Source organism: Streptococcus sp. oral taxon 061, assembly GCF_964211575.1.
In the GTDB taxonomy this organism is placed as follows: Bacteria; Bacillota; Bacilli; order Lactobacillales; family Streptococcaceae; genus Streptococcus.
In genome coordinates this window covers 1-54026 of record NZ_CAXOQQ010000012.1, presented here as the reverse complement: position 1 = coordinate 54026, position 54026 = coordinate 1, and the positions used below count along the sequence as shown (strand labels likewise).

Annotated in this window: 64 protein-coding genes and 2 pseudogenes; 13 read left to right on the top strand and 53 right to left on the bottom strand. The window is 38.6% G+C overall.

Going from position 1 to position 54026, the window contains the following annotated elements; translation table 11 throughout:
- The coding region (locus AB8E63_RS08485) for an LPXTG cell wall anchor domain-containing protein (protein WP_368910820.1) at positions 1-138 on the top strand (138 nt) is incomplete at its 5' end.
- Positions 139-328: 190 nt separating this feature from the next.
- Here AB8E63_RS08485 and AB8E63_RS08480 read toward each other — a convergent pair.
- From AB8E63_RS08480 to AB8E63_RS08435, 10 genes and pseudogenes are all read right to left on the bottom strand, one after another.
- On the bottom strand, positions 329-769 hold the full coding sequence (locus AB8E63_RS08480; protein WP_368910819.1) for an ASCH domain-containing protein: 441 nt from the start codon (positions 767-769) through the stop codon (positions 329-331).
- Positions 766-1614, bottom strand: a complete 849-nt coding sequence (locus tag AB8E63_RS08475) for a putative PEP-binding protein (protein WP_368910818.1) — start codon at positions 1612-1614, stop codon at positions 766-768. The genes AB8E63_RS08480 and AB8E63_RS08475 overlap by 4 nt, the downstream gene beginning before the upstream one ends.
- Positions 1592-2092: pseudogene (locus tag AB8E63_RS08470) on the bottom strand (NUDIX hydrolase). The gene AB8E63_RS08475 and the pseudogene AB8E63_RS08470 overlap by 23 nt, the downstream one beginning before the upstream one ends.
- A 9-nt stretch (positions 2093-2101) precedes the next feature.
- Entirely contained in the window at positions 2102-2800 is a 699-nt protein-coding gene (locus AB8E63_RS08465) for a 3-oxoacyl-ACP reductase (RefSeq protein WP_368910816.1), read from the bottom strand.
- The gene (locus AB8E63_RS08460; protein ID WP_143989482.1) at positions 2793-3029 is read right to left on the bottom strand and encodes a DUF2829 domain-containing protein; all 237 of its coding nucleotides are present in this window, start codon (positions 3027-3029) and stop codon (positions 2793-2795) included. The genes AB8E63_RS08465 and AB8E63_RS08460 overlap by 8 nt, the downstream gene beginning before the upstream one ends.
- 98 nt (positions 3030-3127) lie before the next feature.
- The gene (locus tag AB8E63_RS08455; protein WP_368910815.1) at positions 3128-4054 is read right to left on the bottom strand and encodes an aldo/keto reductase family oxidoreductase; all 927 of its coding nucleotides are present in this window, start codon (positions 4052-4054) and stop codon (positions 3128-3130) included.
- Between the two features lie 101 nt (positions 4055-4155).
- The gene (gene metG, locus AB8E63_RS08450; RefSeq protein ID WP_368910813.1) at positions 4156-6153 is read right to left on the bottom strand and encodes a methionine--tRNA ligase; all 1998 of its coding nucleotides are present in this window, start codon (positions 6151-6153) and stop codon (positions 4156-4158) included.
- 134 nt (positions 6154-6287) lie between these two features.
- Positions 6288-7547, bottom strand: a complete 1260-nt coding sequence (locus AB8E63_RS08445) for an ABC transporter permease (RefSeq protein ID WP_368910811.1) — start codon at positions 7545-7547, stop codon at positions 6288-6290.
- Entirely contained in the window at positions 7548-8249 is a 702-nt protein-coding gene (locus AB8E63_RS08440; RefSeq protein ID WP_000733797.1) for an ABC transporter ATP-binding protein, read from the bottom strand.
- The gene (locus AB8E63_RS08435; RefSeq protein ID WP_368910810.1) at positions 8233-9417 is read right to left on the bottom strand and encodes an efflux RND transporter periplasmic adaptor subunit; all 1185 of its coding nucleotides are present in this window, start codon (positions 9415-9417) and stop codon (positions 8233-8235) included. The genes AB8E63_RS08440 and AB8E63_RS08435 overlap by 17 nt, the downstream gene beginning before the upstream one ends.
- Positions 9418-9656: 239 nt before the next feature.
- On the opposite strand from AB8E63_RS08435, the gene gor reads away from it, so the two are divergent.
- Together gor and AB8E63_RS08425 are read left to right on the top strand one after the other, a co-directional pair.
- Positions 9657-11003 (top strand): glutathione-disulfide reductase, encoded by a 1347-nt coding sequence (gor, locus tag AB8E63_RS08430; protein WP_368910808.1) that lies wholly within the window; start codon positions 9657-9659, stop codon positions 11001-11003.
- Between the two features lie 143 nt (positions 11004-11146).
- On the top strand, positions 11147-11686 hold the full coding sequence (locus tag AB8E63_RS08425; RefSeq protein ID WP_368910806.1) for a biotin transporter BioY: 540 nt from the start codon (positions 11147-11149) through the stop codon (positions 11684-11686).
- 51 nt (positions 11687-11737) lie between these two features.
- On the opposite strand, the gene AB8E63_RS08420 is transcribed toward AB8E63_RS08425, so the two are convergent.
- The gene (locus AB8E63_RS08420; protein WP_006145796.1) at positions 11738-11953 is read right to left on the bottom strand and encodes a YdbC family protein; all 216 of its coding nucleotides are present in this window, start codon (positions 11951-11953) and stop codon (positions 11738-11740) included.
- Positions 11954-12045: 92 nt separating this feature from the next.
- On the opposite strand from AB8E63_RS08420, the gene AB8E63_RS08415 reads away from it, so the two are divergent.
- A complete protein-coding gene (locus AB8E63_RS08415) occupies positions 12046-12366 on the top strand; it encodes a hypothetical protein (RefSeq protein ID WP_247913442.1) in 321 nt (106 codons plus the stop codon).
- A 29-nt stretch (positions 12367-12395) separates the two neighbouring features.
- Here the strand turns inward: AB8E63_RS08415 and AB8E63_RS08410 are convergent, their stop codons facing one another.
- The 5 genes from AB8E63_RS08410 to rpsP form a co-directional block, all read right to left on the bottom strand.
- Positions 12396-12734, bottom strand: coding sequence for an ATP cone domain-containing protein (locus AB8E63_RS08410; protein WP_004253071.1), 339 nt, complete (start codon positions 12732-12734; stop codon positions 12396-12398).
- Positions 12735-12751: 17 nt separating this feature from the next.
- Complete coding sequence (trmD, locus tag AB8E63_RS08405; protein WP_368910803.1) at positions 12752-13471, bottom strand: tRNA (guanosine(37)-N1)-methyltransferase TrmD; 720 nt, start codon at positions 13469-13471, stop codon at positions 12752-12754.
- The gene (gene rimM, locus AB8E63_RS08400; RefSeq protein WP_368910802.1) at positions 13461-13979 is read right to left on the bottom strand and encodes a ribosome maturation factor RimM; all 519 of its coding nucleotides are present in this window, start codon (positions 13977-13979) and stop codon (positions 13461-13463) included. The genes trmD and rimM overlap by 11 nt, the downstream gene beginning before the upstream one ends.
- Positions 13980-14122: 143 nt before the next feature.
- Positions 14123-14362 (bottom strand): RNA-binding protein KphA, encoded by a 240-nt coding sequence (gene kphA, locus AB8E63_RS08395; RefSeq protein WP_000379617.1) that lies wholly within the window; start codon positions 14360-14362, stop codon positions 14123-14125.
- A gap of 19 nt (positions 14363-14381) precedes the next feature.
- Positions 14382-14654, bottom strand: a complete 273-nt coding sequence (gene rpsP, locus AB8E63_RS08390) for a 30S ribosomal protein S16 (RefSeq protein ID WP_004253064.1) — start codon at positions 14652-14654, stop codon at positions 14382-14384.
- 167 nt (positions 14655-14821) lie between these two features.
- On the opposite strand from rpsP, the gene AB8E63_RS08385 reads away from it, so the two are divergent.
- Complete coding sequence (locus AB8E63_RS08385; protein ID WP_049532388.1) at positions 14822-15010, top strand: hypothetical protein; 189 nt, start codon at positions 14822-14824, stop codon at positions 15008-15010.
- Between the two features lie 497 nt (positions 15011-15507).
- On the opposite strand, the gene AB8E63_RS08380 is transcribed toward AB8E63_RS08385, so the two are convergent.
- The 6 genes from AB8E63_RS08380 to AB8E63_RS08355 form a co-directional block, all read right to left on the bottom strand.
- Positions 15508-16293 (bottom strand): ABC transporter permease, encoded by a 786-nt coding sequence (locus AB8E63_RS08380; RefSeq protein WP_003013947.1) that lies wholly within the window; start codon positions 16291-16293, stop codon positions 15508-15510.
- A 1-nt stretch (position 16294) separates the two neighbouring features.
- Positions 16295-17089, bottom strand: coding sequence for an ABC-2 family transporter protein (locus tag AB8E63_RS08375; protein WP_003013825.1), 795 nt, complete (start codon positions 17087-17089; stop codon positions 16295-16297).
- Positions 17086-18072 carry an ATP-binding cassette domain-containing protein gene (locus AB8E63_RS08370; RefSeq protein WP_003010129.1) on the bottom strand — a complete coding sequence of 329 codons (987 nt, stop codon included), beginning with the start codon at positions 18070-18072 and terminating at the stop codon, positions 17086-17088. The genes AB8E63_RS08375 and AB8E63_RS08370 overlap by 4 nt, the downstream gene beginning before the upstream one ends.
- A complete protein-coding gene (locus AB8E63_RS08365; RefSeq protein ID WP_368910801.1) occupies positions 18065-18268 on the bottom strand; it encodes a gamma-polyglutamic acid synthetase in 204 nt (67 codons plus the stop codon). The genes AB8E63_RS08370 and AB8E63_RS08365 overlap by 8 nt, the downstream gene beginning before the upstream one ends.
- 487 nt (positions 18269-18755) lie before the next feature.
- On the bottom strand, positions 18756-19973 hold the full coding sequence (locus AB8E63_RS08360; RefSeq protein ID WP_001291561.1) for a tyrosine-type recombinase/integrase: 1218 nt from the start codon (positions 19971-19973) through the stop codon (positions 18756-18758).
- 81 nt (positions 19974-20054) lie between these two features.
- Entirely contained in the window at positions 20055-20258 is a 204-nt protein-coding gene (locus tag AB8E63_RS08355; RefSeq protein ID WP_000814511.1) for an excisionase, read from the bottom strand.
- Between AB8E63_RS08355 and AB8E63_RS08350 the strand changes: the two genes are divergently transcribed.
- The gene (locus AB8E63_RS08350) at positions 20242-20493 is read left to right on the top strand and encodes a hypothetical protein (RefSeq protein WP_001845478.1); all 252 of its coding nucleotides are present in this window, start codon (positions 20242-20244) and stop codon (positions 20491-20493) included. The genes AB8E63_RS08355 and AB8E63_RS08350 overlap by 17 nt on opposite strands.
- A gap of 225 nt (positions 20494-20718) precedes the next feature.
- Here AB8E63_RS08350 and AB8E63_RS08345 read toward each other — a convergent pair whose 3' ends face one another.
- Both AB8E63_RS08345 and AB8E63_RS08340 read right to left on the bottom strand, forming a co-directional pair.
- Positions 20719-20949 carry a helix-turn-helix domain-containing protein gene (locus tag AB8E63_RS08345; RefSeq protein ID WP_000857133.1) on the bottom strand — a complete coding sequence of 77 codons (231 nt, stop codon included), beginning with the start codon at positions 20947-20949 and terminating at the stop codon, positions 20719-20721.
- The gene (locus AB8E63_RS08340) at positions 20946-21368 is read right to left on the bottom strand and encodes a sigma-70 family RNA polymerase sigma factor (RefSeq protein ID WP_000804885.1); all 423 of its coding nucleotides are present in this window, start codon (positions 21366-21368) and stop codon (positions 20946-20948) included. The genes AB8E63_RS08345 and AB8E63_RS08340 overlap by 4 nt, the downstream gene beginning before the upstream one ends.
- 504 nt (positions 21369-21872) lie before the next feature.
- Here AB8E63_RS08340 and AB8E63_RS08335 point away from each other — a divergent pair.
- Entirely contained in the window at positions 21873-22226 is a 354-nt protein-coding gene (locus tag AB8E63_RS08335; RefSeq protein WP_001227347.1) for a helix-turn-helix transcriptional regulator, read from the top strand.
- Between the two features lie 59 nt (positions 22227-22285).
- On the opposite strand, the gene AB8E63_RS08330 is transcribed toward AB8E63_RS08335, so the two are convergent.
- The 18 genes and pseudogenes from AB8E63_RS08330 to AB8E63_RS08245 form a co-directional block, all read right to left on the bottom strand.
- Complete coding sequence (locus AB8E63_RS08330; RefSeq protein WP_000336323.1) at positions 22286-22453, bottom strand: cysteine-rich KTR domain-containing protein; 168 nt, start codon at positions 22451-22453, stop codon at positions 22286-22288.
- Between the two features lie 118 nt (positions 22454-22571).
- Complete coding sequence (gene tet(M), locus AB8E63_RS08325) at positions 22572-24491, bottom strand: tetracycline resistance ribosomal protection protein Tet(M) (RefSeq protein WP_000691741.1); 1920 nt, start codon at positions 24489-24491, stop codon at positions 22572-22574.
- 15 nt (positions 24492-24506) lie between these two features.
- Positions 24507-24554, bottom strand: a pseudogene (locus AB8E63_RS08320) (hypothetical protein); the annotation flags it as partial.
- A gap of 313 nt (positions 24555-24867) precedes the next feature.
- Positions 24868-25803 (bottom strand): conjugal transfer protein, encoded by a 936-nt coding sequence (locus AB8E63_RS08315; protein ID WP_001863540.1) that lies wholly within the window; start codon positions 25801-25803, stop codon positions 24868-24870.
- Positions 25800-26801 carry a lysozyme family protein gene (locus AB8E63_RS08310; protein ID WP_000769868.1) on the bottom strand — a complete coding sequence of 334 codons (1002 nt, stop codon included), beginning with the start codon at positions 26799-26801 and terminating at the stop codon, positions 25800-25802. Before AB8E63_RS08310 ends, AB8E63_RS08315 begins: the two co-directional genes overlap by 4 nt.
- Complete coding sequence (locus tag AB8E63_RS08305) at positions 26798-28975, bottom strand: CD3337/EF1877 family mobilome membrane protein (protein ID WP_000804748.1); 2178 nt, start codon at positions 28973-28975, stop codon at positions 26798-26800. Before AB8E63_RS08305 ends, AB8E63_RS08310 begins: the two co-directional genes overlap by 4 nt.
- A gap of 2 nt (positions 28976-28977) precedes the next feature.
- Positions 28978-31425 carry an ATP-binding protein gene (locus AB8E63_RS08300; RefSeq protein WP_154854735.1) on the bottom strand — a complete coding sequence of 816 codons (2448 nt, stop codon included), beginning with the start codon at positions 31423-31425 and terminating at the stop codon, positions 28978-28980.
- Positions 31409-31801, bottom strand: a complete 393-nt coding sequence (locus AB8E63_RS08295) for a conjugal transfer protein (RefSeq protein WP_000723888.1) — start codon at positions 31799-31801, stop codon at positions 31409-31411. The genes AB8E63_RS08300 and AB8E63_RS08295 overlap by 17 nt, the downstream gene beginning before the upstream one ends.
- A gap of 88 nt (positions 31802-31889) precedes the next feature.
- On the bottom strand, positions 31890-32387 hold the full coding sequence (locus AB8E63_RS08290; protein ID WP_000342539.1) for an antirestriction protein ArdA: 498 nt from the start codon (positions 32385-32387) through the stop codon (positions 31890-31892).
- 116 nt (positions 32388-32503) lie between these two features.
- Positions 32504-32725, bottom strand: a complete 222-nt coding sequence (locus AB8E63_RS08285; protein ID WP_001009056.1) for a hypothetical protein — start codon at positions 32723-32725, stop codon at positions 32504-32506.
- Positions 32726-32767: 42 nt separating this feature from the next.
- Positions 32768-33973, bottom strand: a complete 1206-nt coding sequence (gene mobT, locus AB8E63_RS08280; RefSeq protein WP_000398284.1) for a MobT family relaxase — start codon at positions 33971-33973, stop codon at positions 32768-32770.
- Positions 33974-33995: 22 nt separating this feature from the next.
- The gene (locus AB8E63_RS08275) at positions 33996-34148 is read right to left on the bottom strand and encodes a hypothetical protein (protein WP_000879507.1); all 153 of its coding nucleotides are present in this window, start codon (positions 34146-34148) and stop codon (positions 33996-33998) included.
- A gap of 2 nt (positions 34149-34150) precedes the next feature.
- Complete coding sequence (locus tag AB8E63_RS08270) at positions 34151-35536, bottom strand: FtsK/SpoIIIE domain-containing protein (protein ID WP_000813488.1); 1386 nt, start codon at positions 35534-35536, stop codon at positions 34151-34153.
- 28 nt (positions 35537-35564) lie between these two features.
- Positions 35565-35951, bottom strand: a complete 387-nt coding sequence (locus tag AB8E63_RS08265) for a YdcP family protein (protein ID WP_000985015.1) — start codon at positions 35949-35951, stop codon at positions 35565-35567.
- A gap of 15 nt (positions 35952-35966) precedes the next feature.
- On the bottom strand, positions 35967-36281 hold the full coding sequence (locus tag AB8E63_RS08260) for a YdcP family protein (RefSeq protein WP_000420682.1): 315 nt from the start codon (positions 36279-36281) through the stop codon (positions 35967-35969).
- 731 nt (positions 36282-37012) lie between these two features.
- Complete coding sequence (locus AB8E63_RS08255; RefSeq protein WP_368910795.1) at positions 37013-37264, bottom strand: hypothetical protein; 252 nt, start codon at positions 37262-37264, stop codon at positions 37013-37015.
- A gap of 249 nt (positions 37265-37513) precedes the next feature.
- Positions 37514-37852, bottom strand: coding sequence for a Cd(II)/Zn(II)-sensing metalloregulatory transcriptional regulator CadX (gene cadX, locus AB8E63_RS08250; RefSeq protein ID WP_368910793.1), 339 nt, complete (start codon positions 37850-37852; stop codon positions 37514-37516).
- An 11-nt stretch (positions 37853-37863) separates the two neighbouring features.
- A complete protein-coding gene (locus AB8E63_RS08245) occupies positions 37864-38478 on the bottom strand; it encodes a CadD family cadmium resistance transporter (RefSeq protein ID WP_006155128.1) in 615 nt (204 codons plus the stop codon).
- 526 nt (positions 38479-39004) lie between these two features.
- Here AB8E63_RS08245 and AB8E63_RS08240 point away from each other — a divergent pair.
- From AB8E63_RS08240 to AB8E63_RS08220, 5 genes are all read left to right on the top strand, one after another.
- A complete protein-coding gene (locus AB8E63_RS08240) occupies positions 39005-39601 on the top strand; it encodes a DUF3796 domain-containing protein (RefSeq protein WP_368910792.1) in 597 nt (198 codons plus the stop codon).
- Positions 39602-39603: 2 nt separating this feature from the next.
- Entirely contained in the window at positions 39604-39828 is a 225-nt protein-coding gene (locus tag AB8E63_RS08235) for a helix-turn-helix transcriptional regulator (protein ID WP_006151257.1), read from the top strand.
- 206 nt (positions 39829-40034) lie between these two features.
- A complete protein-coding gene (locus AB8E63_RS08230; RefSeq protein ID WP_368910791.1) occupies positions 40035-40841 on the top strand; it encodes a peptidylprolyl isomerase in 807 nt (268 codons plus the stop codon).
- 33 nt (positions 40842-40874) lie between these two features.
- Positions 40875-41114, top strand: coding sequence for a zinc-ribbon domain-containing protein (locus AB8E63_RS08225; protein WP_368910789.1), 240 nt, complete (start codon positions 40875-40877; stop codon positions 41112-41114).
- A 112-nt stretch (positions 41115-41226) separates the two neighbouring features.
- Positions 41227-42498 (top strand): hypothetical protein, encoded by a 1272-nt coding sequence (locus AB8E63_RS08220; protein WP_368910788.1) that lies wholly within the window; start codon positions 41227-41229, stop codon positions 42496-42498.
- A gap of 66 nt (positions 42499-42564) precedes the next feature.
- On the opposite strand, the gene AB8E63_RS08215 is transcribed toward AB8E63_RS08220, so the two are convergent.
- From AB8E63_RS08215 to AB8E63_RS08170, 10 genes are all read right to left on the bottom strand, one after another.
- Entirely contained in the window at positions 42565-44106 is a 1542-nt protein-coding gene (locus AB8E63_RS08215) for an ABC-F family ATP-binding cassette domain-containing protein (RefSeq protein WP_368910786.1), read from the bottom strand.
- Between the two features lies 1 nt (position 44107).
- Positions 44108-44581, bottom strand: coding sequence for a VanZ family protein (locus AB8E63_RS08210; protein WP_314945362.1), 474 nt, complete (start codon positions 44579-44581; stop codon positions 44108-44110).
- A 1-nt stretch (position 44582) separates the two neighbouring features.
- Positions 44583-45668 carry a 23S rRNA (adenine(2503)-C(2))-methyltransferase RlmN gene (rlmN, locus tag AB8E63_RS08205; protein WP_368910785.1) on the bottom strand — a complete coding sequence of 362 codons (1086 nt, stop codon included), beginning with the start codon at positions 45666-45668 and terminating at the stop codon, positions 44583-44585.
- A gap of 16 nt (positions 45669-45684) precedes the next feature.
- Positions 45685-46218: a YutD family protein gene (locus tag AB8E63_RS08200; protein ID WP_368910784.1), complete on the bottom strand. Its 534-nt coding sequence runs from the start codon at positions 46216-46218 to the stop codon at positions 45685-45687.
- Positions 46219-46387: 169 nt separating this feature from the next.
- Complete coding sequence (gene gla, locus AB8E63_RS08195; protein WP_368910782.1) at positions 46388-47293, bottom strand: aquaglyceroporin Gla; 906 nt, start codon at positions 47291-47293, stop codon at positions 46388-46390.
- Between the two features lie 158 nt (positions 47294-47451).
- Complete coding sequence (locus tag AB8E63_RS08190; RefSeq protein ID WP_368910781.1) at positions 47452-48618, bottom strand: acetyl-CoA carboxylase biotin carboxylase subunit family protein; 1167 nt, start codon at positions 48616-48618, stop codon at positions 47452-47454.
- A gap of 12 nt (positions 48619-48630) precedes the next feature.
- Positions 48631-49371 (bottom strand): esterase family protein, encoded by a 741-nt coding sequence (locus tag AB8E63_RS08185; RefSeq protein WP_006153429.1) that lies wholly within the window; start codon positions 49369-49371, stop codon positions 48631-48633.
- A gap of 21 nt (positions 49372-49392) precedes the next feature.
- Positions 49393-50217 (bottom strand): alpha/beta hydrolase, encoded by an 825-nt coding sequence (locus AB8E63_RS08180; RefSeq protein WP_368910780.1) that lies wholly within the window; start codon positions 50215-50217, stop codon positions 49393-49395.
- A gap of 135 nt (positions 50218-50352) precedes the next feature.
- Positions 50353-51567 carry a tRNA uracil 4-sulfurtransferase ThiI gene (thiI, locus tag AB8E63_RS08175; protein WP_368910779.1) on the bottom strand — a complete coding sequence of 405 codons (1215 nt, stop codon included), beginning with the start codon at positions 51565-51567 and terminating at the stop codon, positions 50353-50355.
- Between the two features lie 8 nt (positions 51568-51575).
- Complete coding sequence (locus AB8E63_RS08170) at positions 51576-52718, bottom strand: cysteine desulfurase family protein (RefSeq protein ID WP_368910777.1); 1143 nt, start codon at positions 52716-52718, stop codon at positions 51576-51578.
- A 136-nt stretch (positions 52719-52854) separates the two neighbouring features.
- On the opposite strand from AB8E63_RS08170, the gene AB8E63_RS08165 reads away from it, so the two are divergent.
- Positions 52855-53256 carry a DUF6556 family protein gene (locus AB8E63_RS08165; protein WP_223332785.1) on the top strand — a complete coding sequence of 134 codons (402 nt, stop codon included), beginning with the start codon at positions 52855-52857 and terminating at the stop codon, positions 53254-53256.
- Between the two features lie 140 nt (positions 53257-53396).
- Here the strand turns inward: AB8E63_RS08165 and AB8E63_RS08160 are convergent.
- The coding region (locus tag AB8E63_RS08160; RefSeq protein ID WP_368910774.1) for an SIALI-17 repeat-containing surface protein at positions 53397-54026 on the bottom strand (630 nt) is incomplete at its 5' end.

The window sequence follows — 54026 nt, the reverse complement described above, 5'->3', positions numbered from 1 at the left end:
TCAGGAGTTACAACAACAACTGAAAACAAACCAGGACTTCCAAATACTGGTGAACGTAACAGCCTAATTGTTTCTGTTGCTGGTGTTGCAATGCTTATCGTAGCTGTAGGAACAGTTTTACATTATCGTAAAAAATAATCAACCAATGTAGAAGGGATATGAATAGGGATTTTAAAGATAACTATCTTTGAAAACTTTATCCAATAACTTTACTTGTTAGATTCAAAAAGCGGACATGACTGTCCGCTTTTTGTTTACTCGTTTAATCATTTAAAGTCAGAAAAAAGCTTTGGATAATGATTTCCAAAACTTCCTTCCTTATAGCAATCTATAGAGGGTATACCTTACGAAATTCTTCTAAAACAACCTTGCTGTCAGGTGTAAAAGTCAGACCAGCTTCCTCCAGCCACTCTGTAAAAAACTCCTCATGAACCTGACGCCAGTAAGCCAGAGATTTGTCTCCTTCACCTTCCTTATAGGCATGGTCGGCTGACACTTGATGGAAAGGCTGAACAGAAACCTTTGTAACTTCGACAATGCAGACAGCCTGGTTTTGACTATCTAAAATGACATCGAAGGTCCCTTCTCGTGGAAGGGGTTCGTCCTCTAGTGCGTAGAGATCGTAGGCTGAGGCTGTTGCTGTTTTTTCGCCTTTAAAGACCAGATCCGCTAAAAGGTCTGGTTCCACTCCAAAAGCCCAAGCGTCGATTTCATCTCCGATCAAGGGATTGATTCTCTTGTATGCATTCCACATTTCTTGCGGTGTCATGGGTTGCTCCTTTGTAATTTTTTACTTTCTTCTTTTATATGTTTAAGATGGTCTGGATGGTCAATCTCTAAATCAAAAATCTCTGGAATAGAACTGTAGTGGATAATACACTTGATATCCATTTGATTCATTTTTTGTATGAAAGAAGCATTCAGATAGCCTGCTACAGCAAAATCAATTTTTTTCTTCCTTGCTTTATCCTGCATCTGTCTCAGCATTTCTAACATAATGGGGCTTTCCATATCATGCCATTGACTGTTTCTTACAGTCGCAAAAATAAATGAAGTCAAATCATTCATTCCAACTACAATCTTTGAAATACCCGTTTCCAGTATCCTGTCCAAGTCAAAATAAGCTGACGGCAATTCAATCATTGTGCCGACTTTCCCGGTAAAACCATACTGACGCAATACTGTAATAGCTTGTTTTAATTGTTCGGCATCATTGACAAAAGGAAAAATAACAGACAGATTGGGTTTGGTTTGAAAAACTTCTGTAACAACATTTGTCTCAGCCTGAAATTCATCTGGACACGCCAACAAACGCCTGATACCTCTGTATCCAAATAAGGGGTGGCGTTCGTCAAAATACTCTTTAGTCCCGTCTAGAATATTTGCTTCTGCATTTGTTAACTCTGAAAAGCGATACCAGACTTCTTCATCTGGGTACAAATGACAAATAGTGTCTAGATAATCTCTTACAAATTGCTGACAACTTGGTAACAGGATGTTTTGACTGATTTCCCTCACCAAATATTCGCCACGAATCAAGCCGACGTGGTGCAATAAATGGGGATAAACTTTTTCAACAATTTTTTCGCCACTAAGAGCTAGTTGATTTTGCATGTTTTACCTTCCAATTCATGTAAGAGGTCTTGTCCAATTCTGGAAATCCTCGTAACTCTGCCTTCACTTTTAATACTAAAGGCGAGGCATTTTTTTCGGTAATTTCTTCCAAATTCAGCCAAATGACATTTGCTGAATCATTACTTCCATCAAGAACTTCATGAGGAAGGGATTTTTGAGAGCTCTCGAAATCGAGCACGATATCATAAAAGGCCATGATATGATGTACGGCGAAGTATTGCCCTTCTTCATGAACCAGCACATCATAAATCCTAGGATTTGAATACTGGCTAAGCATATAACCCGTCTCTTCCAGAACTTCTCTCTTGAGGGTTTCAGTCAGCCCCTCACCTAGTTCTTGACTACCACCAGGTGGATCAAAACGATGTTGATAGGGGCCTCTTGTTTTTTAAATACAGAGCAATTTCCCATTCTCAAAGCAAATGCCATAGACACCAAAGTATTTTTTGATTTCCATCAGATTCTCCTATTTCAAGCTCCAACCACCATCAATAATGAGAATTTGCCCCTGCATGGCGCTTGCTTTTCCACTTGCTAAAAAGAGGCTGACTTCTGCCACTTCCTCTGGCTCAATCCAGCGTTTGATGGGTGTTTCACTGGCTACCCAGTTTGCCAGACCACCTGGCTCAAAGTCAGCTGCTGTCATACCAGTCTTAACCGCACCAGGAGCAATGCCAAAGACCTGGATACCTGCTTCTGCATAGTCCAGAGCTAATTGCTTGGTAAAACCAGCTAAGGCGTGTTTTGACGAGGTATAGGCGTGACCACCACCGCCAGCTAGGTTTGAAGCGATGGAGCACATATTGATGATGATTCCTTTTTTATTTTCCAGCATTTGAGTCAGATAATGTCGCGTCAACTCTACTGGAGTCACATAGTTGATTTCAAAAATCTCTTGGATTTCTTGGGCAGACTGTTCCAGTAAGGGTTTGTAGTCATCCAAAACTCCAGCTGTGTTACACAAAATATTCACCTGAGGGCACCAGTCAAAAATTGGTTCCAAATCAAGCGTTAAATCGCGTTGTAGAAAGTGAAAGTCACCTTGTAAGGCAGGCTTTTCATCCTGATCCACACCAAAAACTTGATAACCTTTTTCTAAAAAGAGTCGAGCCTGTGCTAGGCCAATCCCTGAGCTAACACCCGTAATGAGTACACGTTTAGTCATGGACTTCCACCCAATCTGTCGCTAAGACATCACAAGGAGTTGGACTCCACATAGAAAAGCCTTCCCCTTCACCATATACGTTGATGAGGAAATAGGGTGTCACTTCAAGGGCGACGCCATTTTGTTCAATGGTATCAAAGAGTTGGACATAGTTTTCAGCCCCTCCCCAACCAGTACGTACATATTTTTTCTTAGCCTTTAGTCCAGGCAAAATTTCTTCAAATGTCATGTTTTTCTCCTTTGTTATCTATGAATCTTAATTTAATTATAACAAAAAACCGTTTTCCAACGGTTTTTTGACTGTGATTTCTTAAAATGCATTTTTTCCTAAGGCAAATCATTCCCTGCTGCAAGGTAAATCTCATACCACTCTTTTCGAGTTAGGTTGACATTACTTGCTTGGCTAGCTTCTATCAAATGTTTAGGGTTAGTTGTTCCTACTACTGCCTGCATCTTAGCCGGATAGCGTAACACCCAAGCGATAGCAATAGCCGATGGGCTCACACTGTATTTTAAGGCTAGTCGATTTAGAACTTGGTTTAGTTGTTTGAACTTCTCATTGCCAACAAAATTCCCTTTGAAATATCCGAATTGCAAGACTGACCAAGCCTGAATGACCATATCGTTTAATTTGCAGTATTCAAAGACGCTACCATCACGTACAGCTGCCTTGTCACCTTCCATATTGACATGGAAACCTGATTCAAATCCTGGCGTGAAAGCTGCGCTTAGTTGTAATTGATTAATAGATAAAGGTTGTTTGACCTCTTTCTTCAGTAATTCCATCATCATAGGATTTTGATTGGACACACCGAAGTCTCGAACTTTACCTGATTTGTGTAGAATTTCAAAGGCTTGAGCCACTTGATCAGCTTCCATCAAAGCGTCTGGACGATGGAGAAGCAAGCTATCTAGATAATCAACCTGCAATCTCTCTAAAATCCCATCAACTGACTCTAAAATATAATCTTTTGAAAAATCAAAATAGGTAAATTCTTCTATGCGAATGCCACACTTGGACTGAATCCACATCTTTTCTCGAAGGTCAGGACGATTGTTTAACACTTGACCCAGTAATTCTTCGCAACGACCTCCACCATAGATATCTGCCAAGTCAAAGGCATTGATTCCTACAGATAGGGCTGTTTCAACCAACTCCTCAACCTCTTTAACCGACTTGTCACTGATTCGCATCATGCCTAGAATGATTTCGGACAATTCTCTTTTCTCTTGACCAAATGGAATGTATTTCATGGCAATTTCCTCCGTTTTTCTTCATTATAAAGTAGAATGCCTCTTTTATCAACTGATACCTTACAAAAGAAAAGAACCAGCTCAAACTGGTCCTTTTTTAATTATCCAATCACACTTCCATTTGGTACAGCTGGATCAACTGTTAGAAGGGTTAATTTGCCATCATGTTCAGCTGAGAGAATCATCCCTTGGCTGACATATTTTTTCATCATTTTACGTGGTTTGAGGTTGGCCACGATTTGAACTTTCTTGCCGACCAATTCTTGTTCGTTTGGATAGTATTTTGCAATACCAGAAAGGATTTGACGGTCTTCACCATCACCAGCATCTAGGCGGAATTGAAGCAATTTATCAGAACCTTCTACTTTAGAAACTTCTTTGACTTCAGCAACACGAATTTCAACCTTGTCAAAGTCTTCAAACTTGATTTCTTCCTTGTTGAGTTTGAGTTCGACTTCATCTGGATTCCATTCTTTCTCGACGGCTGGCTTGTTGCCTTCCATTTGTTCCTTGATATAGGCGATTTCTTCTTCCATTTCGAGACGTGGGAAGATTGGTGTTCCTTTGGCAACTACTGTTACACCTGCAGGGAAATCAGCTAGGCTCAAGTTTTCAAGGCTAGAAACTTCTGCTAGACCAAGTTGTGTCAAGACTGCACGACTGGTTTCCATCATAAATGGCTCAATCAAGTGAGCTACGACACGAAGGCTAGCTGCCAAGTGGCTCATCACACTTGCCAATTGGTCACGGTGCGCTTCGTCCTTAGCCAGTACCCATGGAGCTGTCTCATCGATATATTTGTTAGTGCGAGAGATGAGGGTCCAGACTGCTTCAAGTGCACGTGGATAGTCAACTGCTTCCATGTAGGTATTGTAGTCAGCGATTGATTGTTCTGCCACTTGAGCAAGTTCATTGTCAAAGTCTGTTACACCTTCTACATAGGCAGGGATTTGACCATCAAAATACTTGTTAATCATTGAAACCGTACGGTTGAGGAGGTTTCCGAGGTCATTTGCCAATTCATAGTTGATACGACCTACATAGTCCTCTGGAGTGAAGGTTCCGTCTGAACCAACTGGAAGGCTACGCATGAGGTAGTAACGAAGTGGATCGAGACCATAGCGCTCTACCAACATTTCAGGATAAACGACATTTCCTTTAGACTTGGACATCTTGCCATCTTTCATGACAAACCAACCGTGGGCAATCAAACGATCAGGCAATTTGATATCCAACATCATAAGAAGGATTGGCCAGTAGATGGAGTGGAAACGAAGGATGTCTTTCCCAACCATGTGGAAGACTGTTCCGTTCCAGAACTTGTCAAAGTTGCTATGTTCATCTTGACCGTAACCAAGAGCTGTCGCATAGTTAAGAAGGGCATCGATCCAAACGTAGACAACGTGTTTCGGATTTGATGGGACTGGTACACCCCAGGTAAAGGTTGTACGAGATACTGCTAAGTCTTCCAAGCCTGGCTCAATGAAGTTACGCAACATTTCATTAAGGCGACCATCTGGAGTGATGAAGTCAGGATGTGATTTGAAAAATTCGACCAAGCGGTCTTGGTATTTGCTGAGGCGAAGGAAATAAGACTCTTCTGAAACCCACTCCACTTCGTGACCTGATGGTGCGATACCGCCAGTTACATTTCCAGCTTCGTCACGGAAAACTTCCGCAAGCTGGCTTTCTGTAAAGAATTCCTCATCTGAAACTGAGTACCAGCCAGAGTATTCACCTAGGTAGATGTCATCTTGAGCTAGCAAGCGTTCAAAAACCTGTGCTACTACTTTTTCATGGTAGTCATCAGTTGTACGGATAAATTTATCATATGAGATATCGAGTAATTGCCAGAGTTCTTTAACACCAACTGCCATGCCATCAACATAAGCTTGAGGTGTGATGCCAGCTTCTTCAGCTTTTTGTTGAATCTTTTGGCCATGCTCATCAAGACCAGTCAGATAAAAGACATCGTAGCCCATCAGGCGTTTGTAACGAGCTAGGACATCACAGGCGATAGTTGTGTAAGCAGAACCGATATGAAGTTTACCAGATGGATAGTAAATCGGTGTTGTAATATAAAAATTCTTTTCAGACATAATTTTTCCTTTCCAGGCAAATGAAACCTGATTTTCTAACACTTCATTATATCATATTTTCGGTGATTTTCGATAGGAAAATCCATACAAAAACAAGACAGACAAATGTCCATCTTGTTTTTCTGCTCTATATCTTATTCATAACGAAGGGCTTCAATCGGATCAAGCTTAGACGCTTTATTGGCTGGCAAGACTCCAAATATCATACCAACACTTGCTGAAACAGCCAAGCTAAAGAGAGCGATTGGGAGGGAAACCCCAACTTCAATACCTGCAATCATGTTTTGAAGCAGTACTCCAGCTAACATGGTCATTCCAGCAGCAATCCCAAGACCGATGACACCACCTAACAAAGTCAGGATCATAGACTCAATCAAAAACTGTACCAAGATATTAGCCCGTGTAGCTCCGAGTGCCTTACGCAGACCAATCTCACGCGTGCGTTCTGTAACCGAAACTAGCATGATATTCATAACACCAGTTCCCCCGACAAAGAGAGAGATTCCTGCGATGGCACTGATAATGGTGGTCATAAAACCAAATAGTTGTTGTACCTCTTGGAAGGCGGCAGTCGCATCCGCAACTTGGTACTCTCCTTGTTGAAGACCTGCAATCTCTGTCAGTTTTCGAGCCAACTCTGGTCCCAAGGTCTGCGTTAGACTAGTATCATTGACACGAAAGACGATGTTCGAGATTTCATCAGTATTAAAATTGGCTGCGAGAGAGATATTGGTCGTAATTGGAAGACCACCAATCCCAAAGGCTTTAGCAGTTTTAGCTTCATTGCTAGTATAAACGCCAATCACACGGTAACTAAATTCATTGACAGAGATGACTTGATTAACCGCAGCTTCTGAACTATCAAACAAACTCTTGGCTAGTTCTTCGTCCAGCAAAATCACACTAGCAAATTCCTTGTAGTCTTGCGGTCTTAGACTTCTACCCGCAACGATTTCATTTTCAACTGCGTTCATGTAGGTGCTATTTCCGCCTGTCAGAGTCGCTCGTTCAACCTTCTTATCCTTATAAGATAGGGTGACGTTGGTCGAGTTAGTGACATAGTAACTGTCTACTCCTTTGAGTTTGGCAGCCTCCTTGACCCAGGATTCTAGTGGTTTTGGTGGTTCAACATGAACATCCTCTTCTTTCCCACTGACTGTCAAAGCGGATTGTTTCTGCGTAAAGGAGCCATCCTTGCTCTTGATAGGTGAGAAAAAGACATGGATATCCTTCTGTGATTTGGTCATGTTTTTATTGACCTGACGAGACATGGAGTCTCCCAGAGCCATGATGACGACGACAGACGAAACTCCGATGATAATCCCGATCATGGTGAGGAAGGAACGCATCTTGTGAGCCATAATGGATGAAAAGGCAAATTTCAGATTCTGCATCTAGTTTTCCTCCTTTTCTACCTGAGCACTGTCTGATGAGATGACCCCATCACGAATGACAATTTGGCGTTTGGCATAGGCGGCAATCTCAGGCTCATGCGTGACCATGATAATGGTCTTCCCTTCCTTGTTTAACTCCACCAACAGTTGCATGATTTGATTTCCTGTCTTGGTATCCAAGGCTCCTGTGGGTTCGTCTGCTAGGATAATAGAGGGATTATTTACCAAGGCACGCGCAATCGCTACACGTTGCTTTTGACCACCTGATAACTCGGAAGGCAAATGATGACTGCGCTCCGTTAGCTCAACCTTTTCCAGAAATTCCTCAGCCAATTTTCGACGTTTTGAAGCTGAAACTCCAGCGTAAATCAAGGGCAATTCGACGTTTTGAAGTGCATTGAGCTTGGACAAAAGAAAGAACTGCTGAAAGACAAAGCCAATTTGCTGGTTGCGGACTTTTGCCAGTTGTTTCTCTCCAAGACCTGCAACTTCTTGTCCTTCAAGATAGTACTCTCCACTGGTTGGTGTATCCAACATTCCGATGGTATTCATCAATGTAGACTTACCAGAACCGGACGGTCCCATAATGGCGACAAACTCACCTTCTTGAACTTCTAAGTTAATATTTTTTAGGACCTGCAGTTCTTGGTCACCATTTCGATAACTCCTGCAGATATTTTTGAGACTAATTAGTTTCTTCATCAGCCTTCACCTCTTTTCCTTCTTCCAAGGAAGATGTTGGATTACTGATGACCTTGGCACCGTCTGTCAAACCTGAAGTAATTTCTTGGTTGTCTGCGTCCGCATTCCCCAAAGTAACTTCTACCTTCTTCGCTTTTTTCTGGTCGTCAACGACCCAGACATAGTTTTTGTCATTTTCGGTAACAACACTTGTTAAAGGAACAAGGATGGCCTTACTCTTGTTTTTGACCTCCACACTGACTGAGAAGCCTTGTTTTAACTCACCGATATCGCTAGTCACATCAACAGTATAAGGGTACTTAGATCCAGTATTTCCTCCAAGGGCTGCATTTGCTGCTTCTCCGTTGTTTTTAGGATAATCAGAAATATAGCTAATTTTTCCTGTCCAGCTCTTATCTTGGTAAACCTTCGAAGTAAAGGTAACTTCTTGCCCAACAGAAAGGTTAGCAAGGTTGTATTCAGACAACTCCCCTTTGACCTGCAAGTTTTCATTACTTACGACATGTACTACCACTTGGCTATTACCTGTTGGCGATTTGGAAACATTACGATTGACTTCAACTACAGTCCCTTCTAGTGTACTGAGGACAGTTGCAGCATCTAGCTGAGCTTGAGCCTTGTTGAGCTGAGCCACAGCATCTGCACGGTTATCCTTGGCATCACTGATTTGAGAATCAATAGAAGATACTGAAGAAGTCGCTGCTTGCGCTTGTTCTGGGAGTCCAGCTTCTGTTGGAACCTGTGGAGAAGCTGGTGCAGCTGATGCATTTTCACGAGCTTTGTTTAACTCCTCGATATGACGGTCTGCCTTTGCAACTGCACGACTGGCAGCATCATAGGCAGCCTGGGCTTCTGTACTACTATACTTGACTAGTGCCTGGCCTTCACTTACCTTATCTCCTACAGAAACCAAAACCTCATCCAAGTCACCCTTACTTGCATCATAATAAACATATTGTTCATTCTGAGCCGTCACAGTACCGGATAAGAGAACTGATGAAGCTACTGAACCCTCTTTTGCAAGAGTAATCTTTGCAGTTTCATCTTTTGTTGCAGCTTGATTTGGTTGTCTTAATAGAAGAACGGCAGCCGCTCCCACTACAAGAACTGATGCAACACCGATAGCTGTAAATAAAGGCCATTTCTTGGCTTTTGACTTTCTTTTCATATCAATACTCCTTTTTAATTGCATATATTAAGATTATAGCACATATCTTAAAAATGAACAATTGCTTTCTGACCATCCAAAAATATTTGCTAAATCTTTTATTGTTGTGTTAGTTATATAATACAACTTCTTTTTTATTTTTGCAAGCATTTTCTTAAGAAATTTAAGCGTAGCAGATTTTTGCATTGATTTCCAAAAAAAGATAGAATATGACTAGAAAACAACTAAAGGAGCTTTCTATGAGAGAATTTGATATTATCGCCATCGGTGGAGGTAGCGGAGGTATTGCTACCATGAATCGTGCTGGCGAACATGGTGCTAAAGCCGCAGTTATTGAGGAAAAGAAATTAGGAGGAACTTGTGTCAATATTGGCTGCGTTCCTAAGAAAATCATGTGGTATGGAGCACAAATTGCCGAGAGTATCCACAAATATGGACCTGACTATGGTTTTACAAGCACTAATAACGAATTTAATTTTGCAACACTTCGTAAGAATCGTGAAGCTTATATTGACCGTGCTCGCTCGTCTTACGATGGAAGCTTCAAGCGCAACGGGGTTGATTTGATTGAAGGACGTGCTGAGTTCGTTGATGCTCATACTGTCAGTGTTAATGGCGAATTGATCCGTGCTAAGCATATTGTGATTGCGACTGGAGCTCATCCTCATATGCCAGCTATTCCTGGCGCTGAACTAGGTGGTAGTTCTGATGATGTCTTTGCCTGGGAAGAGTTACCTGAATCGGTAGCTATTCTAGGTGCTGGTTACATTGCTGTCGAATTGGCTGGCGTACTCCATACCCTTGGTGTACAGACTGATTTATTTGTCCGTCGTGAACGTCCACTTCGTGGATTTGATAGCTATATTGTTGAGAGCTTGGTTCAAGAAATGGAAAATACTGGACTAAACCTCCACACCCATAAGGTTCCGACAAAACTTGAAAAAACCGAAGAAGGCATTCAAATTCATTTTGAAGATGGTAGCACGCATACTGCTAGTCAAGTTATCTGGGCTACAGGTCGTCGTCCAAATGTTGAAGGACTAAATCTGGAAAAAGCAGGCGTTACCCTTAACGAACGTGGTTTCATCCAAGTTGATGAATACCAAAACACCGTCGTTGAAGGTATCTACGCACTTGGAGATGTTACAGGTGAAAAGGAACTAACGCCTGTCGCTATCAAGGCTGGTCGTACCCTATCCGAGAGACTTTTCAACGGTAAAACCAATGCCAAAATGGACTACACTACTATTCCAACTGTAGTTTTTTCACACCCAGCAATCGGAACAGTCGGTCTGACTGAGGAAGAAGCTATCAAAGAGTACGGCCAAGAAAACGTTAAAGTCTATACTTCAAAATTTGCATCCATGTATTCTGCCGTTACTAGTCACCGTCAAGAAGCTCGCTTCAAGCTCGTTACAGCTGGTGCAGACGAAAAGGTAGTTGGACTTCATGGTATCGGCTATGGCGTTGACGAAATGATTCAAGGTTTCGCAGTTGCTATCAAGATGGGAGCTACAAAAGCTGACTTTGATGCTACTGTCGCTATCCACCCAACCGGCTCAGAAGAATTTGTGACCATGCGTTAAAACAAAAGAGAGACCCCTTGGTCTCTTTTTTTTTATCTCAATCGGCCGTTACAAAAAGAGTTAACTATTTTAAAATTAACGGTTGACTTTATCTGACAAGATTATATAATAGTTACTATAAATAAAAAAAGAGGTTAACTATTTTGAAAAAAGCACATATCTATGCCATTCCTGCTATAGGAGCTGCTCTTATTGCAGTATTAGCCCAGATTAGTATTCCCATTGGTCCCGTTCCTTTCACTCTGCAGAATTTTGCTATTGGACTGATAGCAACTGTTTTTAGACCTAGAGAAGCTGTCCTCTCTGTTGGACTTTATCTATTGCTAGGTGCTATCGGTATTCCTGTTTTTGCTAGCGGAGGGGCTGGTTTTCATGTTTTGGTAGGACCAAGTGCTGGTTATCTTTGGTTCGACCTTGTCTATGCGGGACTTACTTCCTATCTCATTCATACAAATAGTGGCGTCTTACGTATTTTCTTTGCAAATCTCTTGGGAGATTCTCTTGTCTTTGTAGGTGGTATTCTCAGCCTCCACTTCTTAGCTGGTATGCCTTTTGATAAAGCAGTCGCAGTTGGTGTTATTCCCTTTATCATTCCTGATCTTGCAAAAATCGTTGCCATCAGTTTTATCGGCCGACCACTACTCCAACGTCTTCGTACACAAGCTTATTTTTCAAACAAATAAAAGAGGCCGGGATTTTCCCTAGCCTCTTTTTAATTCATCTGAGATGAATGTTTATTGATTCTTGAAAGCATCCACCATGACTTGAAACTCTTCGTTTGATAGGGTAATTCCCTTCCCCATCTTGGTGTGGTCGGGACTCCAGCTTCGAATGTCAAACTTTGCTGGTGCACCATTAAAGCTGACACGATTGATTTCTTTGGTCCATCCTTTTTCATTTTCAGATAGAGTAAGCAAGTGTTCTTCAATTTCAAATGTAAATTCTGCCATGTTTTTCTCCTTTTTGTTCTCAATTGATTATTCGAAAAATCTTGTAGATTTCATAAAATTTTTATATAATGATGTAAAGAAGGGAGGCCGGAATGAAAGATTTATTAAAACAGGCTTTGCAAAAGGTCCATGATTTTGTCAATGGACACGAAGATTCCATTCCTGAAAAAAGCGATTCCCTAATTGCTAGACTTGAAGAAGCCCTAGCCAAAAAAAAGGCTGTACATATCATCTTTGCGGAAACGAGTTTTACAGGCGATATTATCAAGTATGATACTGACCGCCAACAAATTATTGTTAAAAATTTCTCCAAAAACGTCAGCCGTATTATTCGAGTGTCGGATATTCGAAGGGTAACTTTCGTTCCCTCGACTATCCAAACGGCCCAAAAAAGAAGATTTAAGAAAGAGTGAGATGCTTTTATCATCTCACTCTTTTTCTATTAACGAATTTGTTCAAAATGAAGGTGAACAGCGATGTGGTCGCCGTAACCACTTCTCTCCAAATCACGTTGCAAACGGTAAGAGATATAGTGTTCTGCAATAGTGATATATCCTGCACCTAGTAAGCGGTGCTCAACCATTGATTGAATCATACTGATAGTCGCACGCTCTACTTTTGCTTCTTCCAAGTCCAAAACAACTTTTTTAGTAACTTGAGCTAGGTTTTGGCGCAAATCGTCCGTCAATACATAGACTGTTTGAGCCGCCTTAAGAATAGCTTGGTAGATTTTATCTGGATCAAAATCAGCGACTTGTCCATCACGTTTAATTACTTGCATAGGTTTCTCCTTTTAATTTAATTGTTATTTTCTTTTATTTCTGCTAACATTTTCTCTTCTTCTGCTGTCAATTCATACTCTTCCAGCAAAACAGGTCTACGTTGGTAAGTTTTCTTAAGGCTCTCATAGAGTCGCCATTGACGGATGTTTTCATGGTGTCCACTCATGAGCACATCCGGAACTAACATACCACGAAAATCGTAAGGCCGTGTGTATTGAGGATATTCCAAGAGACCTGATGAAAAGCTATCATCCTGGTGACTTGCTTCCTTTCCGATAACTTCTGGAATCAAGCGAACCGTCGCATCAATCATGGTCATTGCAGCTAGTTCTCCTCCGGTCAAGACATAATCTCCAAGAGATATCTCATCTGTTACCAAGGTCTTAATCCTCTCATCATAACCTTCGTAGTGACCACAGATAAAGATGAGTTCCTCTTCTTGAGCTAAATCTTCCGCATAAGCCTGGTCAAACTGCTTACCAGCTGGATCCAAGAGAATCACGCGCGGATTCTTTTTTTCAATAGCATCAAAGGCATCAAAAATCGGTTGTGCTCGAAGTAGCATACCTTGGCCACCACCATAAGGTTCGTCATCTACATGACGAGATTTTTCTGCGTAATCTCTAAAATTATGGTATTGGATATCTAAAAGTCCCTTTTCACGAGCTTTCCCAACAATCGAATGTTCTAGCGGTGAAAACATTTCAGGAAAGAGGGTTAAAATATCAATCTTCATCGTCTAACCCTTCTAAGAGTTCTACATCGACACGGTTATTAGGAATATCTACATTAAGGACAACAGGCGGAATATAAGGTAAGAGAAGGTCTCGTTTACCTTTTCGTTTGACTACCCAGACATCATTGGCGCCTGGCTGAAGGATTTCCTTGATAGTTCCAATCAAGTTATCTCCCTCATAGACTTCTAAACCAATTATCTCGTGGTAGTAAAACTCACCCTCATCGAGGTCATTGAGATTCTCCTCAGCAACCTTCAGACTGTAACCCTTGTATTTTTCGATATCATTGATATGGTACATATCTTTAAACTTGATGATATCGAAGTTTTTTTGTTTACGGTGGCTTGCAATGACCACTGTGCGCACAAATTGATCTTTTTCATCAAATAAGGCTAACTCTGCCCCTTTTTTAAAGCGTTCTTCAGCAAAATCTGTCACTGACAAGACTCGCATTTCACCCTGCAAACCTTGCGTATTGACGATTTTCCCAACGTTAAAGTAGTTCATCTTGTCTCCTGTATCTGTTTCTCCCTTTATTTTATCATGTTACAGGGATTTTCACAAGTTGGAGAAAGGGATAACGATTCTTTAATTATGAAGAACATTCATGGATTTTCTTGCAAAAAAAGCGAGACCATGTCCCGCTTTTCTTATTTTTCGTCAATAACGATTCTTACTTTTTTGTCTTCAGTTGGGACAGAGTAGACAATCGTTCTTATCGCAGAAATAGTGCGACCCTTACGACCGATTACACGACCCACATCGCTCTGGTCAAGATCCAAATGATATTCCAAAAATTCTGGTGTATCTTCAATCTTGATAGTTAAGGCATCTGGCTGTGAAATCAAAGGTTTCACAATTGCAATAATGAGATTTTCAATCGTATCCATCTGTCAACCTACTTTAAACTTATTTTGAGAATTTAGAATCGTGGAATTTCTTCAATACGCCTTCTTTTGAAAGGATGTTGCGAACTGTATCTGAAGGTTGAGCTCCATCAGCCAACCATGCCAAAATACGGTCTTCTTTCAAAGTTACTTGGTTTTCTTCAACAAGTGGGTTGTAAGTTCCAACTGTTTCGATGAAACGTCCGTCACGTGGTGAACGTGAATCTGCTACGTTAATACGGTAGAAAGGTTTTTTCTTAGAACCCATACGAGTCAAACGGATTTTTACTGCCATTTTTAATATCTCTTTTCTTTTATTTTTTAGTTCGGTGAAATAGCTAAGCTATTTAGCACATGTTCTATTATAACAGATTTCTGAGAGGTGTCAAGAAAAAAACTTGACAGACTTTGAAATTTTTAAATTTTTTAGACTAATAGGGATAAATTAGAAAGAAAAAATTTATGAATACTACTTTTGATACTGTCTATAAAGACTACCCTGTCAAGCCCTATATCTTTCCTAATCTTGATATGGAAGGCCCTAAACCTGTCCCAAAACGCAAAATGGAACTACTAGAAGACAATCTATTAGCAGATGATATCACCCTCCTATGGAGAGTCCAGTTTGGCACTTTTACAACCGAAACATGATTTTAAAAACTCCCATTCGAATATGTTTCAAAATTCGCTTAAAATCAATGTTTTCCCACTTTTTCAGCAAACAAATTTTCATCTAATTTAAATAGCTTTCAATTAAATGGTGTGAATTTTGCTTAAAATCATCAAAAACCCCCCATGGTGTGAACCATGAAGTGTTGTAAATGCTGTATTGTAGCTAGTTCTTAACGTTTAGAGAGCTACCTAGCTTTACGAGCTTTCTTAAGACCTGGTTTGACACAGTTGGATTTCAGGTACTTTCAGTTTAGCTTTATATCAACCATCATCAAAATCCAACTATTTTCTTATTTTAAAAAATATGAATAAGTTTGATTGAATGAGGGAATTTCTTTAAATTTTTTCTTAGCACCTATAAGTTAATAATACTATTCTTTAAATTATAGTTTATAATTATCTGATGTTTCAATGACCACAAAACAAAGTACAGCGAATCACTTCCTTTAGTCAAACATATAACTGAACAACATTGTTTATCTTCCTGCACTTTCATATTTTTTCAATCCTTTTCTAAAAATTGTACGACTGATAATAATCAAAAAAACTGTAAAAACTATTTGATAGAAAAATAGGTTCAATGTATCTTTCCCTAAAAATATTAATACTGCAGGATTGGCAATTAATAAATTGGGAACAAATAACATAGTGATCAATCTGTTAATACCTGTAAAAATATTATATGGATACTTAGAAATTCCAATATAATTCAAAAATACATCTACTTTTGAAAATTTAGTTGGGAACCAAAATGAACTAATCGTTATTAGAAACCAAATTGAATAATATATAATACAACCACACATTAAAGAAAGGATATAAAATAATATTTTTAATGAATTTAAATGTACATTTAAATTTCCATAACTTATAAAAATGATCGCAAGACCAAAAAAAGTATTCACGAATTGAACTAAATTAAATGATCTAAAAATATAGAACAACTGAGTATCAAACGGCCTCAATAAAATTTGATCCAAGTTACCACTCAAAATATCTGATTCTAAAATTCCCATACTTCTAATTAACAATCCCATCATAACTCCATCTACAATAGTGTAGGAACCTACCAAAAATAAAATTTGATAATAGTCCCAACCATTAAAAGAGTCTATGTTTAAGAAAATCAATCTAAAAAATACAATAGGTAAACCAATCCACAGTATCGACGAAAATAGACCACAAAAGAAGTCAAAATGAAAATTCATATCAGATTTAAAACCAAAATGAAGTAGCCTAAAAATTACTTTTATTCTAAACATTTTATCCTCCCACATTTGAGAAGTGCTCCACTCCTTTTCTCAATATGAATCTTGATATAATATAAAAAATGATGCACCAAATCAATTGAATACAAATAATTCTCAAATAGTCTATTAATTTATATGTATCATTACTAAACATCTGAAGCGGTTCATATACTAAGTATTTAAAAGGTAATACATCTAAAAACAGACGAAAATTATTTGAAAAAAAACTTAAAGGCAATAATATTCCTGATAAAAACTGAATTACTATTTCTTTAACAGTAAGGACAAAAAATATATTTTCTAACCAAAAAGAAAGCATACCTACACAACATGATATTAAAAACCATAGAACCATAGATAGAATAATTGCAATACTTCCTAAAATAAGAATTTCAATGGTTAATAACTCATTCTTGTAATAAACACTGGAGAATAAAATGACAGGAATGATGATAAATAATAAATGAGCAAGCCTATCTCCAAGCATTTTACAAAAATAATACTTATAAAAAGTAACAGGTTTTATTAATATGCTAAAAAAATTTCCTGAATGAACATCGTCATTGATTTCCCAATCAACTGGATAAAAAACAAAATATGAAAAAATTATAGTCCCCAAATAGTATTGAACCATTGAGGTAAAATCATATCCTGCTATATTTATCTGGTTACTCTGATATATATACGTCCATAAAAATACTGATATCATAATTTGTATACTTGCCTGTAACATTAACAATAGTACACTTGATTTATAGTTCAAAATAGATCGAAATGATATCAGAATAATAGACATTTCTTTTTTCAATTGTGCTCCTTTTTTGTAAAATAGTTTTGTAAAATAATTTCTTCTAAAGAAAGATTTGATATTTCAAAATCTTCTATATCTACAAGCTTATTGATTGATTCTAATGTCTCAAAGACAAAATCTCTAGGTATTTTTAGTATACATTCCGATTTTGTTTGAGAAATGACTACTACTCCTTTAACAGAGCATAACTCTGGTACCAAATCTAATGTCATTTTTATCTTTAAATATTTAAAATCAGAAAATTTAGATAAAATAACATCCATTGACTCCTGCAAAATAATTTTTCCTTTGTCAATGACGATTAATTCGTCACAAACAGACGAAATATCATCCATATCATGACTCGTTAAAATAATAGTAGTATGACATTCTTCATTCATTTTCTTTAAAAATGTTCTGATATCTTTTTTAGACTGTATATCTAACCCTATAGTAGGCTCGTCTAAAAATAATATTTCCGGACTTGTTAAAGATGCCGCGATAAACTCCATTTTCATTTTTTGTCCAAGAGAGAGGGTCCGGACCTGCTGGTAAAGCTGATCTTTTACATTCAACAAATTGCTTAATTCCTGAATTCGTTCTTGTAAAATCGCCGGTTCTACCTCATATAAAGTACCAATCAATTGAAAATAATCCATAGCCGAAACATCTTGAAATAACTGTAATTTATTTCCTACTACTATTGAAATTTTTTTTCTAAAATTTATACTTCTTTTAAATGGAATTTCTCCATTCACTTCTAATTTTCCGGAACTAGGATAAAGAGTCCCAGTCAACATTTTAATCGTTGTGGATTTACCAGCTCCATTACTCCCAATAAAGCCAACTATACTCCCTCTCTTAATCGTAAAACTAATATCTTGAACAGCTCGAATCGTTATTTGATTACGTTTCAAAAATCTCTTGATAAATGGGAGTCTTGAATCAAAATTATAAAAATTTTTAGATAAATTCTGAGCATTAATAACTATTTCACTCATATATCTCTCCTTTCGATAAAATATATTTACTTGTACTTTTTCCATACTTTACCAAAATGCTAAAGATTGAGCTAAAATCTTCGGGATGGGGAAAATAATATTTGTCTTTAAAAAGTTTCTCAAAACCTTCAAGGCGATTATTGAAATCATTAAATTTTGTATTGTCTAGCTGGTTGAATGTCTCTTTAATATCCATAAACTTTCTCCGTGATTCTTTATTTCACTTTATAAATAGAAGAGTGTCTATATATTTATAGATCCTCAAGAACTTGCATTTTATCAAGTATAAGTAGAATAGCATGTAAAGGTTTACATATTCATATTATATGATTATTTAAGGAATCCGTCAATTTTCCACATTATTATATGACAAAATGTATTTTTTAAAAATGCAAAAATCTATGAGCAAGATGTTTGACTTCCTTTTTTAAAGTATATATATTTATATTAACCTTAGAAAAGAAAAATGTTTGAACAGATATTCAATAATAATTACTTTTTTTAAAATTAAACAAAGTATAAATTTCTAATTATCTTTTTATATTTTCTTAAATGCTCGTAAAGCCTTATTCTATGTGCTTTCGAGTATTTTTACTGTAGGAAGATACTTCACGTTTCTTTGCATATTTCCTCATGTCTTAGCTGTCAGAAGTGGTAAATAAGTAGTAAATTCATTTGTACTACTAAGCAACAAGACGCTCCTGTTGCTTCTCTTTATTCAAGCGTTTCATTTCTGCCATTGCAGAATCGAATGTTGCATGTGCGTAATAGTTCAGCGTCATGGCTATATTAGCATGTCCCATAATGTACTGTAATGCCTTTGGATTCATTCCTGCATTTGCATAGTTGGTACAGAATGTATGTCGCAAACTATGTGGAGTGATGTGTGGCAATTTATCCTCGTTATACTTATTGTATTTCTTAACAAGACCTTTCATCATGCCGTTGTAATCACTTGCCACTTTTGGATAGTTCTTTCTATTAAGAAAGAGGAAATCACTATATCCATCAATCTCAACACGCTTATCATTCTTTCGATTCGCTAACACTCGCTTAAATGCTTGATAGGCTTCTTCAACCATAGGAACTTGACGTTCGCCACTTTTGGTCTTTGGTGTTTCAATGTAGTACCCAATTTCAGTATCTCTCAATAGCTGATGGTCTATATTGACAAGACGATTCTCAAAATCTAAATCTGGAAGTGTCAAACCACCAAACTCTGAAATACGAAGACCTGTTTTTAAGAGTATCAGAATTTCATCATAATTTTTGCTGTAGGTTTTATCAGCTTTTGCAAAGGCTAACAGTTTTTCTTCCTGTTCTTCTGTTAGTACGGTCTTAGGGACAGTATCATCATCAAGAACTGCTTTCAGTTGAAAGTCAAATGGATTCTTCCGAACACAATCATCTTGTATAGCAATATAGAATGAAGCCTTTAAAGAACGTTTGTAGTTATTGATGGTTTGATAAGCATAACCATTTTCACTCATTCTAATAGCCCATTCTTTAGCGTCTGATGGCTTAATACTGTCAATACTTCTTACACCTAACTTGTCTTTCTTCAAAATATCCATAAGATATTTGCGTCCAGTTTCAGTGTTTTTTCTAACCTTTGGTCTTTGAGCGTTCTGTTTTGCGTAAAGCTGGCAGAGTGTCATTTTCTTTCCTACAACATCAATACCATCATGAATGTCTTTCTGTAACTCTGCGATTTTCTCTCTAAGTGAGATACAATCACGCTTTCCTGCTGGTACTCGGTCTGTAGCCACAAGTTTCCACGAGTAAACAAATTGCGGTTCTCCAAATGAATCTATATATTTGTATAAGTATCTTCCGTCTTTTCGTTGGCTCTCTCCAGTCTTTAAGATTCGACCTTTATTGTCACGTCTTTTTTCTGACATGGCATTTGCTCCTTTCCTTTATGGAAAGAGCCTTGATACGACTTAATACTATTTTATCATATACAAGACCCTTTGGCGACGCTAGATTGCGTCCAATGTATCTATAATTTTTTCAAATTGTTTTCGTTTAATCTGAATACGATTGCCATTCATAATCAGCCAATTTGCATTTTTATTTTCCTCTGCCAAGCGTCGTAGCTTGTTTTCGCCAATACGAAAATATTTTGACGCTTCTTCAATGGTTAGGGTATAACGTTCCCAAATAGGAATGTCAGTCTGCTTCATAAAATCCTCCTTTCCAAATCACTTATTTGGATTTCATAAAAGTTGTTTTACCAGCAATCGAACAGCTTTAGCAAAGCTCACGGGAGTTCCACCCCTGCATGGTTCTCATGTAGCCATACTCATTGCCTGCGACGGTTTTATCACGCTCGGACTATTGACTGTATGGGAGTATCATTATCACGATAAGAATGTCGTTGCAGGCAATCCTGCTAAAGATTGCTTCTCGGATCACTAACATGAATCGCTCGCTATCTTTATAAGATAGGTCATGGCGGTTAGTTCCGTTGGCTCTTTTCTTATCGAAACGTATTCGATTACTTTTATTCAGTTTTCAAAGAACAATGGCTCGTTAGCCTATCAAAACACATTGAAAGCTCAATATGCTTTGGTGGAATAACAAACCTCCCTGTTCGGGAAGCGTGGAATGGTTTAGCACGCTTCCACGAAAGGAGAGAGGATATTACTTAATTTCAAATGACAAAATCTTTGTAATCAGTCTGGTTTCCATTCTTCCACGTAAGACTTCATCAACGACCATACTTTGATTGCCATATTCATCTTTCATAAGTCGTAGGGAACGCTTCGTTATGTACCCTCTGTAATGATGTAGAATCTGGTTAATCGCTTCGGTATCGCCATCTGTTGCCTTTACAATGAGAGGAAAGGGAATCATAGGATATTGTGTTTTCATTCTTCAAATTCCTCCATAAACTTTTTAATTAAGGCTAGTCCACTGGTTCTATGCCGATAGACAGTAGAACGGTTCAATTTCAACAGGTCTGCAATTTCTGAATCGCTCATGTCCATAAAGTAAAACAGCAGTAGAATTTCACGTTTCTTGTCTGGCAACTCACGTAATGCTTCACTCAACAAATCATTTTCAACGCCTACTGATAACCCATTGAGTGTAAAAATCTGAAAGTCAGTTGAATAGTTATCTGTTGTCGCAAACTGGCTAACAAGATAATCGCCAACATCCGAAAAGGACACCTCACGCTTTGCAATCCTTGAAAGATAAAGCATATAATTCTTTCGCTCGTCTTCCATAGCACGTTTACAGATATAGTCAAACTGATTTTCTATTGTGGTCTGAAAAGAAGATGGTTTCATGTTTCTCACCCCCTTTCTGTCTAGGAAAGGAAGTGAGCCTTGCTCGTTTATCTCCTTTCACTCTTAGTCCCAATGTGAAAGGGGGATTTGTTGCATTACTGATAAATAAACTTTGTAAAAAAGTTCTGAATAGCCAAAAAAGCATATAAACAGATTTATTTCTCTGTTTACATGCTTCTGTTATTCTATCTATATGATTTATAAAACCACATTGGTGGACGTACTTATCTATTGCAGATAGACGACTTTTTTTGACAAGAACCCAATGTAAGGAAATTTATTGTATATGATGTACTTCATGGCGACGTTGACCTCCAACAAACCGCCATTTGGAAGTAATATACAATATTTTAACAGCGTAAATAGCACTACCATATAACGGTTTTTTTTATTGGCGTTTAGTAGTGCTTTTTATTAAATATAAACCTATAAACCATATAACACGTTTTTCTATACCTGTTTTTAATTCAGTAGGAACAATAAAATGTATAGAGGTGGTCTACTATGCGTAAAAAAGAAGATAAATATGATTTTAGAGCCTTTGGTTTAGCCATTAAAGAAGCTCGATTGAAACGAGGTTTAACTCGTGAACAAGTGGGAGCATTGATTGAAATTGACCCACGGTACTTAACTAATATTGAAAATAAAGGGCAACACCCCAGCATACAAGTTCTTTATGACCTTGTATCGTTACTTCATGTTTCCGTTGATGAATTTTTCTTACCTGCTAATAACTTGGTAAAAAGCACCCGACGATTACAGATAGAGAAATACATGGATAGCTTTACAGACAAAGAACTATCCTTAATGGAATCTTTAGCCAGCGGTATCAACGAAGCAAGAAACATCGAAGACTAATTAAAAGAATCCATACATAACGGAAAGAGCCGATAAAATGAGATTGTATTAATCTCATTTTATCGGCTCTGCGTCTTTGCGTCTGGCTCTGTAATCACAGTTACTTTGAACTGCTTTATTTCAATTAAATTTTCTTGTCTGCATTTCGGACAATAGAGGGGGAATTTTTTTAATTCAGTATCTTCCCTTATCTTTAATCGTGTTTTATTTCCACATACAGGACACAATATCCACTTGTAGTTTATAATAACTATCTCCTCCTTTACACTTTAATTCAAATCTTTATTAAAAAATATTTCATCTTATTTAACAAGAAACCATATTTATATAACAACATAAAATACACTAAGTTATTTTATTGAACATATATCGTACTTTATCTATCCGACTATTTGGACGACGGGGCTGGCAAACAGGTTCACCGGTAGTAACATGGTACCCTTTTAACTCTGTTAAACAAACACTACGTCCATTTGTAAAGAAAGTTAAATCACTACGATATTCTTGAATACACCGAGCAGGGATTTCTCCACTAAGAATGACCTCATTATTTTTCAATTGAGTGTCTACGATGTTCGCACAATATTTAGGAGCATCGTTGTATGCTCGTGAAAGATATTCCTGTGGCGCATAAATTTTAAAACTAAGATATGGCTCTAACAATTCTGTTCCAGCTTTTTTTAAGACTTGTTCCAATACAATAGGAGCAAGCATCCGAAAATCTGCTGGGGTACTAACAGGGCTATAGTATAAGCCATACTTAAAACAGATTTTACAGTCCGTCACATTCCAACCATACAATCCTTGTTCACAGCCATAGCGTATCCCCTCCATAACTGCATTTTGAAACGATTGATTTAAGTATCCAAGAGAAACCGAGCTCTCATACTGTACTCCGCTCCCTAATGGAAGCTGTGCTACAGATAGACCAATGGAAGCCCAGAAAGGATTCGGTGGAACTTCGATGTGAATGGTATACTCTGCTTTTTTTAACGGTCTTTCCATATAAATGACTGTAGGCTCTTTTATTTCTATCTCCACATGATACTTTTCTTGCAGCAGAGCACAAGTCACTTCCATTTGTACTTTCCCTAAGAAAGAAAGTATGATTTCATGTGTCGCAGAATCCACATAATATCGCAGAAGCGGGTCACTGTCGGAGATTTCTAAAAGTGCATCAAGTAACATTTCCCTTTGTTGAGGTTTGCTCGGTTCAACAGTCGTTTGCAGCAGAGGGAGGGGATTTTCAATTCTCTCTCTCTGTGGCAATAGCTTTGTATCTCCAAGAACACTATTTAACTTCAAAAACTCATTCTGCAAAATAACAATTTCCCCGGAATAAGCCTTATCGATTTTACATAATTCACCATTTATTGAAGTATACATTTCTGTAATTTTTATTTTTTCCTTTTCCGATATTCTAACCGAATCTCGCAAATGCAGTACGCCACTATAAAGACGTATATATGCAAGACGCTGTCTTTTTTCCGAATACTCAATTTTGAAAACTTTTCCGCAAAGTTCAGACTGACCTCGATGTGTTGATGAATAAAATTTATTCGTAATCACTTCTATAAGGTTATCAATCCCTATATTACTTTTTGCACTTCCATGATAAAGAGGGAACAGAGAACAATTCTGAAATCTTATGCTTTCCTCTTGTTCGAGTTCCAATGCTTCTAATGATTTACCGGACATATATTTCTCTAAAAGGTCATCGTTTCCCTCTATTACCGTATCCCATTGTTCAGATTCGGTAAAGTTCGTCACACACATATTAGGATACAGTTCTACCTTCTGTTTGATTACAATTTCGGCAGAAAGTTTCTCTTTAATATCCTGATAAACCGTTGATAAATCAATTCCATTTTGGTCAATCTTATTGATAAAAAAGATTGTGGGAATCCCCATTTTCCTAAGTGCATGAAATAATATACGAGTTTGTGCTTGTACGCCATCTTTTGCAGAAATCAGTAGAATTGCCCCATCTAAAACTGATAATGAACGATATACTTCTGCTAAGAAATCCATATGTCCTGGCGTGTCTATGATGTTCACCTTCGTATTTTCCCACTGAAAAGAGGTTATTCCTGTCTGAATTGTAATTCCTCTCTGACGTTCTAAAAGCGTATTATCCGTCCTCGTTGTACCTTTGTCCACGCTTCCTAATTCTGTAATCGCTCCACTGTTATATAATAAGCTTTCTGTTAAGGTAGTTTTTCCTGCATCAACATGAGCTAAAACTCCAATATTAATAATTTTCATGTGATTTTCCTCCATTCAAAAACCCAAAAGGGCATAAAAATCCCAGTGATAAATACTTTTATCACTGGGATTTTTATGCATAACCATAGGTATACAAAGCATACAGATATTCTCTGGATACTTTAGAATCACATGATAAAGGTATTCTTAAACTGGGTACAAAAAACTAAGCCCTCCTAAAAAAGGACATCTAATTATTTGTTCCCGCTATCAAATTGACAGTTTATTTAAGAATACCTTGCCGCATATTTATTAACTCCTTTTAAATAGTCACTTAAATAATAGCACGAAAGAGCATATTTGTAAAGGAATCTCCAATTTTTTATCAAAAAGAGTACATGATTACAAAGTATCTGTAATCATGTACCAATATTTGTTATTTTACAATCTTCCAATTACTCCCGTTCTTTTCAAGTACCAAATCAAATTGAGATACCTGCGTTGCTTTGGTCTGCTGGTCGATATACTCCACTGTCAGCGATACCGTGACTTGATTATCCTTACGATTGTGAATAGGATTTACCAGTTCTTGAAAGATGTACTCTTTTCCGATTGGTTTTAATATCCCGTCATTCACATAGTAGGAAAGTTCACTGGCTGTCGCTGTAGGATAGAGCTTGAAGAACGTCGTTAAAAACTCATTGATTTCATTGGTTGTAATGGAATCAACCGTCCCCTCACTTTCAATGGCTTTTGGTTTATAACTTGATTTCTTAGGTATGTTGGTAATGGTCGGATTCTTAACCAGTACCATATTTCCAGAACCATCTACATAGACACTCACTATATAAGCAGAGTGGACGGTCTTTGTATTTTCTCCCTCTGTAATGAGCTGGTCTACACTGTAGGTTACATTAAACTCATTGTCGCCAGTTGGCTCTACCGTCCATATCTGAAATCCTCTTACAGAAGACGATACAGGAATATCTTTGCGTACTGTATCAACATTGAGAGCTTGAAGTTCATCTGTCAGATAGCCTTTTAGACTTTCCATTCGATTATCAATGGACTTATCGGATTGCTCCCATGAATAGTAGACTTTCGCAAAGTTCTCTACAAAATTTTCTACATGATGAGTATCAACGTATTCCTTTTCTATGATAGTTGTTTCGTGAATAGTATGAGTATCTATAGCTGTAAAGTGCTTGAATATCGCAAAGCTGAAACTAAGCCCTAAAAGTACCCACAAGGCAATCACAACCTTTTTATGAGGATTGACCTTATAGTAGACACGAGGTTTCTTTTCCTTTGGTATCTGTTTTTCTTTATTCTGATTTTTTCTAAATTTCATCATTAAATCTTCCTTTCTCATTGTTTGATTCGTCCTGCTCCCACTAAATGCTGTTGCCAGTAGGGGCTTGTTAAGTCGGCATAACCGATTGGGTCGCCTGCATGAAACATACGGTTATTGCCAAGGTATATCCCAACATGAGTAATATAAGAGCCAGCGTTATAGGTAGAATGAAAGAAAACCAAATCGCCAGCTTGTGCTTCCGATAGTGGGATATGCTGGGTCACATCATATTGCTGTTGTGCGGTTCGTGGTAAGTTAATTCCAGCTTTTCCATACGTCCATTGTGTCAGTCCGCTACAATCAAAAGAAGTAGTCGGGGAAGCTCCACCGTAAACGTATCGCCAGCCCTCATATTTCAGTGCTTCGTCCATGATGGCTTGTACCGTATCATCATCAAACTCTGTTGTGACAAGATACTGCGTTACCAGTTGCACATAAAACATATTGCCATAGTTGTATCGCCAGCCCCCATTGATAGGTATGGCTATGGGATTGGGGTAAGACACTTTTTCGCCACCTGAATACTCTTTTGAGAAACTTTGAGCCAGTTCAAAGGTATATTTATTTCCACGATTAGCCACATACCCTAAGAAACCACCACCATAATTGTAGGACTGGATAACCGATTCTAAATCTACACTGAGCCTTTCGCTACTGGCTAATAATTCACTGAAATACTTCACACCTTGCTTAATGGATTCTTCTGTACTCAATGAATTAGGTGGAAGACCGAGGGATTCCGAGGACTGCATAACATCTTCCGCAGTACCGCCCGATTCCACCTGTATAATCGCAAGAAGTATGTTGACATATTCTTCAACGCCATATTCTTTGGCATATTTTTCTACCATAGGCTTATGAGCCAGCACTTCTGCGGAAACATTCACACCTCCATAATGAATATTGGAAATTCCGCTGTCCTGTTCATCTGAAAATAAAATGGCAACAAACAGAAGCAGTGAGAAGACCATCAAGAATAATCCAGAACCACCAATCACTAAAGTTTTCAACTTCATGGTTTCTTACCGACTTTCTTAATGGTGGCGGTTTTGATTGGTGGTCTACTTCTTGTATTTTGTAGTGGTACTCTTTGAACAGTAGACGGACGTTCTTTTGTGATTGGACGTTGTGAAGTTCTATCTGCTGTAGTGGTTGAAGTTGCTGGCTTTTGAACGGTTTTTTCTTGAACGGTATTGCCTTGGCGTTCCACTTTTGGACTTGAAAAATCGGACTTAACTGCTGGACGCTCTTGTTTGGCTTGTTGAGATTCCTTATATGAAGTCTGAATATTAGACTGTTTTGAGGTCTGTTCATCATGATATTGTTCTTGTCTTGTAGTCGGTCTTTCATGAACAGAAGAAGCAGGCTGTTTTTTCTGTTTGACCTGTTCCATTTCAGAGCGACGCTTCGCAATGGTTTTTCGCCTTTGTTCCTGCTGTTCCTTGCGTCCACTGGCTCTGTCCGCTTTGGTTTGAGAAATACTACTGGTTAAATCACGGACATTCTCTTTTACTTTGGATTTTCCTTGATATACTGCATATCTTGCATTGGTCGGCAAATCTTTAACCTGTTCTTTCAAACCACTAGCAGTGTCTACCATTCTGTCTTTGGTATCAGCTACTGTACCGATGGTTTGACCGATACGTTTTCCAAGTGTTGATTTTTCCTTTCCGTCTGGTCGGGAGTGATCTGCTTGTGTCCTTGCAGAACTCCCCGAACCCGACTGTCCTTTTTTACCTGTAACAATGGCAGACCCAGCCCCTAGAGTAGTCATGGAACGTCCAAGTTTCCGCTGTAGACGGTGCATGTGAGCGTGCATAAGCATACGAGGTTTTCTCATCACACGACTTCCCACACTTTGAGAATCGTTACTCTGTAGAGAAAACATACTCATTAAATCGCCCAGCTTGAAGTAGATTCCTGCAAAGGTCACAATCTGTAGAAAAGCAATCAAAAAGAACGGATAACCAGCCGATAAGGTATAGAGCATGGTTGAAATACTAAATGCTGTCGTAATAATCAATGTGATTCCAGCTCGTGTCAAAATGGTATTAAAGAGCTTTGTTATGGCTCGTTTTGACATACCATCAAATGATGGAATCATGCTTAAAATAAAGCTCACAGGCAGAAACATAGCATAGATGATAAAAAGTACCTGCGAGAAAATCATGATTCCTGTTAATAGGAATACAAATATGGAAATCCCAATATTGAAGACAAATAGGAAGAAGACTGTACCTAAACGGTTAATGGTCTTTGTAATGGTTAGATTGGTATTGCTTCTGTCTTCAATTTCTTCCGCAACAATTTTTTCTCTGTCTTCGCCATTGTTGGAATCTGGGCTGGTGGAGAGCAGGCTTTCCACACGGTCAATACCGATACTTTCAATGTCTGAACTGTTGTATTGAAGCAGTAGCCACGGTTGCTGAACCTGTATGGAAAACAGGCTATCTCTGATTAAGTCCACGCTGTCCTTGCCTTGACTATCGGAATGGGGCATGACAATCTTCGTGCCAAGTGATAAACTGGCATTACTGATGTCTGATGAAAAGTCATTGATTTTTTTAATGTAGTCGGGAGCGTAGGCAATAAAGGAAGCCGATAGGATAAACACCAGCACAAAATTCATAATGGCATGAATTGCCTTTGTGGTTTCTCTCTTTATCAGTCCCGTATAGGCAACATAAACCCCAAGAACCAAAATCAAGAGTAAGAGGAATCCAACATAGAAACCCTCTGTTGAAAATCCGTTTGCACTCACACCAGCTAAGGTCTGCATATTCTTACCAATGGAATCTGCTGTAGCGGAAATGAAGTCTAAGGAATAGGCTTCCTGTACTAAGTAACCTGTCGCATTGGAAACATACAAACTGATTGTCCAAATAAAATTGGTAATGGCATATAGTCCATACATGACCTGTTTTCCAATCCCGTCCGACCAGTTCCACGGAAGCCAGCCCCAGCTATTATCCACATAAAAATCCAGTTGATAGTTTTCAAGTGGGTATCGGCTGTATTCATTTGCCACATTGACCGTATCATCTACCAAGCCCGCAGCTTGAACCACCGTTCCCAGCATGGCTAAAAGAAAAATGGCAATCACAAGTGTGAAAGCCACTGTCATTGCCACTTTACCTAGACGTTTCAGCGTCCAGTTTGATTTTATTCTGTTTACTATTGATGGTTTCACATTTACACCTCTTTTCGCACAGGTGGTCTGGTATCAAAGGCATGGAGCAGTTCTTCAAATACAGGGTGGAACTGTATCACACCGACACGACCATATAAATCACTGATAAGGCATTGCCCGTTTTCCAAATCACGCAATCGCTTCTGATTGTTTTCGTCCTCTGGGTCTACACCAAAAAAGGCTAAGGTCTTTTTAATCTCGTTAAGGTCAGTGGAACGAAATGCAAATTTTAAGCCGAGGTTATTTTTCAGTTTTTCATCTAAGAGGTCGTCTGTATTTTGGGTCACGAAATATACCCCAGCGTTCATAGCACGACCAGCCCGAACCAGCTTCATAGATAGTGTTTTTCCTTGTGCTACCTGTAAAAAGCTCCATGCTTCGTCTAAATCTACAATCTTGAAAATGCTTCGGTCTGTATGGATAAAGTCTAAAGCAAAGGTACTAATGACAATCAGCATAGCAACGGATAAAAGCTCCATAGTGGTATATTCCTCAAAGGAAGTTTCCTTGTCGGGAAGTACCAAGTCCGCAACCTGTATAATGTTCAGTTGTTTTTCTAAGCTGATAGACTGCTCCACATAACCATTACTGAATAATAAATGTGCAAAGTCATAGTCTGTAAAACTTTCGATATGGTCGGCTATACTGGTACTTAGTGGCGTATTCTCAACCCGTAATTCCTCAATCACTTTCATCAACCCTCGTACTTCACTATTGGTTACTGCACGAATGGCTTTTCTAAGGATTGGGAAGCGTTCCCCATCACGAGAGGAAATCCCCGTAAGGAATGTCAGAATATCAATAGCCAGTGATTCAGAATCTTTGGGATTTTTCATAATCACATAAGGGTCAAGTAAGCCTTTGTTTTTCTCATCAGAAGTCAGAGTGACGATATTGATTTCATGGGAAATCTCTGGCAAGGTTTCTTTCCATCTGCCACGTTCTGCTTTTGGGTCTACAATCACTGCTTGTGCCCCATAAAGCACCGCATAATAGACGATAAGGTTATTCGCAAAGGATTTACCACCACCCAGCGAACCAACAAAAGCCGACGCTAACGCATTGGTTACTGAACCCTTAACCCCTTGACTGGCAAGAGCAGGTTTCAGATAGACATTGCGTCCAGTATCTAAGCTGTAGCCAACATAAATCCCCTCATTTTCCCCCAGCATTTGAGTAGCACCAAAACCTAAACCAGCGAGGAAATCAGAGGTCACGTATTGAATATAATCATTCATATAACGCTTGCTGGCAGGTAAAAATTCTTCATGTAAGCCGAGCATATCCCCAAATGGTCGTACCAGTTTTACGCTTAAATCGTCATAAAAATCTTTCACTTCATTACAACGACGTTTGAGTTCGTCAAGATCATTTGCTGATACCCTTACCACATAAGACAGCTTGTACATAGATTCCTTGCTTTGGTCTAAATTGGTTTCCAGCTCATTCACACTTTCCAGAGCTTCCGCCACATTGGAGCTGGTTTCATTATCACTTTGCCAAGCGTGGTTATCCAAGTCTTTCAGTTCTTTCTTTTTATTGCGGACAGTAGATATGGCTTTACGATTCGCTACAATTTCCACATTCATTGACGTATCAATCGGGAATGTAAATTGCTGTTGCTGGTAGTAGAAGATTTCAGAGGACGGGAAGTCCAGTTCTCCGACAATGCTGTTAATGGTAAAGTAAGCTACATAGACGGTTTCATCTTCCTGCTGGATTTTCAAATATCGCTGTTTTTCTTCCACCAAACAGCGAGTAGGCTTAATCAAGTCATAGTATTTAATCAGCGTTTCATTATCCAGCTTTTTCTTTGATAGATGGTACTCATACTCTTCATAGGCAGTGCCTGTCTGTCCGTAAAGGTGTTCAATCAGATAGCCGAAGTCGTCCTTATCTAACCTGCGGATTTTGAAACGACGAGAGATTTTATTTTCTAAGAGCTTTTCCATCTTCTGAAAACGCAGGATTTCATCATTACTCATACTAACAAAATCGCCCATCAGCTTATGGTTCACATCATAGACAAAATCAGACAAAGCATTTTTTGCTTCAACGGTAAGACTTTTCATAGAAAACTCCTGATCGTTGAGAAGCAACTTAAAGCCGATAAAGAAACGGTAGTTCACTTGATTTTCGCCAATCATGGATATTAAAGCGTCTGTCTGTTGGTCGATTTTGTCATAGGCAACCGCTTTGAGCTTGCCAGTGACTTCATTTTTGGAACGCTCTTGTGCAGAACGTATGCTGGATTCTGTACTGATTTGTAAAGCATGAATTTTGCCATCACGATTTTGTGCGATAAGCTGTCTGAAAGAATCATGCACTTGTATTTTCTGTTCTGGACTTAGAAATGAGTAATTGTAAGGAACAAGCTCATAGTAAGCATAACATTCCCCGTCTTTATTCCAGACGAGATTGTTTTCAATGTATTTAATTGGATATGCCATAAAATTCACTCCTAACTGCTGTAATGGCTTCTTGTGGCTGGTTTCTGCCAAGCGTTACTTTTTTTCCTGCATAGGTCAGCTTTGGTCGCAGTGCATAAGCAATGACAGACTTCAAAAATCCATAAGGCTTTTTACCATCAAAAGTTTTTGTAGACATAAACCATGTGAAAGCCACAGGAATCCCAAAGTATTTGAGAAATGCTCCCTCTATCATGGAAAGAGGGGGCAAGTTGCCAAGTATCATCACTGCAAAGAGTGACACGACAAACCATGTCATTTGCGTAAAGGTTATGGGAAACGGAAGTCTAAAATCATTGATAGAATACAGTACCTTTTCCACAGACCAGATACTGGTATAGCTTCGTATTTTCTTCATGTAATCAATCCTTTCATAAAAAATAGGGGTAGCTGATTGAGCCACCCCGTAAAATAGAAAATCTGCCAGTAGTAATGTACCGACAGATTTAATAGACGATTTCAAAAATCCCATGATTGGTTGAGATAAACGTTCCTGAAAGGTCTAAATCCCGACCATAGGCTTGATAATCAATATAGTTTTGAAGACTAGCTGGTACTTCGCCTAAAGCACCCGTTTCTTCAATGTAGTAGCGTGCCACGTCATACATATCATCACAATCGGAATGAATGATAATATCCTCTTGATGTTCGCTTAGTTCTTCAATGCTTGAAAAATGAGTGAGCAGAGCAGATAGCTCCGATTGTAATTCTTCGGGTAATTCCGATACCATTTCCCATAGTCGATTGAGTTCGCCAATGGAAGTGTATTCGTCAACCGTAAAGGGTAACTCGTAGTCATGAATGGCGTATTCCTCATATTCATCATTCAAGCCGATTTTCTCTTTGACTTCCTCAAAGTCAATGGGAAAGGTAAACCACGCACCGACCAATTCGCCCTCATTGTATTTGCCTAAATTCGCAATATAGACTTGCATATCGTCCATATATTCACGTCCTTTCTTTGTAGAGATTCAAAAATCCCTACCGCACTTCGTTTGGTGTACCATTCCTTTGCGGAACATAAGAAAACCACTTATATTCCACAAAAGAACGGTTTTATTTAAGCACCAATAATGCGATTGAATAGCTCTAGTAAAATGTCTTTTACTCCAGCAGCGTTGAAGACTAAGCCAACCGCAATAATCGCAATAATTAAAAAGCCAATCAGTTTGCTAAACTCACGCTTGAAGCCAAGATACAAGCCAATCACAACGATTGCTAAAAGCACCAGTGATTGAGCGTTTGATAGAAACCAGTTATAAAGGTTTTGTCCAAAATTCATAAAAATGTTCTCCTCTCTATATTCAATGAATTTGTATTTGAGTTATTTTTTTGTTGTTATCACGTCCTGTTCTTTTACTGACTGTTGCTTCAAAATCTGCTTGTGTCGGTCTGTCAGTTTCGCATGGTCGAGAATGTCTTTTACAACCTGCGTCTGGTTGATTTCATCAAGTTTAATCGCAACCTTTAAGGTCGGGGCAACTTGATGAGATAGCCAGTTCAGCGTCCTTTGGAAGGAGTAAGGCTCTGGTTTTGTGGTTAGTTTTAATCGTTCACGATTGTTCCCAATAAACCAAGCCCATTCTTCATTCAGTTTCCAATCAGAACGAGGTTTGGAATCGTCTTTATCTACAAAACGGATATACCGATTGATAATTTTAAAGGCGGTATGCTCTGGATTGTCATAGACGAGTAAATCACGGACTGCATAATAGGCACGCTCATTTTTCAATCGAATCTCAAAACGGTTTTTTACTTCTGCGTCTTCAATGGGAATATCATTTTTCTTGTACTGCTCGTAGTCCTTTTCATAGATACAGAAATAAACTTCACTTTGTAATGAACCGATATAGAGGGTGTTTCCCATACATTCCTTTTCCTCTTTGCGTACCAGTTCGCCACTGCGATAGCTTTTAAAACTGCGGAAGACGGAGATACATTCTTCCTGTTGGCACTTTTCAGTGAGTACAGGGATATTCAAAATCCCTGTCTTATCGTTAATGGCAAGGTCAAGGCGTTTCATCACACCGCCAGCCACCAAAACGTCCATAAAGAACTCATACCAGCTTCTTTGTTGTGCCAGAAGATAGCTTTCAAATTGTCTGCACCCACGACCTTTCAATTCCACCAGAACTCCTTTGTCCAGTTCATGGGAGCAAAGGACGAATATGTCGCCTAAAGCATAATGCTCTGAATAAGAATAGAAACCATAGTCCTCATGAAGAAAATAGGACAGTTTCAGTTGTAAGATGTTTTCGACCACCTGCTGTACGTCTGTTGTCGGAAAGCGAATCCTTACATAATCAAACAGCATTTCAAGGGGAGCGTCGGGATTGAAGCGTTCCAGAGCTTCCCAAAGGGACTGCTGTAAATCCTCTGATGGCTTGACTTTTCCTGTTTCAATATCGCTTAGATACTGCCTTGTAATACCAGTCGCAACAGCTAAACGGTTTTGAGATAGTCCATAAGCCAAGCGTTTTTCTTTTAAATGCTGTAACCAAGTTTGTTCATTCAGTAAAAATCCCTCCAATCAAAAAGGCGTATGTCAACTTTTAAAGCCCATTTGACATACGCTGAAATTTTGTAAATCCCTTGTAACCAAAGGATTTTCTAATGTTTTTTTGACTGTTTCCTGTCGATTTGTACCCCCCTGTTAGATACGGGGGGTTAAGTGCTGGCGTGGCTATTGCCACACCAGCCAGCAAGATCAGTCCACACCTGCGACTTCCGCTTCGCACGTCGCCTGCGTGGACTGTCTGCTGTTGGATAACTTTTTAATTTCCTCCAAGAAATCATATCCTTTTGGTACAAGGGGAGTATAAAACTCTGATATGACACTTGTTCCTACATCAACATAGCCACGACCTTTGATTCGCTTTAAGAAGAAATCCTTTTGTACGTCACTGCCAAACATCATGCCATAGCCCATTTCAGACATACGACCTAAAGCCACTCTGAAATTAAACTGATCACGGATTCCGTCGCCTAAATATTTTGCGTCTGGACGTTGACAAGCCAGTATTAGAAAGAAGCCAGCTTGACGACCTAACATGACAATCTGTTTCAGCTTATTCATAACTGCGGTGTTTTCTTTTGTTCCCAGCATTTCCATGAAAGCGACGTATTCATCAAAGATTAAGAAGTGTGCCGGGAGACCTAAGTAAGCATAATTTTTGCCAGTCTTATAGTTCTTCATCTGCTTCATTTCCTCACTACGTTTCATCATTTCTTCATAGAATGTTTCAATGCAAGAAAGCAAGTCTTCTTTTCTATAGTAGACATTTGCCATCACAGAACCTAAGTCCGCAAGGTCAGCATTTTTCGGGTCAAGAATATACAGTTTTGAATCTGTATGAAGCAAGGCTTCAATCAGTGTCAGTATAAAGTAAGTTTTACCGCCACCTGTACCACCAGCAATCAACATATGAGGGAGCTTATCATATTCCCACCATACGTTTTTCATTAAGCGAAGTTTACCATCTTTAGCTTCTACTTCATCAATAGAAATACGACTGGCTATGGTGTCATAGAGCAAAGTATATTCCACATAGGAATCCTTTAACTCTTTATCCGTCAGCTCACAGTACAAGCCACTCTCTAATTTCTTTTCCAAGTGTAAGAGTTGGTCTTGATATTTTCCCAGCGTGATTTCCACCCGTATCTGTATCAAGCCATTTTTAAGTCGATAATACATTTTAGGGAAGTAGGTTATCTTTTCCTTTGTACGACCAGCACTATCTTTAAAGAAACCCTCTGTTTTGACCTGTTCAGATTCATACCACTTGTTTTCAAGTATCATCTTTGCCAGTTTTTGACGGTGGTAAAGTTGTTTAACCGTATCATAGCGAACCCGTTTGAATACAAACGCTACCAGCAAGCAGATAAGAATTGCGACACTGAAACTGATAATTAAATAGGGAATGTCAATCTTATCTGCTTGTGATAGGTTAAAATCCTGCCAGTTGATCTGCTGGATTGTCTTCACATGAAACAGTCCGACAACCAGCAGGAAAACAGGCAGGAGTGACGCTATCGTAAAATGAAAGACTAAATCTTTACCAGATGGGCGAATCCTTTTACCACGCTGTTTCATGCGAAAAAGTCTCCTTTCTACCTAGCGACTATTTGTCTTGTGTCGGTTCTTTCTTTGCTTGTGGTTGAGCTTTGAATGAACTAGAATCCTTTGTCAGCACAATATCGTCTGCCTTGATATACCAGTCAACATCTGCTCCTTGATAGGTGGCAGTAGCAACGGTGTCCGCAATGGGATTGATAAGTTCCACCCGTGCGTTATAATCAAACTCTTTCAAAGGCACGCTGGCAGGAATACTTACTTGAATCATGCGTCCTTGTCCTTTGGATTTTAAGTCATAGGTACGTTCCTTGATTTCATCTGAAACCGACCCGTCTTCATTTTGGATTCTCACTTCACGACGTAGAGCAGAGAATTTCAATTCTCCAAAAGTCGTGTCTTTATCTAATACAATGCCATTTGCTAATCTCATCATTTTTCCTCTCTTTCTTTATTCTTTTATCATGTCGTCAGCATGTAAAAGGTAATTTGTAAAACCACGAGTGCCGATTTTGTAGCCCTCTGCGGTAATACGTGGATTGACTAACTTCACACGTTCCTCAAAGCCGAAATGTTTTTCGCCAGCTTCAGCAGGAAGCACCACCACAATATCATCTGCTCTTTGAACATCAGAATAGAGATTATAGCTTCTTGATAAGACAGTTAGCCGTCCGTTGATTCTTCGCTGAACGACTTTATCCTCGCCAGCAAATTCTAAATTGCCGAATGTTTTTTCCATGTTGGGAATCACAAATTTAAGTTCCATATTTTTACCTATCCTTTCTTTTTTATTGGCTGAATGAATGTTTGATGGTCTTAAAGAGTGGGGAACGACCTTTTGATTCTTGATTTTTTGTTTTCATAAGTTCACTTCCTTTCAAAATCGGGTAAAAAAATAGACACCTCATTTTTTGAAGTGTCTACCTATTAAATATTCAAATTTTATTGGAAGTATCTTTATATCTTCACTTTTCAAGGATAAATCGTCGTATCAAAGCTCATTCATAAGTAGTAAATTAGTAGTAAATTGAGTGGTTTTGACCTTGATAAAGTGTGATAAGTCCAGTTTTTATGCGGATAACTAGATTTTTATGCTATTTTTATATACAAAATTCGAACTTTAAATTTTTATCTTTTTTATATTATTGAGTAACCTAAATTGCCCAATTTGTAAAATTTAGCTAGACAAAAAAAGACATCCAAGAGAAATTTCTTAAATGTCTGTAAACGTTGATATAAGCGTGTTGATTAACGTTTTGATAATTGTGATGCTTTACGAGCTTTCTTAAGACCTGGTTTGAAAAGTATGGATTCCAGTTGGACTAAAAACAGCGTAATATCAAGGATTTTCAGAACGATATCTACTGATTAATTTCATAAAATATGAATCAATAGATTATAAATAGGGGAATAATTTAGGTCTGTGAGCATTAAAATAATACACCTAACTTTGATCACCGTTTTTTAGTTATTCACTCTTTTTTCGGATAGTGTTTTTTAAGTTATGATGTAAAATGCCGCAATTAAAGCACTATACATCATAATCGGAGGATAGAGAATTAGGGATAGAATCAATCCCACTCCTTTAATTATTAGGTCAGGTATCAATAACTTCCTATATTGTGCGGTAGCTTCAAGTAATTCTTTCTGATCTATATTGGGTTTATCAATTACTTTATGTAAAAACCAGTTTGCTACCGTTGAAACAATAACGATCAGTCCATAAAAGAGCTGTGCCGTATGATTCATGAAATGACTACTAACTATTCCAGTAGCATAGGGCATAATTGAAACAAAAAATAAAAGATACAAATTCTTTCAAATTTCTCCCTTTTCAACTTGGCTAACTTGACCTACATTACCTAGGTCGCTTTGCTTTAAATTATACTTTTTTCTTAAACATTTGATACGAGTAGGTATTTTTTGTGAGTAATTTTCATCAAAAAATTTCATAGATAAGTCCTATATATAATCATGGTAAAGTAGTAAAAATAGTTGTTATCCTAGTTGATTAAAAAAGTCTTTGATTTCCTCATCTTTTATAAAATAATATATAATTTTCCCCTCTCTTCTAGTATCCAAGATGTTTTGATTGGCTAGTTTACGAAGATGGTGGGAGGCAGATGCAATACTGAGATCTAGTAAACAGGCTATATCACAGACACAGAGTTCTTCAACAGCAAGGAGATAAAAGATGATATTTATCTGTTTATTATCGGTAAATTTTGATAAAATGCGAAGTGATTTTTGGACTTTTTCCTTTTCAAAGTAGTTCGTTGCGGTTGTAACATTTTGTTGATTAATAACATCCACTTGGCAGATACTATCTTTTTTCATAATTTTTTCTCCTAGCCGAACACAGTCCTTAGCATGTCAAAGCTGTTGTTTTCAATCAGGATATACATCCCCAATCCTAAATAAACAACGGCAATAAACCATCTGCTATATTTCTCCAAAGTTTCTCCAACAGAAGGGACTTGTGCCAATTTTTGGGCAGAAAAAACCAAGAGATAAATCATGACTAGAAAGGTAAGTAAAGCCACTATCAAATTCGCTAAATTTAAGGTAATAAAATATGGGACAAAAACACCAATATTGTCAGCACCACAACTTGCAAAAGTAATCATAGCGACTAGAAAAATCAGGTTTTTATCATCTTTGCGCAAACCATCTTTTGCAATAGCTTCTCCATCAGAATCTCCTAAAAGCAAAACTTTGAGGCCTAGGAAAATTGGAATCAAACCGAGTAAACCTAAAATCTCTTTACTAGGAATATAATTTAAGACAAATGCAAAAAGCAAACTTAGCAATATTAGACTAACAGAGCCTAGAAATTGTCCTAAATAGATGTTAATGATGTCTTTTCTGCTTTTTCTTTTGGCAAAAAATAACATTAGGATAATAAGTAAGTCTACGGCTGTCCCAGAATACAGGATTATTGAAGTAACAATATTTTGAATCATAAAACACCTCATTCAAATATATTTTTGAATGTATTCTAACATTAAACTTTGTAGATGTCAACTTCAGCTCCATCAAAGTATAGATAAGAAGGTAGAGATTGGACTGAAATATAGTGAAATGTATTAAAATTGAAAAAAGAAAAAACGCTTGAAATCAGATTTTTTCTTATGTATTGATTCGTATTGAATGCTTACTTCACTTCTGTAAAAATTAACTTCTACACCTACAAAGCTTATTCTGACAGACTTTATAATAGTCTAAGAAAAAAAGTAGAGATTGATACAGTATCTAGATTTTCCAAAAATTCTTTATCATCAATTATTATTAACGAAACTATTCAAATCAAATCCGATGCATTGCTTCAAAGAATTCTTTAGTTGTTTGACTAGTGAGGTCTTTAATTAAAAATTTTTTTCAAATAATTGCCACATTGACACATAAATTCTTGCTTTCTAAACTTAAGTGTGATATATTTATAACATAAATTTAAGTGTTATATATTTATAACACAAAAAGGAGTCTATCATGAAAAAAAGTCAAAAAATGCGTGGCCTCATTGCAGTGATTGCCGTAGCTCTCTTTATTGATTTTATTGTTTTATTTGGTTCTAATCTTAGTTGGGGACCCAAGTTAGTTATTACTGGTATTTCAGTGTCAGGTCAAATTATAGCTATTTGGAGCTGGCTACATATGAAACCATGTCCTCATAAGAGTCAGAAAGGTAAGGGGAAGACTATTTTTGACTTGTCTGCTAAGCTTTACACGGTACTTGTGTTTGCAGCAAGCATTTTTTATACAGTAGGGATTTGGGTTGCGACCCCAAGCGTAAGTTCTGGTATTAAAGAATGGATTTTGGGAATTGGCCTCGTTATTGAAGTGATTTTATTTGCTTTTTTCTGTTTGAAAAATGTCAAGGAAACTCCGGATGAACGCTTTTATGCTAATTTATCCAAGGCAGCCAGCTTGATGTTTGTTTTTATACTAGGCGCACTGATAATCCTAGCAGTTATCGTTGGGTATATGGGGTCTCTCACTCTTTACATGGGCCAGATCTTTATTAGCATAGCTGCCTTGATTTGCATCTTTGCGGTTGTCTATCTTATCTTGGAACGGAGAGGATAAGCATGGCCAAAGAAAGCAAGATTATTACTAATCTCAAATCTGTTCGTGAGTCCACAGGCATGACCCAGCAGGAGTTAGCCGACCTCATCGGTATGCGACGCGAGACAATTCTGCACTTGGAAAATAACCGTTACAATCCTTCACTGGAAATGGCTCTTAAAATTGCTCAAGTTTTTGATTTGAAAGTAGAAGACCTCTTTGAACTCAGACAGAAAGAGGAAGCATAATTCTTTTCGATTCGTGGCTACAAATTGACTCCAAAAGGAGAGCGGATACTGGAACAATACCAGGTCATTGTCGACCGTCATCCAAAGAAAAATCTCTAATTAAGCCACTTTTTGGTTGACTTCCTATTAAACTACCTTGTCACTAATATTTGAAATCCACTTCCTTTTAGGGTACAATGGTAGAAATGAATTTTGAAAGGACCAACATGAAAAAATTAGCTACACTACTACTCATTTCAACTTTTGCTCTTGGTGGATGTACAAGCATCCAACGTACACTTCGTGGGGATGATTACGTGGATTCTAAGATTGCTGCTGAGGAAAGTTCAAAAGCGACTGCCCAAGCAGAAAAAGATTTGAAAGACGCCTTAACAAACGAAAATGCTAACTTCCCTCAACTTTCTAAGGAAGTTGCTGAAGACGAGGCTGAAGCTATTCTCCACACAAGCCTAGGCGATATCCGCATCAAGCTCTTTCCAAAGTTAGCTCCACTTGCCGTTGAAAACTTCCTTACTCACGCTAAGGAAGGCTACTACAATGGTGTTACCTTCCATCGTGTGATTGACGGATTTATGGTACAAACCGGAGATCCAAAAGGAGATGGTACAGGCGGTGAATCTATCTGGCATGATAAGGATAAAACCAAGGACAAGGGGACCGGTTTTAAAAATGAAATCTCTCCATACCTCTATAATATCCGTGGTTCCCTATCCATGGCCAATACTGGTCAACCAAGCTCAAATGGTAGCCAGTTCTTCATCAACCAAAGTACAACAGATTATTCTGCTAAACTTCCAACAAGTAGCTATCCTAAGAAAATTATCGAAGCCTACAAAGAAGGCGGAAATCCAACTCTTGATGGAAAACACCCAGTCTTTGGTCAAGTAATCGATGGGATGGACGTTGTAGATAAAATTGCTAAAGCAGAAAAAAATGAAAAAGATAAACCAACTACTGCTATTACCATCGACAGTATCGAAATTGTTAAAGACTACGATTTCAGTAAACAATAACACCATTAACTATAACTATAAGGAGATGTTAAAATGATTCTATTTTGGGGGTCAAAAGGTTACCAAAAAGTGTTGGGACATACACAAACTGCTATCGAATGTGATCATTGTAACAATGTTGGTACTTGGGAAATTACGGAATACGGACGCAAGTTCACTCTTTACTGGATTCCACTCTTTCCTTACGGTAAAACCTATTTCGTTTCTTGCCCGATTTGTCACTATGGAAAAGAAATTCAAAAGTCTGAGGTTGAACAATATCTAAACTATTAATAAAAGATAGGTCATGTGCCTATCTTTTTTTATTTACACTTCCATGTAAACGCTCTATTTTCTTCTCCAGTTATGATATAATACAGTTAACAGTAACAATGGAGGCTCTCCTATGAAACCATATAAAATAAGCTTGATACGACTTTGCTTGGTCTTATTAGGATATTTACTCTATAATCTTGTTTTTTTTGCTCCCTTCTATTCATCAGGTTATGCTATTATCATTCTACCGCCTGTATTCTTTTTAGCAATAGCTTTCATTCTTTTTGGTAATTTTTTTGCCTTCAGAGATCCTCTGAAATTAAAATCAACCTTTAAAGATAATCAGCTAGTCCAAAAGACTAGTAATATACAATTAATTTTAGCGACTATAGGAGTCTGCTTACAATTATCAAATATAGTATATCTAAGTTTGTGGTCAATCAATTATATTTATAATTTCCTAATGTTGTTTACCGTTAGTCTCCTATACTCTGTTATCTTCTTTATTGGAAACTTTCAAAAAACGAAGCTCAATCAAGATAACATGTCTTCTAACATATCAAGTTTTGTTTTTGGAACTATAGTCATTTTGTTATGTAATTTATTGTTAATCATGAATAGCAAAGTTTCGTTATGGGGCTCAACTGTTCAATATGTACAAGACTTTAAAGACTTTGGCCTAAAAGGAAAAGTCGAAGTACGTGAGAAAGAACATTTAAATGAGCCTTATAACGGAACTCTTACTACTTTATTCTATAAAGAGACTTTATCGAACGGAGAAAATTTTATCGATTATATTTATGTTTCTGATGTTCATAATGGAACACACGTGACAACATTAGATGAAGCGGCCAAGGAAGAAATTCGTTCCTATCTTGAAAACGATGCGGAAAGGGAGTTATTTGATAAAGTTACACTTGAACAATTTGAATTTGTCTTAAATGTCTACGAAGAAAGAATAAGAGATCTAAAACTAAAAGAAGATATAGTGACTAAACTTAATGAGGCAGTTGGTTTCAAATTACTAGAGAATAATTCTGTCGAGATTACACCAGCTGACAAAAGAAAATTTGATAGTATTCTTATTAAAGAGGCTGTAAAAAATAGAGAAAATGGAGATACAGATATTGCAGGATTTTACAATATCGATATTAACAAACATATCAACAATAAATCTCTAATCATTTCTATCAAGTACTTAAATTTCAGTATAATCGATGATAGACAAAATTATAAAAATGATAATCGTGTAGACTACTTAAAAGATAAATTAACATCACTTCCAGTCGGAACTCTATCAGATGGTATCTATAAATTCACTTTTAGCACTTTATCTGACGGTAAATATACCGACGTCAACATCACTATGGTTGTTGAAAATGGTAAGAGTTACTTGGAATAAGATAGTCTTAAGCAACTAAATTAGTCAAAAATCCAAGTCTCGTCGACTTGGATTTTTTATAACTATTTATGTTAGCTCATTAAAGTCCCAGATTTGATCCATCCAGCCTTCATAGAAGTCTGGTTCGTGGCAAACCATAAGGATAGATCCTTTATATTCTTTCAGAGCTCGTTTGAGCTCATCCTTAGCATCCACATCCAAGTGGTTGGTAGGCTCGTCTAGAACAAGGACATTGTTCTCACGATTCATCAAGAGACAGAAACGAACCTTGGCTTGTTCCCCACCTGATAAGACTTGAATTTGGCTTTCGATGTGCTTAGTCGTCAAACCACAACGAGCAAGAGCTGCACGGACTTCTGCTTGATTAAGGGCTGGAAAGGCATTCCAAACTGCTTCTAGAGGTGTTTGGCGATTGCCACCTTCCACCTCTTGTTCAAAGTAACCCAGTTCTAGGTAATCACCACGTTCCACTTCCCCAGAAATGGGCGGGATAATGCCCAAAAGACTCTTCAAGAGAGTTGTTTTCCCGATACCATTGGCACCAATGATAGCAACCTTTTGATTGCGCTCAAAGGTAAGATTTAATGGTTTTGTAAGTGGGCGGTCGTAACCAATCTGCAAGTCCTTGGCTTGGAAAATAAATCGACCTGGTGTACGAGCTGGTTTAAAATCAAAGGACGGCTTTGGTCTCTCACTTTGAAGCTCGATAATGTCCATCTTATCCAATTTCTTCTGGCGAGACATGGCCATATTACGGGTAGCAACACGCGCCTTATTACGGGCTACGAAATCCTTGAGATCGGCAATTTCTTTCTGTTGACGCTCATAGGCAGCTTCCAGCTGCGATTTCTTCATGGCATAGACTTCTTGGAACTGGTAGTAATCGCCAGAGTAGCGTGTCAACTGTTGATTTTCAACGTGATATACGATATTGATCACATCATTGAGGAATGGAATATCGTGAGAGATAAGAACAAAGGCATTCTCATAGTTTTGAAGATAACGCTTGAGCCAGTCAATATGCTCCGCATCTAGATAGTTGGTTGGCTCATCCAAAAGCAAGATATCTGGCTTTTCAAGGAGGAGTTTAGCCAAAAGTACCTTGGTTCTTTGTCCACCAGATAAGGCTGTTACGTCCGTATCCATACCATAATCCATGACACCAAGAGCACGCGCGACTTCGTCAATCTTAGCATCCAAGGTATAGAAGTCACGACTTTCCAAACGGTCCTGAAGTTCGCCGACTTCTTCCATTAGGGCATCAATATCAGCGCCCTCTTCTGCCATTTCCATATAAAGGTCATTGATCCGAGCTTCGGCTTTGAATAATTCGTCAAAGGCTGTACGCAAAACATCACGCACAGTTTGACCTTCTTTGAGAACTGCATGCTGGTCCAGGTAACCTGCTGTCACATATTTGGACCATTCCACCTTACCTTCATCAGGTACCAACTTACCAGTCACGATGCTCATGAAGGTTGATTTCCCTTCACCGTTAGCACCAACTAGTCCGATGTGTTCACCTTTGAGGAGACGGAAAGACACGTCTTCAAAAATCGCACGGTCACCAAAACCGTGACTTAAATTTTTTACTTCTAAGATACTCATTTTAATTCCTTATCTTGTTTTTATGTAGTAGTTTATAAAGGACCCAAGCCAGGTAACCACCCAAAGTGTTGGTCCATAAATCATCAATCTCAAAGACCCGATTGAAATCAAAGAAAAAGTCTAAAACTAGCTGTGTGCACTCGATGCTTAAGCTCAATAAAAAGCTAAACAAAATCACTCTCTTCGTTTTTCTTAGACTAGGGATGAGATAGAGAAGCTGGAAAATTAAAGGGAAGAGCAAGAGGACATTTAAGGCGTTTTGCAAAAAAATCCAAAATAGTTGTATAGGGCTGGTTACTTCTCCCAGATTCCAAAGGGAGTTAAAAGGCGTCAAAAGAAAAACCAGGCGTCCAAAAGTTTGAATACCTGGAGTTTCCACTCCTGTAGGAAGTTGAGGCTGGGGAGTAAAACAAAAACAGACGATACAAAGACTGTATAATAGCACTCCCAAAATTAGTATTTTTTTTCGATTCATCTTATGGATTTACTTCAGCTACTGCTTTTTGGCGATCACGCTTCATGGTATTTGAACGCAATTGTCCGCATGCGGCATCAATATCTGTACCGTGTTCTTGACGAACAACACAGTTGACGCCTTTTTTCTTGAGCGTATCATAGAAGACCATTACACGCTCTTTCGGACTACGACTGTATTGGTCGTGCTCACTAACTGGGTTGTAAGGAATCAAGTTGACATATGACAATTTCTTGATATTTTTCAGCAATTCTGCCAACTCAAGCGCTTGTTCGACTCCATCATTAACTTCATTGAGCATGATGTACTCAAAAGTCACACGGCGGTTAGTTGTCTCGATGTAATACTCAATCGCTGCAAAGAGTTTTTCAATTGGGAAGGCACGGTTAATCTTCATGATGCTTGAACGCAGTTCATTGTTTGGCGCATGAAGTGAGACAGCAAGGTTAACCTGTACACCTTCATTAGCAAACTCACGGATTTTGTGAGCCAAACCTGAAGTTGATACAGTGATATGGCGAGCACCAATTGCCATTCCCTTATCGTCGTTGATGGTACGGATAAAGTTCAAGACGTTATTGTAGTTGTCAAATGGTTCTCCAATCCCCATAACAACAATATGGCTAACACGTTCATCTTGTCCACGTTCGTCAAAATATTTTTGAACCAACATAATCTGTGCAACAATTTCTCCGTTATTGAGGTCACGTTGCTTCTTAATCAATCCTGAAGCACAGAAGGTACAACCGATATTGCATCCTACTTGAGTTGTTACACAGACTGACAAACCATAGTGCTGACGCATCAGAACTGTCTCAATCAGCATCCCATCTGGTAACTCAAAGAGGTACTTCACAGTTCCATCGGCTGACTCTTGAACGATACGTTGTTTCAAGGGATTGACAACAAACTGCTCGTTGAGCTTGGCAATCAGATCCTTAGACAAGTTGGTCATTTCTTCAAATGTCTGAACACGTTTACGGTAAAGCCACTCCCAGATTTGATCCGCACGGAATTTTTTTTCTCCCTGTTCCAAGACCCATTCTTGCATTCCTTGACGAGTTAAACTGTAAATCGACGGTTTCATCTTTTCTCCTTATTCTCTAATCTTTCTGACGGATGACGAAATGACGTTGTCCCTTTTCTTCATTCTGTGATTTCTGCTCTTTACGACGTCGTCTATTTCTCTTGTCCGTATGATTTCTTTTCTTATTCTGAGAAGTTTTCTTGCCTTTTCGAGTATCTTTTTCTTCCTCTTTTTTACGCATTTTTTGGTCAAATGATGCTCGTTTAGGAGTTTCATTTTCTAGGACAAAATAAGCACAACCATAGCTACAATACTCGAGTAGGTAATCTTGTAAACGACTGATTTTCTCGAGAGATTCTTCAGCTCGCTCATTCTTGTAGAATCCTCGCAAGCGCAACTGCTCATTGCTCCAGTCTCCTACAATATAATCATACTTATTTAAAACTTCCGAAAAGCGTTGAGTAAAAGCTGTTGCATCAAAAGCGTCCTTACTATTTTCAACCAAATTAAAGGAAAAACCTTCAGCCTCGACTTTATCTCCAGATAGATGAAATTCAGGACCAGGGAATTTATTGTAATTGTATAATTCAGGTGCAATTTCTTTACGCATAATATTCCTTTTTAACGTTTACTTAATACTCTATTTTACCATATTTTTGCCATATTTACATCTTTTGATTTAAAATGAAAAAAGTCTGACGATTTAAGCATTGATTAGCTAAATCTTGTTCCAAGTTTATAGAAAAAGAAAAAACTGGGGGGGCCCAGTTTTTTTATGATTACATGTAAAGTAATTTGAAAAGTGCTACAGCGGCAATAGCAGCAGCAATCGGTGCAACTACTGGTACCCAAGCATACCACCATTTAGAATCACCCTTGTGCTCACCAAGGATTGATTTAGGAAGTACTGCGTGAAGAAGACGTGGTCCAAAGTCACGAGCTGGGTTCAAACCAGGTCCTGAAGGTCCTCCAAGTGAAGTAACCAAAGCCATTACCAAGAAACCAAGAGCCAAGTGTGCGATACCAAGACCTGGTGACAAGAATGGAGCTACTTGAGTTTTTGCTTGTTCAAGATATGCAGTGACTTGTTCTTGAGGAATTGTTTGACCTTGAGCAGTCGCTTGTGCCACTTGTTCGTTAACCAACGCTTGTGCTTTAGCAACCAATTCAGCACCAAAGTAGTTCTTTGTCAAACCAAGAGCTGCAAAGAAGAGAACGAATGAACCAACGAACTCGTTGATAAAACCGTTAACTGTTGCTGCATAACGTGATTCTTTTGTACCGTGGTCCAAACTTGAAATCGTTGAGAAAGATCCCAAGATATTATTTGGATTTTCCGTCTTCAAGTAGTATGGACGGTGAGTCGCAACAACCAAGGCTTGTCCGAAGATTGCTCCCAAAACTTGTGCGATGATGTAAAATGGTACTTGTGCCCAAGGGAAGAGACCGCTAACTGCAAGTCCAAGAGTGAAGGCTGGATTGATGTGGTTACCAGAAACGTTACCAAACATCAAAGCAGGGATCATAACCCCCATACCGTAACCAACAGCGATAACGAGCCAGCCACTTTGGTGACCTTTCGTACCTTTAAGTTCAACGTTGGCAACTGCACCATTTCCCAAGATAATCAAGATGGCTGTTCCCAAAAATTCAGTGGCATATTTGACTGCCCATGTGAAATCCATTGATAGATTCTCCTTAATATTTTTTAGACAATCCCTATTCTATCAATTTTTAAATCTTTTAGCAACAGATTTTCTAAAAGAATCCAAGTGGAAAACGCTTTTATTTTCACTCTTCAAAAAAGACCTAACAAAGTGAGTTTGTTAAGCCTTCATTTCAATTATTCTTGACGCTGACCAAAGTCCCTAATCATTTGTTCCATCTCCTCACGACTTGGTGTCGTAAGCATATAGAGATAGTCTCCTTGCAATTCAGCAAAGGCTGCCGGCATGATTTTCTTTACCTTGAACTGCTGACCATATTTAGCGAGCAAGTCTTCTTCTGAATAAACATAGTTAGCATTGGCGCGACGGGATGTTGCCAAGCAATACTGGGTTTCAAACGGAGACTCTGGGAATGCTTCACCTGCAACGATAGCTGCATAGCCCTTGTACAAATCCAAGGAATGCGCATAGTTATAGACATCAATAGTGAAGCCACCCGCTGGACGGTTATTGTACTCAATGGCAATGTAATCATCACCCTCACGGAAGAACTCGATATGGAAGAAACGTTCTTTCATACCAAATTCCTTGACGATAGCCTCACCATACTTGCGAAGTTTCGGATCCATATCTTTAAGAACATAATAAGAATTGTCCATCTTGTAAATCATGAGATCAAGTGGTGTATGTGCATAGTCAAAGGTAGTTGAAAAGACGATATTCCCGTCTCTATCCACCAAACCATCGAAGGTACAGATTTCACTAGAGGTAACAAATTTTTCAAAGAAATAAACGGTTGAATGGTCCCATTCAGCCTTAAAGTGGTTTACATCATCTTCTGTTTCAAGTTTGAAGGTTGCTGCTGCCCCAACTCCATTGTCAGGTTTTGCAATCATGGGAAGACCGATTTCTTTCACAGCTTTGTCAACATCTGCTTCTGTTTCAATGACAGCACCTGGCACAACTGGTACCCCAGCTTTTTTGAAGAGTTTTTTCATCTCAGACTTAAACTTAGTCTTCTTGAGGTCTTCTGGTTTGGCACCAAAAACATTGAACTGTTCACGAAGAGCAGCATCCAACTCTAGCCAGTATTCATTGTGTGATTCAATGCGGTCAATTGGACCATGCTTATAGAAAAGAAAGGCAACTGCTCGTTTAACCTCATCGATACTTTCAAGATTATCAACTCGGAAGTACTCCGTCAAGCTATTGCGTAATGGTTCATCTAGTTGTTCGTAGGGTTCTTGCCCAATCCCTAGAACTGTGATTCCTTTATTGGCTAGCTCAATACTAAATTGCTGAAAAATTTGTGGGTAATAGGGTGAAATTACAAGATAATTCATAAGCAACTCCTTTTATAGACTCATATGACCGAGGAAATATGGCATTTGTTTACGCCACCATTCCCAGTCATGGGCAACATCGTGCCCCCATTCTGCAAACCAAGCAGGAATTTGTTTTTGGTCAAAGGCTTCTTTTAACTTGTAGTAAGAAGGAAGGCCATCCTGTTCCCAAGCACCTAGTCCAGTACAAATCACAATCTCATCCTGACGGTAACGATCAATAAACCAACCATCATTTTGATTCCAGATATAGTCTACTGGTGAATTTTGATAGATAGCATCATCGTTGTAGTAATCTCCAACAAAGAAACGAGCATCGTAGACACCACTGAGGGCAATTACCTTGGTAAAGACATCTGGATGCTGAAGGAAAAAGTTAAGTGCATGGTAAGCTCCCATAGAGCATCCTGTTGTCATCATACCGTCAAACCAGCCTGTCTTGTGCTTGATAAAAGGAATAGCTTCTTCAATCACATATCGTTCATAGGCACGGTGCATCTCAGCTTGATCATGACTATTTTTCCAAGTCGCAAGCCAGCTCTCACTATCTACACTTGAAAGGGTAAAGAACTGCACGCGACCTTCTTCAATAAAGGATGCACAAGCATCAATCATTCCAAAATCATAGTACTCATTGTGGCTACCACCTGAAGAAGCAAAGACAACAACTGGGATGCCTCCATGTCCGTATCGATTGACATACATTTCACGGTTAAGATGACCACTCCAGTGGCTAAGATGTTCAATATGCATATCCTGTCTCCTTTATACTAATTACCAATTTTCTGCAAAAAAGCGTAGGCAAGCTGGAAGATTTTCTGACCATGGCACTTCATGGTGAATGGCTCCAGCCTGAACCTTGAGAGAGATATTTCCCAACTCAACTCCTCCTGCTATCAAATCATGATAATAGCGAAGAGAAGAGTCAATATAGGCCTGCTTAATATTACCAGCCATAAGGGTCTTATCCGTGTCATCTGCTTCTTCCGTCCCGACATAGATAAAGACTCGTTGATTAGGTAATAGTTTTTTACGCTCCATATAGCGATCAAAGGCCTCTTGGTGAAGCCAGTTGGCTGATGAAAAGACACCCAAGCAGCCAATCTGATCCTGATACTCCAAGCCAATAAACTGGGTAATGTTGCCGCCTAGAGAAGACCCAACCATAGCAGTGTGCTTGCGGTCTGATTTTGTACGATAGTTTTCATCGATAAAGGGTTTGACCACTTCCATTACAAACTCAGCGTACTCGACTCCCTTACCACCAAACTGTTGACCGGGAATATTAGACTCTTGGAATTTCCATGCCGCATACTCATTCATTCGTCCTAGACCATCATTATCAATGGCCACTACAATCATACGGCTAATATCCGGATTCCGTTTAATGGTAGGAATGATCTTCCATGAATGACCGACATAGGATTCTTTACTGTAAAAGACATTTTGCCCATCATGGAAATAGACAACCGGATAAGTTCGATCCGTGTCTTTCTCGTAGTTTTTCGGTAGGAGAACACGTACACGGCGCTCCTTGCCTGTGTATGGAACCTTGAGTTTATGCTCTCGCATTTTCAGGTAAAAGTAGGATTGATTCATTGTCAGAAAACTCTCTATATTCAAAATTTTACCTAATTATATCATAAAAATAGAAAAAAAGTCAGTTCCCGTCCAAATTCAGGACAATAAACTAACTTTTTTTACTTATTTTATTTTTTCCTCTGGTTTTTCTGATTAAAGGAGGTCATCAATTAACTCATCAACCGCATCTTTCTCAGCTTGAGGGGTAATTTCCGTGATCATAATTCCTGCTACTGCTCGCTCAACCAATCCTTCAACATCCATACGTGTTTCATACTGTTCAGCATTCTTAATTTTAGGATTTGTTTTGGGACGATCAGGCGCAAAAATCGTACAGCAGTCTTCAAAAGGTTGGATAGAAATTTCAAAGGTATCAATTTCCTGAGCAATATCTATGATTTCCAACTTATCCATGGTCACAACTGGTCGGATAATCGGTGTATTGGTTACGGCGTTGATAGCCTGCATACTTTCTAGGGTTTGGCTTGCCACCTGACCAAGACTTTCACCATTGATGATGACCAAACCATTTCTCACTTCACGGATACGGTCTGTAATGCGCATCATAAAGCGGCGAGTCAGAGTCATGAGGTAAGCTTCTGGTGCCTTAGCCTTAATCTCTTCTTGAATCTCCGTGAATGGCACTTCGATAAACTGGATATTCCCACCGAACTTAGTCAATTTACGGGTCAAATCCTGAGCTTTCTTGAGGGCACCTGGACTAGTATACGGTGGGCTAGCAAAGTGAACAGCCTCGATATCTACACCACGTTTTAGTGCAAGATAACCTGCTACAGGAGAGTCAATCCCCCCTGACAACATGAGCATACCTTTCCCAGAAGTGCCAACTGGCAAACCACCAGCCCCACGAATGGTCTCATAGGAAAGATAAGCCGCCTCTTCACGAATCTCCACTTGCAGATTGATATCGGGATTTTTCATCTGGGCTTGTACATTTGGAATGGCATCAAAAACAGCACCACCAAGAACTTGGTTGAGTTCACGACTGTCTAACTCAAAGTTATGGTCGCTTCGCTTACTTGAGATTTTAAAGGTCATGCCTTCCTTATAGATGTCCTGCATAATCTCTTGGACAGCAGATTTAAGTACTTCTACAGATTTTTCAACCTTATATACTGGAGAAAAGTTTTGAATCCCGAAAACCTGTTTGAGAGACTCAGCTACTGCTGCATAGTCGGCTCCATTAAGATAAGCATGGGCACGGTCGCGATCAGCAGTTACCTTGACTTGAGGATAGATAGATAAAACATCTGAGATATTATTACGTAGTTTATTGATGAAACGCATCCGGTTTTTACCTTTGGTTGAAAGTTCACCGTAGCGAATCATAATTTCTGAATATTGCATGAATGCTCCTATCTTACTTTTCTAGTTTGATTGTAAATTAATTTTAGTTTGGTCAAAAATTGCTCAACTTGACTCATGTCATTTTCTAGGTCTAAGCTAAGGCGTACTGCTGACTGGGCCTTATCTTTTTCAACCCCCATGGCAATCAAGGTACCAGCAGGTTTTCCTGCCTTGGACGAGCAAGCAGAGGTTGTGGAAATGAAAATATCATAGTCTTCAAATGCATGAACGATGACTTCACCACGGACACCCTTAATCCCAAAAGTCAGAATATGAGGCGCAAAGTCTTCCTCACCTGAGAAAACAAAAATATCTGGATATTCAAGAAGGGCTTGCCGAATGACTGCCTTCATCTGACTTGTTTTGCTTGTAAACAAATCCAGTTTTTCCATGGCTAGACGCAGAGCCTTGGCTGTCGCAGCAATACCTGCTACATTCTCAGTTGTTGAACGATAGTCACGCTCTTGGCCACCACCAGTTAATAGGGGGGTGATTTTCTTGCCAGACTTGATATAGATAAATCCAACACCACGAACTCCGTGGAATTTATGACTAGAGAAGGTCGCAAAATCCACTCGGTCAGTTAGATAGGATTCTGTCGGAATCTTGGCTAAAGCCTGAACCGCATCAACATGGAAGGAAATCGTTGGTTTATCTGCTAATAGTTCTGAGATAGCTTGAATAGGCTGGATAGAGCCGATTTCATTGTTAACTGCCATGACGGAAACCAAGGTCGTATCAGGACGAAGTAGATTTTCTAAAGCAGTTACATCTACAAATCCCTTTTCATCAACTGGTGCAAAATCCACTTCAAAACCTTGAGTCTTCAGCCAGAGGGCTGACTCCTTGACTGCTGGGTGCTCAATAGCTGACACAATAATGTGTTTACCAAATTGCGCTTTTTCAAATGCAACCCCTTTGATAACCCAGTTGTCTCCTTCAGTACCACCAGATGTAAAGATGATTTCTTCACTATTTTTGCCAATCAAATCTGCAATCTGCTGACGAGATGCATCTAAAATTCTGGTAGACTGGTCTCCTAAACGATGAAGACTAGAAGGATTTCCAATAATTTTTGTAGACACCTGCATATAAGTCTCTAATGCTTCTGGATAAGGCTTGGTCGTAGCCGAGTTATCAAAGTAGATCATGGTTTCTCACGCTTTCTAAAATCACTCCTTCTATTGTAACACGAAACAGTTCAGGCTACAAGAAAGGCCGTTCAGGTTTATTTAAGTTTTTTTTAAAGATTTTAGGTATAATGAATCATAGTAAAGGAGAGCTATTATGTCTAACTATCGTAGAAGATCAAAACCTAAAACAGAACACATCAAAAAAGGGTTTACTGTCTTTCAAAAAACCATTGCAACGATTGCTAGTATTCTAGGTTTGATTACTGCTAGTATCACGATTATGAATGCCTTTGATAAAGATAAAGATAAAAAAGCTACAAATCCGCAAACAACTATTATCAAGGAAATCCAAAAGGAAAGCCCTGCTCAATCAAACGCTCCTGCACAGAGCCAACCAAGCAATCAAGAAACCACTCAAAAAGAAGAGGTTCAAACTCCTAGCAAGAAGGAGGATACAAAATCAGATAACAATTCTCAGAAAAATGAGCAATCTGATTCTTCTTCAAACACTCCAACTACTGAAGCAGGAGTTAGCGCAAATAACGGGGCATCTTAAGCATTTTTCAATACCAACGGTTACTTCGTTGGTATTTAATTTGCAGTTTTCTATACTTTCGAATCACAAAAAACCAGGAACTAGTGTCCCTGGTTTTTCTTTTTAAAACAAGCTATTCTGCATCGAATTAAGATTCGTACTTAGTCTTCTTTCCCTTTTTTGATAAAGGTTGCAGAAAGAACCAATCCAAGACTAGCTAGGAATGCTAAACCTACTGAATCTTGCTCACCAGTTGCTGGAAGTTGAGCTTTGGCTTCAGTTGCTGGAGCATGTGGTTGTTCTTGTTTTTGGTTTGTTGAAATTTGAGCTGGCTTGTGATCCGCAATTGGTGTAACTGGGTTTGCAACAGGCTCTTTATATTCTGGAACCTCATTCTTAGCAGCTTCAACTGCGTTAACGCCACCCTTGAACTCTGGAAGCTCATTCTTGTAAGCTTCAACTGCGTTAACACCACCCTTGAATTCTGGGAGCTCATTCTTGTCCGCTTCAACCCAATTAACGCCACCCTTGAACTCTGGAATGTCATAAACAGCCGCTTCTGCAGCATTAACGCCACCTATAAATTCAGGAATTTCAACTACTGGTGGTTCTTGATCGCCCTTACTTGAAAGGACTTCAGGTTCCGGAGTTGGTTTTGGATCTGGAGTTGGTTTTGGATCTGGAGTTGGTTCTGGATCCGGAGTTGGTTTCGGATCTGGAGTTGGCTCTGGATCCGGAGTTGGTTCTGGATCTGGAGTTGGCTCTGGATTTGGGGTTGGTTCTGGATCCGG

Bases quoted from the DNA above. Each gene is read 5' to 3' on its own strand.
- AB8E63_RS08360 (WP_001291561.1), bottom strand. From the start codon at position 19,973: ATGTCAGAAAAAAGACGTGACAATAAAGGTCGAATCTTAAAGACTGGA.
- AB8E63_RS08420 (WP_006145796.1), bottom strand. From the start codon at position 11,953: ATGGCAGAATTTACATTTGAAATTGAAGAACACTTGCTTACTCTATCT.
- AB8E63_RS08460 (WP_143989482.1), bottom strand. From the start codon at position 3,029: ATGACATTTGAAGAAATTTTGCCTGGACTAAAGGCTAAGAAAAAATAT.
- AB8E63_RS08415 (WP_247913442.1), top strand. From the start codon at position 12,046: ATGAAAGATTTATTAAAACAGGCTTTGCAAAAGGTCCATGATTTTGTC.
- AB8E63_RS08215 (WP_368910786.1), bottom strand. From the start codon at position 44,106: ATGAGTATCTTAGAAGTAAAAAATTTAAGTCACGGTTTTGGTGACCGT.
- AB8E63_RS08285 (WP_001009056.1), bottom strand. From the start codon at position 32,725: ATGAATTTTGGACAAAACCTTTATAACTGGTTTCTATCAAACGCTCAA.
- AB8E63_RS08265 (WP_000985015.1), bottom strand. From the start codon at position 35,951: ATGATGAGATTAGCAAATGGCATTGTATTAGATAAAGACACGACTTTT.
- gla (WP_368910782.1), bottom strand. From the start codon at position 47,293: ATGGATTTCACATGGGCAGTCAAATATGCCACTGAATTTTTGGGAACA.
- rpsP (WP_004253064.1), bottom strand. From the start codon at position 14,654: ATGGCAGTAAAAATCCGTTTGACTCGTATGGGTTCTAAGAAAAAACCT.
- thiI (WP_368910779.1), bottom strand. From the start codon at position 51,567: ATGCAATATTCAGAAATTATGATTCGCTACGGTGAACTTTCAACCAAA.
- AB8E63_RS08185 (WP_006153429.1), bottom strand. From the start codon at position 49,371: ATGCATATTGAACATCTTAGCCACTGGAGTGGTCATCTTAACCGTGAA.
- cadX (WP_368910793.1), bottom strand. From the start codon at position 37,852: ATGAAAAAAGATAGTATCTGCCAAGTGGATGTTATTAATCAACAAAAT.
- gor (WP_368910808.1), top strand. From the start codon at position 9,657: ATGAGAGAATTTGATATTATCGCCATCGGTGGAGGTAGCGGAGGTATT.
- AB8E63_RS08385 (WP_049532388.1), top strand. From the start codon at position 14,822: ATGAATACTACTTTTGATACTGTCTATAAAGACTACCCTGTCAAGCCC.
- AB8E63_RS08260 (WP_000420682.1), bottom strand. From the start codon at position 36,281: ATGGAACTTAAATTTGTGATTCCCAACATGGAAAAAACATTCGGCAAT.
- AB8E63_RS08290 (WP_000342539.1), bottom strand. From the start codon at position 32,387: ATGGACGATATGCAAGTCTATATTGCGAATTTAGGCAAATACAATGAG.
- AB8E63_RS08445 (WP_368910811.1), bottom strand. From the start codon at position 7,547: ATGCAGAATCTGAAATTTGCCTTTTCATCCATTATGGCTCACAAGATG.
- AB8E63_RS08245 (WP_006155128.1), bottom strand. From the start codon at position 38,478: ATGATTCAAAATATTGTTACTTCAATAATCCTGTATTCTGGGACAGCC.
- trmD (WP_368910803.1), bottom strand. From the start codon at position 13,471: ATGAAGATTGATATTTTAACCCTCTTTCCTGAAATGTTTTCACCGCTA.
- AB8E63_RS08340 (WP_000804885.1), bottom strand. From the start codon at position 21,368: ATGAAACCATCTTCTTTTCAGACCACAATAGAAAATCAGTTTGACTAT.
- AB8E63_RS08440 (WP_000733797.1), bottom strand. From the start codon at position 8,249: ATGAAGAAACTAATTAGTCTCAAAAATATCTGCAGGAGTTATCGAAAT.
- AB8E63_RS08370 (WP_003010129.1), bottom strand. From the start codon at position 18,072: ATGAGTGAAATAGTTATTAATGCTCAGAATTTATCTAAAAATTTTTAT.
- AB8E63_RS08365 (WP_368910801.1), bottom strand. From the start codon at position 18,268: ATGGATATTAAAGAGACATTCAACCAGCTAGACAATACAAAATTTAAT.
- rlmN (WP_368910785.1), bottom strand. From the start codon at position 45,668: ATGAAACCGTCGATTTACAGTTTAACTCGTCAAGGAATGCAAGAATGG.
- AB8E63_RS08230 (WP_368910791.1), top strand. From the start codon at position 40,035: ATGAAAAAATTAGCTACACTACTACTCATTTCAACTTTTGCTCTTGGT.
- AB8E63_RS08210 (WP_314945362.1), bottom strand. From the start codon at position 44,581: ATGAATCGAAAAAAAATACTAATTTTGGGAGTGCTATTATACAGTCTT.
- AB8E63_RS08240 (WP_368910792.1), top strand. From the start codon at position 39,005: ATGAAAAAAAGTCAAAAAATGCGTGGCCTCATTGCAGTGATTGCCGTA.
- AB8E63_RS08180 (WP_368910780.1), bottom strand. From the start codon at position 50,217: ATGAATCAATCCTACTTTTACCTGAAAATGCGAGAGCATAAACTCAAG.
- AB8E63_RS08165 (WP_223332785.1), top strand. From the start codon at position 52,855: ATGTCTAACTATCGTAGAAGATCAAAACCTAAAACAGAACACATCAAA.
- AB8E63_RS08255 (WP_368910795.1), bottom strand. From the start codon at position 37,264: ATGAATCATACGGCACAGCTCTTTTATGGACTGATCGTTATTGTTTCA.
- AB8E63_RS08200 (WP_368910784.1), bottom strand. From the start codon at position 46,218: ATGCGTAAAGAAATTGCACCTGAATTATACAATTACAATAAATTCCCT.
- AB8E63_RS08350 (WP_001845478.1), top strand. From the start codon at position 20,242: ATGTCAGTCTGCTTCATAAAATCCTCCTTTCCAAATCACTTATTTGGA.
- AB8E63_RS08380 (WP_003013947.1), bottom strand. From the start codon at position 16,293: ATGTTTAGAATAAAAGTAATTTTTAGGCTACTTCATTTTGGTTTTAAA.
- AB8E63_RS08455 (WP_368910815.1), bottom strand. From the start codon at position 4,054: ATGAAATACATTCCATTTGGTCAAGAGAAAAGAGAATTGTCCGAAATC.
- AB8E63_RS08335 (WP_001227347.1), top strand. From the start codon at position 21,873: ATGCGTAAAAAAGAAGATAAATATGATTTTAGAGCCTTTGGTTTAGCC.
- AB8E63_RS08480 (WP_368910819.1), bottom strand. From the start codon at position 769: ATGACACCGCAAGAAATGTGGAATGCATACAAGAGAATCAATCCCTTG.
- AB8E63_RS08295 (WP_000723888.1), bottom strand. From the start codon at position 31,801: ATGAAGAAAATACGAAGCTATACCAGTATCTGGTCTGTGGAAAAGGTA.
- AB8E63_RS08270 (WP_000813488.1), bottom strand. From the start codon at position 35,536: ATGAAACAGCGTGGTAAAAGGATTCGCCCATCTGGTAAAGATTTAGTC.
- AB8E63_RS08410 (WP_004253071.1), bottom strand. From the start codon at position 12,734: ATGCAAGTAATTAAACGTGATGGACAAGTCGCTGATTTTGATCCAGAT.
- AB8E63_RS08220 (WP_368910788.1), top strand. From the start codon at position 41,227: ATGAAACCATATAAAATAAGCTTGATACGACTTTGCTTGGTCTTATTA.
- AB8E63_RS08235 (WP_006151257.1), top strand. From the start codon at position 39,604: ATGGCCAAAGAAAGCAAGATTATTACTAATCTCAAATCTGTTCGTGAG.
- AB8E63_RS08225 (WP_368910789.1), top strand. From the start codon at position 40,875: ATGATTCTATTTTGGGGGTCAAAAGGTTACCAAAAAGTGTTGGGACAT.
- rimM (WP_368910802.1), bottom strand. From the start codon at position 13,979: ATGAACTACTTTAACGTTGGGAAAATCGTCAATACGCAAGGTTTGCAG.
- AB8E63_RS08345 (WP_000857133.1), bottom strand. From the start codon at position 20,949: ATGAAAACACAATATCCTATGATTCCCTTTCCTCTCATTGTAAAGGCA.
- AB8E63_RS08315 (WP_001863540.1), bottom strand. From the start codon at position 25,803: ATGAGAAAGGAAGATTTAATGATGAAATTTAGAAAAAATCAGAATAAA.
- AB8E63_RS08300 (WP_154854735.1), bottom strand. From the start codon at position 31,425: ATGGCATATCCAATTAAATACATTGAAAACAATCTCGTCTGGAATAAA.
- AB8E63_RS08190 (WP_368910781.1), bottom strand. From the start codon at position 48,618: ATGAATTATCTTGTAATTTCACCCTATTACCCACAAATTTTTCAGCAA.
- AB8E63_RS08355 (WP_000814511.1), bottom strand. From the start codon at position 20,258: ATGAAGCAGACTGACATTCCTATTTGGGAACGTTATACCCTAACCATT.
- metG (WP_368910813.1), bottom strand. From the start codon at position 6,153: ATGTCTGAAAAGAATTTTTATATTACAACACCGATTTACTATCCATCT.
- AB8E63_RS08475 (WP_368910818.1), bottom strand. From the start codon at position 1,614: ATGCAAAATCAACTAGCTCTTAGTGGCGAAAAAATTGTTGAAAAAGTT.
- kphA (WP_000379617.1), bottom strand. From the start codon at position 14,362: ATGGATACGATTGAAAATCTCATTATTGCAATTGTGAAACCTTTGATT.
- AB8E63_RS08170 (WP_368910777.1), bottom strand. From the start codon at position 52,718: ATGATCTACTTTGATAACTCGGCTACGACCAAGCCTTATCCAGAAGCA.
- AB8E63_RS08435 (WP_368910810.1), bottom strand. From the start codon at position 9,417: ATGAAAAGAAAGTCAAAAGCCAAGAAATGGCCTTTATTTACAGCTATC.
- AB8E63_RS08310 (WP_000769868.1), bottom strand. From the start codon at position 26,801: ATGAAGTTGAAAACTTTAGTGATTGGTGGTTCTGGATTATTCTTGATG.
- AB8E63_RS08465 (WP_368910816.1), bottom strand. From the start codon at position 2,800: ATGACTAAACGTGTACTCATTACGGGTGTTAGCTCAGGGATTGGCCTA.